Origin of the sequence: Nocardia sp. NPDC101769 (genome assembly GCF_044766925.1) — a bacterium.
In the GTDB taxonomy this organism is placed as follows: domain Bacteria; phylum Actinomycetota; class Actinomycetes; order Mycobacteriales; family Mycobacteriaceae; genus Nocardia.
Genome location: NZ_JBIWMX010000026.1, coordinates 1 through 55,969 on the forward strand (window position 1 = coordinate 1; position 55,969 = coordinate 55,969).

59 protein-coding genes and 1 pseudogene (1 of these 60 cut by a window edge) are annotated in these 55,969 nt (G+C 68.6%); 21 read left to right on the forward strand and 39 right to left on the reverse strand.

Going from position 1 to position 55,969, the window contains the following annotated elements; all coding sequences use genetic code 11:
- Positions 1–294 precede the first annotated feature (294 nt).
- The 6 genes from ccsB to hemL form a co-directional block, all read right to left on the reverse strand.
- Positions 295–1,284 carry a c-type cytochrome biogenesis protein CcsB gene (gene ccsB / locus ACIRRA_RS32100; RefSeq protein ID WP_402775992.1) on the reverse strand — a complete coding sequence of 330 codons (990 nt, stop codon included), beginning with the start codon at positions 1,282–1,284 and terminating at the stop codon, positions 295–297.
- Positions 1,284–2,903, reverse strand: coding sequence for a cytochrome c biogenesis protein ResB (locus ACIRRA_RS32105; protein WP_402775995.1), 1,620 nt, complete (start codon positions 2,901–2,903; stop codon positions 1,284–1,286). The genes ccsB and ACIRRA_RS32105 overlap by 1 nt, the downstream gene beginning before the upstream one ends.
- 1 nt (position 2,904) lies before the next feature.
- Entirely contained in the window at positions 2,905–3,729 is an 825-nt protein-coding gene (locus ACIRRA_RS32110; RefSeq protein ID WP_402776316.1) for a cytochrome c biogenesis CcdA family protein, read from the reverse strand.
- 5 nt (positions 3,730–3,734) lie between these two features.
- Positions 3,735–4,370, reverse strand: a complete 636-nt coding sequence (locus ACIRRA_RS32115) for a TlpA family protein disulfide reductase (RefSeq protein ID WP_402775997.1) — start codon at positions 4,368–4,370, stop codon at positions 3,735–3,737.
- Between the two features lie 70 nt (positions 4,371–4,440).
- Complete coding sequence (locus ACIRRA_RS32120) at positions 4,441–5,046, reverse strand: histidine phosphatase family protein (protein WP_357006764.1); 606 nt, start codon at positions 5,044–5,046, stop codon at positions 4,441–4,443.
- 602 nt (positions 5,047–5,648) lie between these two features.
- Positions 5,649–6,986: a glutamate-1-semialdehyde 2,1-aminomutase gene (gene hemL / locus ACIRRA_RS32125; RefSeq protein WP_402776000.1), complete on the reverse strand. Its 1,338-nt coding sequence runs from the start codon at positions 6,984–6,986 to the stop codon at positions 5,649–5,651.
- A 354-nt stretch (positions 6,987–7,340) separates the two neighbouring features.
- Between hemL and ACIRRA_RS32130 the strand changes: the two genes are divergently transcribed.
- Positions 7,341–7,724: a hypothetical protein gene (locus tag ACIRRA_RS32130; RefSeq protein ID WP_402776002.1), complete on the forward strand. Its 384-nt coding sequence runs from the start codon at positions 7,341–7,343 to the stop codon at positions 7,722–7,724.
- 101 nt (positions 7,725–7,825) lie between these two features.
- Here the strand turns inward: ACIRRA_RS32130 and ACIRRA_RS32135 are convergent, their stop codons facing one another.
- The 5 genes from ACIRRA_RS32135 to hemB all read right to left on the reverse strand — a co-directional run bounded on the left by ACIRRA_RS32135 (position 7,826) and on the right by hemB (position 10,723).
- A complete protein-coding gene (locus tag ACIRRA_RS32135; RefSeq protein ID WP_402776004.1) occupies positions 7,826–8,065 on the reverse strand; it encodes a hypothetical protein in 240 nt (79 codons plus the stop codon).
- A gap of 83 nt (positions 8,066–8,148) precedes the next feature.
- Positions 8,149–8,385 carry a hypothetical protein gene (locus ACIRRA_RS32140; RefSeq protein ID WP_379399546.1) on the reverse strand — a complete coding sequence of 79 codons (237 nt, stop codon included), beginning with the start codon at positions 8,383–8,385 and terminating at the stop codon, positions 8,149–8,151.
- Positions 8,385–8,933: a hypothetical protein gene (locus tag ACIRRA_RS32145; RefSeq protein ID WP_402776007.1), complete on the reverse strand. Its 549-nt coding sequence runs from the start codon at positions 8,931–8,933 to the stop codon at positions 8,385–8,387. The genes ACIRRA_RS32140 and ACIRRA_RS32145 overlap by 1 nt, the downstream gene beginning before the upstream one ends.
- Before the next feature lie 277 nt (positions 8,934–9,210).
- Positions 9,211–9,723, reverse strand: a complete 513-nt coding sequence (locus ACIRRA_RS32150; protein WP_402776009.1) for a hypothetical protein — start codon at positions 9,721–9,723, stop codon at positions 9,211–9,213.
- Positions 9,724–9,745: 22 nt separating this feature from the next.
- Positions 9,746–10,723, reverse strand: a complete 978-nt coding sequence (gene hemB, locus ACIRRA_RS32155) for a porphobilinogen synthase (protein ID WP_402776012.1) — start codon at positions 10,721–10,723, stop codon at positions 9,746–9,748.
- A gap of 209 nt (positions 10,724–10,932) precedes the next feature.
- Between hemB and ACIRRA_RS32160 the strand changes: the two genes are divergently transcribed.
- Positions 10,933–11,253: a hypothetical protein gene (locus ACIRRA_RS32160; RefSeq protein ID WP_402776015.1), complete on the forward strand. Its 321-nt coding sequence runs from the start codon at positions 10,933–10,935 to the stop codon at positions 11,251–11,253.
- Positions 11,254–11,256: 3 nt separating this feature from the next.
- Here the strand turns inward: ACIRRA_RS32160 and ACIRRA_RS32165 are convergent, their stop codons facing one another.
- The 6 genes and pseudogenes from ACIRRA_RS32165 to ACIRRA_RS32190 all read right to left on the reverse strand — a co-directional run bounded on the left by ACIRRA_RS32165 (position 11,257) and on the right by ACIRRA_RS32190 (position 17,103).
- Positions 11,257–11,493, reverse strand: coding sequence for a hypothetical protein (locus ACIRRA_RS32165; RefSeq protein ID WP_402776018.1), 237 nt, complete (start codon positions 11,491–11,493; stop codon positions 11,257–11,259).
- Positions 11,494–11,671: 178 nt separating this feature from the next.
- Complete coding sequence (locus ACIRRA_RS32170) at positions 11,672–13,234, reverse strand: uroporphyrinogen-III synthase (RefSeq protein WP_402776021.1); 1,563 nt, start codon at positions 13,232–13,234, stop codon at positions 11,672–11,674.
- Positions 13,235–13,365: 131 nt separating this feature from the next.
- Positions 13,366–14,373, reverse strand: a pseudogene (gene hemC / locus ACIRRA_RS32175) (hydroxymethylbilane synthase); the annotation flags it as partial.
- The gene (locus ACIRRA_RS32180; protein ID WP_402776023.1) at positions 14,370–15,758 is read right to left on the reverse strand and encodes a glutamyl-tRNA reductase; all 1,389 of its coding nucleotides are present in this window, start codon (positions 15,756–15,758) and stop codon (positions 14,370–14,372) included. The gene ACIRRA_RS32180 and the pseudogene hemC, both read right to left, overlap by 4 nt.
- Positions 15,755–16,519: a redox-sensing transcriptional repressor Rex gene (locus tag ACIRRA_RS32185; protein WP_402776025.1), complete on the reverse strand. Its 765-nt coding sequence runs from the start codon at positions 16,517–16,519 to the stop codon at positions 15,755–15,757. The genes ACIRRA_RS32180 and ACIRRA_RS32185 overlap by 4 nt, the downstream gene beginning before the upstream one ends.
- A gap of 323 nt (positions 16,520–16,842) precedes the next feature.
- A complete protein-coding gene (locus ACIRRA_RS32190; RefSeq protein ID WP_402776028.1) occupies positions 16,843–17,103 on the reverse strand; it encodes a glutaredoxin family protein in 261 nt (86 codons plus the stop codon).
- Positions 17,104–17,286: 183 nt separating this feature from the next.
- Here ACIRRA_RS32190 and ACIRRA_RS32195 point away from each other — a divergent pair, with 183 nt between their 5' ends.
- Positions 17,287–18,237, forward strand: coding sequence for an HAD family hydrolase (locus ACIRRA_RS32195; protein WP_402776319.1), 951 nt, complete (start codon positions 17,287–17,289; stop codon positions 18,235–18,237).
- A 173-nt stretch (positions 18,238–18,410) separates the two neighbouring features.
- On the opposite strand, the gene ACIRRA_RS32200 is transcribed toward ACIRRA_RS32195, so the two are convergent.
- From ACIRRA_RS32200 to ACIRRA_RS32240, 9 genes are all read right to left on the reverse strand, one after another.
- Positions 18,411–19,430, reverse strand: a complete 1,020-nt coding sequence (locus ACIRRA_RS32200; protein ID WP_402776031.1) for a lysophospholipid acyltransferase family protein — start codon at positions 19,428–19,430, stop codon at positions 18,411–18,413.
- Positions 19,427–20,458: an NAD-dependent epimerase/dehydratase family protein gene (locus tag ACIRRA_RS32205; protein WP_402776322.1), complete on the reverse strand. Its 1,032-nt coding sequence runs from the start codon at positions 20,456–20,458 to the stop codon at positions 19,427–19,429. The genes ACIRRA_RS32200 and ACIRRA_RS32205 overlap by 4 nt, the downstream gene beginning before the upstream one ends.
- A gap of 227 nt (positions 20,459–20,685) precedes the next feature.
- Positions 20,686–20,787, reverse strand: a complete 102-nt coding sequence (locus ACIRRA_RS32210; RefSeq protein WP_003402602.1) for a 30S ribosomal protein bS22 — start codon at positions 20,785–20,787, stop codon at positions 20,686–20,688.
- Positions 20,788–20,981: 194 nt separating this feature from the next.
- Positions 20,982–21,224, reverse strand: coding sequence for a helix-turn-helix domain-containing protein (locus ACIRRA_RS32215; RefSeq protein WP_045437601.1), 243 nt, complete (start codon positions 21,222–21,224; stop codon positions 20,982–20,984).
- 211 nt (positions 21,225–21,435) lie between these two features.
- Positions 21,436–22,254, reverse strand: a complete 819-nt coding sequence (proC, locus tag ACIRRA_RS32220) for a pyrroline-5-carboxylate reductase (protein WP_402776038.1) — start codon at positions 22,252–22,254, stop codon at positions 21,436–21,438.
- Between the two features lie 176 nt (positions 22,255–22,430).
- Entirely contained in the window at positions 22,431–23,327 is an 897-nt protein-coding gene (locus tag ACIRRA_RS32225) for a thioesterase family protein (protein WP_402776040.1), read from the reverse strand.
- 99 nt (positions 23,328–23,426) lie between these two features.
- Positions 23,427–24,347, reverse strand: coding sequence for a sugar phosphate isomerase/epimerase family protein (locus tag ACIRRA_RS32230; RefSeq protein WP_402776325.1), 921 nt, complete (start codon positions 24,345–24,347; stop codon positions 23,427–23,429).
- A 22-nt stretch (positions 24,348–24,369) separates the two neighbouring features.
- Complete coding sequence (locus ACIRRA_RS32235; protein WP_402776043.1) at positions 24,370–26,082, reverse strand: hypothetical protein; 1,713 nt, start codon at positions 26,080–26,082, stop codon at positions 24,370–24,372.
- Positions 26,079–27,071 (reverse strand): hypothetical protein, encoded by a 993-nt coding sequence (locus ACIRRA_RS32240; RefSeq protein ID WP_402776046.1) that lies wholly within the window; start codon positions 27,069–27,071, stop codon positions 26,079–26,081. Before ACIRRA_RS32240 ends, ACIRRA_RS32235 begins: the two co-directional genes overlap by 4 nt.
- Before the next feature lie 65 nt (positions 27,072–27,136).
- On the opposite strand from ACIRRA_RS32240, the gene ACIRRA_RS32245 reads away from it, so the two are divergent.
- From ACIRRA_RS32245 to ACIRRA_RS32275, 7 genes are all read left to right on the forward strand, one after another.
- Entirely contained in the window at positions 27,137–28,057 is a 921-nt protein-coding gene (locus tag ACIRRA_RS32245) for a hypothetical protein (protein ID WP_402776049.1), read from the forward strand.
- A gap of 107 nt (positions 28,058–28,164) precedes the next feature.
- Positions 28,165–28,812 (forward strand): hypothetical protein, encoded by a 648-nt coding sequence (locus ACIRRA_RS32250; protein ID WP_402776052.1) that lies wholly within the window; start codon positions 28,165–28,167, stop codon positions 28,810–28,812.
- A gap of 34 nt (positions 28,813–28,846) precedes the next feature.
- Positions 28,847–29,434, forward strand: coding sequence for a hypothetical protein (locus ACIRRA_RS32255; protein WP_402776055.1), 588 nt, complete (start codon positions 28,847–28,849; stop codon positions 29,432–29,434).
- A gap of 55 nt (positions 29,435–29,489) precedes the next feature.
- Positions 29,490–30,023: a hypothetical protein gene (locus ACIRRA_RS32260; protein ID WP_402776058.1), complete on the forward strand. Its 534-nt coding sequence runs from the start codon at positions 29,490–29,492 to the stop codon at positions 30,021–30,023.
- Between the two features lie 177 nt (positions 30,024–30,200).
- On the forward strand, positions 30,201–30,656 hold the full coding sequence (locus tag ACIRRA_RS32265; protein WP_402776061.1) for an Ig-like domain-containing protein: 456 nt from the start codon (positions 30,201–30,203) through the stop codon (positions 30,654–30,656).
- 22 nt (positions 30,657–30,678) lie between these two features.
- Positions 30,679–31,164, forward strand: a complete 486-nt coding sequence (locus ACIRRA_RS32270) for a hypothetical protein (protein WP_402776064.1) — start codon at positions 30,679–30,681, stop codon at positions 31,162–31,164.
- Positions 31,165–31,423: 259 nt separating this feature from the next.
- Positions 31,424–31,780, forward strand: coding sequence for a hypothetical protein (locus ACIRRA_RS32275; protein ID WP_402776066.1), 357 nt, complete (start codon positions 31,424–31,426; stop codon positions 31,778–31,780).
- Between the two features lie 103 nt (positions 31,781–31,883).
- On the opposite strand, the gene ACIRRA_RS32280 is transcribed toward ACIRRA_RS32275, so the two are convergent.
- From ACIRRA_RS32280 to ACIRRA_RS32290, 3 genes are all read right to left on the reverse strand, one after another.
- Complete coding sequence (locus tag ACIRRA_RS32280; RefSeq protein ID WP_154790977.1) at positions 31,884–32,573, reverse strand: response regulator transcription factor; 690 nt, start codon at positions 32,571–32,573, stop codon at positions 31,884–31,886.
- Positions 32,570–33,820: a sensor histidine kinase gene (locus ACIRRA_RS32285; RefSeq protein WP_402776071.1), complete on the reverse strand. Its 1,251-nt coding sequence runs from the start codon at positions 33,818–33,820 to the stop codon at positions 32,570–32,572. The genes ACIRRA_RS32280 and ACIRRA_RS32285 overlap by 4 nt, the downstream gene beginning before the upstream one ends.
- A gap of 165 nt (positions 33,821–33,985) precedes the next feature.
- Complete coding sequence (locus ACIRRA_RS32290) at positions 33,986–34,372, reverse strand: winged helix-turn-helix transcriptional regulator (protein WP_402776073.1); 387 nt, start codon at positions 34,370–34,372, stop codon at positions 33,986–33,988.
- A gap of 88 nt (positions 34,373–34,460) precedes the next feature.
- On the opposite strand from ACIRRA_RS32290, the gene ACIRRA_RS32295 reads away from it, so the two are divergent.
- From ACIRRA_RS32295 to ACIRRA_RS32305, 3 genes are all read left to right on the forward strand, one after another.
- Positions 34,461–35,159 carry an NADPH-dependent F420 reductase gene (locus ACIRRA_RS32295; protein WP_402776076.1) on the forward strand — a complete coding sequence of 233 codons (699 nt, stop codon included), beginning with the start codon at positions 34,461–34,463 and terminating at the stop codon, positions 35,157–35,159.
- 42 nt (positions 35,160–35,201) lie between these two features.
- Positions 35,202–35,765, forward strand: coding sequence for a TetR/AcrR family transcriptional regulator (locus ACIRRA_RS32300; RefSeq protein ID WP_402776079.1), 564 nt, complete (start codon positions 35,202–35,204; stop codon positions 35,763–35,765).
- An 81-nt stretch (positions 35,766–35,846) separates the two neighbouring features.
- Complete coding sequence (locus tag ACIRRA_RS32305; protein ID WP_402776081.1) at positions 35,847–36,884, forward strand: medium chain dehydrogenase/reductase family protein; 1,038 nt, start codon at positions 35,847–35,849, stop codon at positions 36,882–36,884.
- Between the two features lie 91 nt (positions 36,885–36,975).
- On the opposite strand, the gene ACIRRA_RS32310 is transcribed toward ACIRRA_RS32305, so the two are convergent.
- The 6 genes from ACIRRA_RS32310 to ACIRRA_RS32335 all read right to left on the reverse strand — a co-directional run bounded on the left by ACIRRA_RS32310 (position 36,976) and on the right by ACIRRA_RS32335 (position 44,078).
- The gene (locus tag ACIRRA_RS32310) at positions 36,976–39,024 is read right to left on the reverse strand and encodes a CocE/NonD family hydrolase (RefSeq protein ID WP_402776084.1); all 2,049 of its coding nucleotides are present in this window, start codon (positions 39,022–39,024) and stop codon (positions 36,976–36,978) included.
- Positions 39,025–39,300: 276 nt separating this feature from the next.
- A complete protein-coding gene (locus tag ACIRRA_RS32315) occupies positions 39,301–40,038 on the reverse strand; it encodes a phosphoglyceromutase (protein ID WP_357006605.1) in 738 nt (245 codons plus the stop codon).
- Positions 40,035–40,958 (reverse strand): ROK family protein, encoded by a 924-nt coding sequence (locus ACIRRA_RS32320; protein WP_402776087.1) that lies wholly within the window; start codon positions 40,956–40,958, stop codon positions 40,035–40,037. Before ACIRRA_RS32320 ends, ACIRRA_RS32315 begins: the two co-directional genes overlap by 4 nt.
- Positions 40,959–41,170: 212 nt before the next feature.
- The gene (locus ACIRRA_RS32325; protein WP_402776090.1) at positions 41,171–41,725 is read right to left on the reverse strand and encodes a YbjN domain-containing protein; all 555 of its coding nucleotides are present in this window, start codon (positions 41,723–41,725) and stop codon (positions 41,171–41,173) included.
- Positions 41,722–43,149, reverse strand: a complete 1,428-nt coding sequence (mshA, locus tag ACIRRA_RS32330) for a D-inositol-3-phosphate glycosyltransferase (protein ID WP_402776093.1) — start codon at positions 43,147–43,149, stop codon at positions 41,722–41,724. Before mshA ends, ACIRRA_RS32325 begins: the two co-directional genes overlap by 4 nt.
- Before the next feature lie 104 nt (positions 43,150–43,253).
- Positions 43,254–44,078, reverse strand: a complete 825-nt coding sequence (locus ACIRRA_RS32335) for an alpha/beta fold hydrolase (protein WP_402776096.1) — start codon at positions 44,076–44,078, stop codon at positions 43,254–43,256.
- 59 nt (positions 44,079–44,137) lie between these two features.
- Between ACIRRA_RS32335 and ACIRRA_RS32340 the strand changes: the two genes are divergently transcribed.
- From ACIRRA_RS32340 to ACIRRA_RS32360, 5 genes are all read left to right on the forward strand, one after another.
- Positions 44,138–44,872: an SDR family NAD(P)-dependent oxidoreductase gene (locus ACIRRA_RS32340; RefSeq protein ID WP_357006591.1), complete on the forward strand. Its 735-nt coding sequence runs from the start codon at positions 44,138–44,140 to the stop codon at positions 44,870–44,872.
- Between the two features lie 139 nt (positions 44,873–45,011).
- Positions 45,012–46,046 (forward strand): 3-oxoacyl-ACP synthase III family protein, encoded by a 1,035-nt coding sequence (locus ACIRRA_RS32345; protein WP_402776099.1) that lies wholly within the window; start codon positions 45,012–45,014, stop codon positions 46,044–46,046.
- A gap of 6 nt (positions 46,047–46,052) precedes the next feature.
- Positions 46,053–46,952, forward strand: a complete 900-nt coding sequence (locus ACIRRA_RS32350; RefSeq protein WP_402776102.1) for a hypothetical protein — start codon at positions 46,053–46,055, stop codon at positions 46,950–46,952.
- Positions 46,953–46,982: 30 nt separating this feature from the next.
- Entirely contained in the window at positions 46,983–47,735 is a 753-nt protein-coding gene (locus ACIRRA_RS32355) for a glycosyltransferase (protein ID WP_402776105.1), read from the forward strand.
- The gene (locus ACIRRA_RS32360; RefSeq protein WP_402776108.1) at positions 47,732–49,303 is read left to right on the forward strand and encodes a class I adenylate-forming enzyme family protein; all 1,572 of its coding nucleotides are present in this window, start codon (positions 47,732–47,734) and stop codon (positions 49,301–49,303) included. Before ACIRRA_RS32355 ends, ACIRRA_RS32360 begins: the two co-directional genes overlap by 4 nt.
- Here the strand turns inward: ACIRRA_RS32360 and ACIRRA_RS32365 are convergent.
- The 3 genes from ACIRRA_RS32365 to ACIRRA_RS32375 form a co-directional block, all read right to left on the reverse strand.
- Complete coding sequence (locus ACIRRA_RS32365; protein WP_402776110.1) at positions 49,271–50,611, reverse strand: hypothetical protein; 1,341 nt, start codon at positions 50,609–50,611, stop codon at positions 49,271–49,273. The genes ACIRRA_RS32360 and ACIRRA_RS32365 overlap by 33 nt on opposite strands.
- A gap of 76 nt (positions 50,612–50,687) precedes the next feature.
- Positions 50,688–51,929: an Ig-like domain-containing protein gene (locus tag ACIRRA_RS32370; RefSeq protein ID WP_402776113.1), complete on the reverse strand. Its 1,242-nt coding sequence runs from the start codon at positions 51,927–51,929 to the stop codon at positions 50,688–50,690.
- Between the two features lie 64 nt (positions 51,930–51,993).
- The gene (locus ACIRRA_RS32375; protein WP_402776328.1) at positions 51,994–53,070 is read right to left on the reverse strand and encodes a UDP-N-acetylmuramate dehydrogenase; all 1,077 of its coding nucleotides are present in this window, start codon (positions 53,068–53,070) and stop codon (positions 51,994–51,996) included.
- Positions 53,071–53,129: 59 nt separating this feature from the next.
- Between ACIRRA_RS32375 and ACIRRA_RS32380 the strand changes: the two genes are divergently transcribed.
- The 3 genes from ACIRRA_RS32380 to ACIRRA_RS32390 all read left to right on the forward strand — a co-directional run bounded on the left by ACIRRA_RS32380 (position 53,130) and on the right by ACIRRA_RS32390 (position 54,976).
- The gene (locus ACIRRA_RS32380) at positions 53,130–53,615 is read left to right on the forward strand and encodes a DUF2505 domain-containing protein (protein ID WP_402776115.1); all 486 of its coding nucleotides are present in this window, start codon (positions 53,130–53,132) and stop codon (positions 53,613–53,615) included.
- Between the two features lie 75 nt (positions 53,616–53,690).
- Positions 53,691–54,206 carry a DUF2505 domain-containing protein gene (locus ACIRRA_RS32385; protein WP_402776117.1) on the forward strand — a complete coding sequence of 172 codons (516 nt, stop codon included), beginning with the start codon at positions 53,691–53,693 and terminating at the stop codon, positions 54,204–54,206.
- Positions 54,176–54,976, forward strand: a complete 801-nt coding sequence (locus ACIRRA_RS32390; protein WP_402776119.1) for a class I SAM-dependent methyltransferase — start codon at positions 54,176–54,178, stop codon at positions 54,974–54,976. The genes ACIRRA_RS32385 and ACIRRA_RS32390 overlap by 31 nt, the downstream gene beginning before the upstream one ends.
- Positions 54,977–55,000: 24 nt before the next feature.
- Here the strand turns inward: ACIRRA_RS32390 and ACIRRA_RS32395 are convergent, their stop codons facing one another.
- Positions 55,001–55,969: the 3' portion of a hypothetical protein gene (locus ACIRRA_RS32395; protein ID WP_402776122.1), read on the reverse strand. 522 nt of this gene lie beyond the right edge of the window; 969 of the gene's 1,491 nt are visible here — the last part of the coding sequence; the start codon falls outside the window, past its right edge; the stop codon is at positions 55,001–55,003.

A 55,969-nucleotide genomic window follows, 5' to 3' on the forward strand; every position in this document is an offset into this window, starting at 1 on the left:
GCACCCTCGATGTCGGCTTGCATGCTCGGAGGGTACTTCCTAGCACCTGAGGGTCTTCGGGCACATCCTCCCGAGATGTACACGGGTTCACCCGGCCTGGCGGGAGGATCGCGAACAAGCTGTAATCGGCATTACAGGGCGTCCGCCGACTGTGTTCAGCAAGGCGGGACACGATCATTGGTGACGTCGGGCTTTCCAGCACAGCCAGTGGGGCTGCGTACCCACTGCGTACCGAGACGGAAGAATCCGGTACCGAAGTACCGGATGATCCCAAGAATCCGCAGGTAGACGGGGTTAGTTGAGACCCGCGTACGAGTGCAGACCACTCACCACGATGTTGATGATGAAGAGGTTGAAGAGCATGGCCACGAACCCGGCGATGTTGATCCAGGCGGCCTTGGTGTCGCGCCAGCCGGAGGTGGCACGGGCGTGCAGGTAGGCGGCGTAGAGCACCCAGGCGATGAAGGAGCAGGTCTCCTTGGGGTCCCAGCCCCAGAAGCGACCCCAGGCGGCCTCGGCCCAGATCGCGCCGAGGATGACGCCGGCGCCGAAGATCGGGAAGCCGATGATGGTGGTGCGGTAGGCGAGCCGGTCCAGCAGCTGGGCGTCGGGGAGGCGGCGGGCCAGCTGGCCGAAGATATTGTCGGACTCCGCGCCCGCGGGCTGCCAGAGGCGGAAGAGGAACAGCAGACTCGCGACACCGGAGACCAGGAAGACGCCCGAACCGATGGACACCACGGTGACGTGCACCGGCAGCCAGTAGGACTTGAGGGCCGGGACCACGGGGGCCGCGTCCACGTGCAGCTTGGTGCCCGCCAGGAACAGCAGGATCAGCACCGGCACCAGCAGGAACGACCACATGCCGCGATAGCGCTGGTCGCGCAGCAGGATCAGGCCGAGCAGCACGGCCGCGCCGGTGGCCATCGAGATGAACTCGAACATATTGCCCAGCGGGAAGCGGTGGGTCGCGAAGCCGCGCAACACGATCGAGACCAGGTGCACACCGAAGCCCACGAACAGCACCGCGAAGGCCATATTGCCCAGGCGCTCCGAGAAGGGCCGCTCGGCCCCGCGCGGCTGCACCTTGCCGGGAACGTTGGCGGGCGGCTCGTCGACGATGCCGGAACCGCCTCCGGCGGTGACCAACTGGCGGGCGGCGGCCGTCGGCACCGTGCGGGTGAGGGCGAACTGCCAGACCAGCATGATCCAGACCAGCGCGTAGATCACGATGGCCGACTTGAACGCGAGATCGCTGTAGGAGGCGATGTTCTCGTCGATCGGCATTACTTCTCTCCCGTCAGCAGCCGCTCACGCAGGCGGTCGAACTCGCCGCCCCACCCGGCCTGGTCGGTGCGGGCCAATCCGCCCATTTCTACTACGGTACGTCGTACCCCGTCGGTTTCGGTATCCGGGTACACCCGCAACCAGATGCGACGGCGCTTCACCAGCAGCGACACCAGCAGGCCCGCCATCATGGTCAGCGCCGACACCAGCACCCACTGCTGCGCCGGATCATGCGAAACCTGCAGGTTCACAAACTCTTCCGCGCCGTCGAAGGTGACCTTGGTGCCGTCGGACAGGGTCGCGGACTCACCCGGCTTCAAGTTCACCCGCTGTTCCTTCACCAGGCGGCCCTGCTTGATCATCTCCGGGTCCAGCGCGAACAGCGACTGCGCGCGGCCGGTATCCAGGCCGGTATCGCCCTGGTAGATGTCGATCGCCACCGCGGGATCCTTCATGGCCGGATACATGGAGGTCAGCAGCTGCCCGTGCATGAGGGCGGTCGGCGCGAACAAGCCCTGGATCGCGACCTGATGCTTGCGGCGCTCCTCCTCGTTCGGGTACATGCCGCCCGGCGGATCGATACGCAGCACGCCCGAGGACAGGAAGGTGGTGGCGTCGTCCGGCTTCCACTGGATGGCCTCGGTACGGGTCTGGCCGTTCGGGAAGGTCACCGTGAACTTGGGCGCGAAACCGTGGCCCTGCAGGTAGACCCGGTCACCGGCGACCCGCAGCGGATGGTTCACCTGGATGGTGGTGTCCCGCCAGGTGTCGGAGTTCAGATCCTTACCGGTCTGGTACTGGATGTTCGAGGTGAACATGGACGCCTGGCCGTTCTGCAGGTAATCGGCCTGGAAGTCCTTGACCCGCACACACATCGGCGTCAGGCCGGTGCCGTCGTTCACATTGCCCGCACGGAACGAGTCGAACACCGCAGGCGACGTCGTGCAGAAACCCGGGCCGTCATTGGCGAGCACGACCACATTGCCCTCGTAGCCGAACAGCTTGCCGACCGCGATCGCCGCCAGCAGGCCCACCAGCGCCAGGTGGAAGACCAGGTTGCCGAGCTCGCGGGTGTAACCCTTCTCCGCCGAAAGGGTCAGTTCCCCTTCGCGATCGCCCGGCTGCACGACCGTGCGCCAGCCACGCATCTGACCGCGAGCCCGCTCGATCACCTGCTCCGGGGTGGCCGCGTCGGTCCCCGACCAGTGATGCGGCAGGCGAGAAAGGTTGCGCGGCGCCTTGACCGGCGGCGTGCGCAGCGCGCGGTAGTGGTCCACACAGCGCGGCAGGATGCAACCCACCAGCGAAATGAACAGCAGCACATACACGGCCGTGAACCAGAAGCTGGAGAACACATCGAACAGCTGCAGCCGGTCCATCCACGGGCCCAGGGTCGGCCGGTTGCGGATGTAGTCGTCGACCTTGCCCGCGTTCAGACTGCGCTGCGGCAGCAGCGCGCCCGGGATGGCGGCCAGGGCCAGCAGGAACAGCAGCATCAGCGCGGTGCGCATGCTGGTCAGTCCGCGCCAGGTATTGCGCAGGACGCCGAGTACGCGCCGCGGCGGTGACTGACGCGGCGGACGGACGGGGGTGCTGGGGGTTTCGATGGTGGCAGTCATGTCAGATCGGCAGAGTCACATTCGAGACGAAGGCGTCGCGGACCCAGGAGACGAACTGGTCCCACGCCCCGGTCACCAGGGCGATGCCGACGGCCACCAACAGCAGACCGCCCAGCACCTGAATGGTGCGGGAATTACGGCGCAACCAGCCGACGCCGCGCAGCGCGGTCGCCGAGCCGAAGGCCAGGATCACGAAGGGCAGGCCCAGGCCCAGGCAGTAGGCCACGATGAGGGCCACGCCGCGGACCGCGGTGGTGCCCTCGGTGCCCGCCGACACCGCCATCACGCCCGACAGCGTCGGACCCAGGCATGGTGTCCAGCCGAGCGCGAAGACCGCGCCCAGCAGCGGAGCCCCGATGAGGCCGCTGAGCCGGCGCGGCTGCATGCGGGTGTCGCGCTGCAGCGCCGGGATGAGACCGATGAACGCCAGGCCCATCACGATGGTCACCACGCCGCCGATGCGCTGCAGCAGATCACGATTGACGTTCAGCACCTGGATCGCGCCGAAAACGGTCGCCGAGGCGAGCACGAACACCACGGTGAAGCCCGCCACGAACAGGCCCGCCGCGCCCGCCACCCGCAGGCGCGCGGAATTGCGGCCCGCCACGGCGGTTCTGGTGGTCCTGGCCGATTCCACCGTCACCGGCGGGGCCTCCGCGCCCACCACACCGGCCAGGTACGACAGGTAGCCGGGCACCAGCGGCACCACGCACGGCGAGGCGAACGACACCAGACCGGCCAGCATGCACGCGCCCAGCGCCAGCAGCAGCGGTCCGGTGGCGGCGGTCTGCTGGAACGAATCCCCCACGCTCGCCAGGTAGGTCACGTGGTTCACGCCTGCTCCTGCACGAGCTTGTCCACCACCGGCTGCAGGTCCTCGGCCAGCAGGGCGCGCAGGAACACCGCCGCCACCCGGTGCTGCTTGTCCAGCACGATGGTGGTGGGAATGACGCTGGTGGGGAACTTGCCGCCGAGCGCGAGCAGGCTGCGCATGGACGGGTCGTAGATAGAGGGGTAACCGACCTTGTTGTCGGTCACGAAGTCCTGGGCCTTGTCCTTCTGGTTGTCGCGGACATTGATGCCCAGGAACGCGACGCCCTTGTCCTTGCTCGCCTCGTAAACCTGTTCCAGCGCGGGCGCTTCCGCGCGGCACGGGCCACACCACTGGCCCCAGATATTGACGACCACGACCTTGCCGGGGAAATCGTCCACCGACGTGGTCTTGCCGTCGTGCAGCAGATCCGGGCCGGACAGCTTGCCGATGGTGCCGCGCGAGGACGGCGGATCGTAGAAGATCTCGGTCTTGCCGCCCGGGGAGACGAAGTCGAAGGTGCCGCCCTGGGCCACCGCGTCCTTGCCCGCCGTCGAACACCCGGCGAGCACGGCCACCACACTCACACCGGCCAGCAACGCCGCGACCCGGCGCAGCGGGCGGCGGGCGGGCCGGGACGCGATGGCGCGGCTCATGCTGCGCTCTTTCGACATGAGCCGGGGCCCTGCGTGGTTACGCAGGCTGCCGCCTCCGGGCCTGACCCGCTCATGCCCCGGTCACCTTGGGGTCCGAGGCGCCCGCCGGCTCCGAGTAGACGATGTCGATCAAGGTATCGCCCTGGTAGACAAGCGAAGTCAGCGAGGCGAGCGAGCACTGGCGGTGCCGCGGGTCGTGCCACAGCCGCTGCCCCTGCAGGAAGCGACGCAGCGTCCAGACCGGCAGCTGATGCGAGACCAGCACGGCCTCTCGGCCGGCGGCCTCCACCCGCGCCTTGTTCACCGCGGCCAGCATGCGGTGCGCGATCTGCAGGTACGGCTCACCCCAGGACGGCGTGAACGGATCACGCAGCTTCCACCAGTGCCGTGGCTTGCGCAGCGCGCCGTCCCCCGCCGAGACCCGCAGGCCCTCGAAGGTATTGCCGGCCTCGATCAGATTGTCGTCGGTCCGGATCATCAGACCGTGGCCCGTCGCAATGGGATCCGCGGTCTCCTGCGCCCGCTGCAGCGGCGACGCCACCACCAGCGCGATGTCATGATCCGCCAGCGACCGCGCCACGGCCTGCGCCTGCGCCCGCCCTGTCACCGACAACTGGAACCCGGGCAACCGGCCGTACAGGATGCCCTTGGGATTGTGGACCTCGCCGTGCCGCATGACATGCACGATCGTCTCGAGATCGCTCGCCACATCACCCGGCAGGATCAACCCGCCCGTGGTGCCGGAGGCTACGCCGGCCCCGGCGGCAGCCGCCGCATTGGAATCGCCCGCGGCCGCGACAGCGAATTCCGGGCCTGATTCACCGGATTCACCCGAATCGGGATCGATCTCGACCACGATTTCGGACGAGAACGACGCAACCGGCGCAGCGGATTCACCCGCACCGAAGTCATCCGGATCCGTTTCGGACCCGGCGGCGGGGGCGAACTCCTCAGCCGCGGACACCGCAGCCTCGAACACCGGCGTGGCGTCATCGGACGCGCTTTCGGCAGTGCGCTCGTCCTCAGCCGAATCGGGCGTGCCCGATTCAGCCGGTTCAGCAGCGCTGGTGCCGATCTCATCGGCCACTGGGCGGGAATTGTCGGATTCCGTTGGGGCGGAAGCGGGTTCGGCCGGGGAGACGGCGATGTGTTCGCCGGTTTGGGCCAGTTCCTCTTCGGCCTGACGGATGGAGTCCAGGAGGCGGGTGGCCTCGGCGGCGGAGAGGGGAGCCTCGTGCTGGGCAGGTGCGGGTAGGCCGGAGTCGGGGTGGGCGGAGCTCACGCGGCGGATCCTTCGGGGGTGGCGGCCGCCGCGGCGCGCGCGGCGGCGGGGAGGGCGGCGGCGATGCGGTCGAACGCGTCCTCGTCGAGGGCGGCCGAGACGAACCAGGCTTCGAAGGCGCTCGGCGGCGCGTACACACCGGCATCCAGCAGCGCGTGGAAGAAGGCTGGGAAACGCCAGGTTTCGCTCGCCTTGGCGGCGGCGTAGTCGGTGACCGGGTTCTCGGCGAAGAACACGCTCACCATATTGCCCGCGAATTGCACCCGGTGCGGGACGCTCTCGGCGGTCAGCGCCTCGGTCATGAGCGCGCCCAACCGCTCGGCGTTCTTGTTCAGCGTCGCGTACACCTGCTCGTCGGCCGCGCGCAGCGTGGCCAGGCCCGCGGCCACCGCGACCGGGTTACCCGAGAGGGTGCCCGCCTGATAGACCGGACCCAGCGGCGCCAGGTGATTCATGATGTCGGCGCGCCCGCCGAACGCCGCGGCCGGCAGGCCACCGCTCATCACCTTGCCGAAGGTGTAGAGGTCACCGGCCACGCCGTCGATGCCGAACCAGCCCGAGTGGCTCACTCTGAACCCGGTCATGACCTCGTCCATGATGAGCAGCGCGCCGTGCTCGGTGGTGAGCCGGCGCAGCCCTTCGTTGAATCCGGCCACCGGCGCGACCGCGCCCATATTGCCGGCCGCGGCCTCGGTGATGACGCACGCGATCTCGCCCGGGTAGGCGGCGAACGCGGCGGCCACCGCGCCGAGATCGTTGTAGGGCAGCACGAGGGTGTCGGCCGCCTGCGCACCGGTGACGCCCGGCGAGGTCGGCAGGCCCAGCGTGGCCACGCCCGATCCGGCGTCGGCCAGCAGCGCGTCCACGTGCCCGTGGTAGCAGCCGCTGAACTTGATGATCTTGCCGCGCCCGGTGAAACCGCGTGCCAGCCGGACCGCGCTCATGGTGGCCTCGGTGCCGGAGTTGACCAGCCGCACCCGATCCACCGGAGCGACCCGGCCCGCGATGGCCTCGGCGAGCTCGATTTCCGCCTCGGTCGGCGCGCCGAAGGACAGCCCGCCCGTGGCCGCCCGCTGCACCGCCTCGACCACCGCCGGGTGCGCGTGCCCGAGAATCATCGGGCCCCACGAACACACCAGGTCCACGTAGTCGTTGCCGTCGGCGTCGGTCAGCGTGCAACCGCGCGCGGAGGCGATGAACCGCGGCGTGCCGCCCACGGAGTTGAACGCACGCACGGGCGAATTCACGCCACCCGGGATGACCGCCGCGGCGCGTTCGAAAAGTTGGGCTGAGACCGGGACCGACACCTGGCTCACACGCGGAGAAGAACTCACGGCACCCAGTCTCTCAGCCGCCCCTGCCCCCGTCGACGACAGGGTGTAGTCGAGTGGCCCTTCCCACAGCCAACCCGCCATCCTCGCACCCCGATACGAACACCGCATCCCGAAGGCGGACCGGCCGCACACCCCGGCTACCCGAGCCCACAATGCCGATACCGCCTCCGCCGAACTCCCCGTGGCATCGGCCGAACCATTGGGCGGTCCGACCGCGACGATGGTGAATGGCCTGGACCCTGGGACGGCGGGGCAACACGCCGGAGTCCAGTTTCGGACAACGTTATTCGCTACACGATTGCTGATGCGTAATGTCTCGACGCAGGAGACGGCTTGGGAGAGAGGTCGGGACGTATGCGCGTCGTTCGAATCGGGGTTGGGATCGTCGCGGTGGCCGCCGGGCTCGCCGCCGGGGCAGGAATAGCGGCAGCGGCGGAGCCGGTGGTGCAGATCGATCAGGGGCGGGTGGGGGTGACGCTGTCCCATAGCGAAACCGCCGCACTGTCAGATGGTCCCGCGCCCGCAGTGATCAGCATGTTCGTGCCGCTGAACCGGATGGGGGCGGGCCTGCGGCCCGACACCGCCATCTACAAGGACGACAAGGGCGGCGTACACGCCTCACTCCGGCAGGTGATCGCGGAGGCCGCCGATCACCCCGATGGCAGCGTCGCGATCTTCCTCGATCTGCCGGGCAGCCGGGGCGGACGGGTGCTGGATATTTACCAGAACTGGGGCTAAGGCTTTCACGTAAGCGGCAGCCAGCCCTCGCGTAAGAGGGGCTGACACCTTTGTCCGCAGCGGGACGGCGGCGCGATCTTCGGTCGCGCCGCCGCGACCCGTTACGGGAGCGGAATCCCCACGCAGAACGCCGCCCATCCGGTGGACATCAGGCAATTCAGCTGGGGCGGTAGTAGGTCTTGCCGGGATGCGACCGGGTGTGGTCGGTAATCCGGGACGGCATCGACCGGAGCGGCGGTGGCCGGAGCCAGCGCCGCAATGCCGACGGCCCCCGTGGCCAGCACCGCGGTGGCGATGCGCTTCACGAGATCTGTGCGCTTCACGAGATCTGTGCGCTTCATGAGCATGATTCTCCGCGCCCTCCCGGACGCCTCCAAGGCGAAGCCGGACTTCGCACCCCGCCGCACAGCGTGTCGCGAAAAGCTCAGCGCGCGAGCCGAACCGCTCGCGCCACCACGTCGATCAGCGCCAGCCCCGACATGATGGCCAGCACCGCGCACCCCGCCAGCCAGGGCCCGATGTACCGCGTCGCGGTGAACGCGGGCACCTCACCCTGCGGCTTGAAGACAGTGGTCCGAATCCCGTTGTGCCAGCACCACACCGCCGCCACCACCAGCACCGGCACCAGCACGAATTCGGCGAATACGGTCAGCCATCGCATCACAGCGCTTCCTTCCGCTCGTCGTCCGACCCGCGCTCGTCATCGGTACCAGGCTCGCCATCGGTACCGCGAACCCGCTCCAGCGCGGCCGTCAGCTCGGCACGCAGCGTGACGTGATCCCGCGCCCACGCCTGCACCAGCCGCCCGTCGGTCAGCTTCAGCCCGATTCCCTTGCGCCGCCGCGGCACTCCGGTCAGCTCGCCCAGCGCCCGCGCCGACTGCCAGTCCTCATACTCCCAGGACTCCTCGTCATCCTCCGGCAGCACCTCGGCGATGTGGCGCAGCGGCACCACCTCCGTGCCCTCGCGCAGCTGCTCGGGTGTCAGCTCGACACTGATGTGCCGCTTGCCCGCCACCACCTGCAACCACACGAATCCGGCCAGCAGCACCGCGCAGAAGACCAGCCCGAACCAGTGGATGGCGCCGCCCCGGATCAGCTCGATGACCAGGATGATCGCGCACAGCGCGGGTCCGTAGGCGATGGTCCGCCAGCGCGCACCGGGCTCGGAGAACAGCACGGCCCCGGGGGTGTTGATGGCCTTACTCATAGGTCGAGCGTAAAGATCGTGGATTCGCTCAGCGGGCCAGGCCCGGAATCAGCAGCACGGCGAGGGTGAGCAGCCCGAACAGAAACAGCAGACTCAGCACCAGCACATCGCGCCGCAGGCTGTGCGGCTGCTGGATCACCACTCGCATCGTTGCCTCCGCCTTCCCGGAGCCGAATGCGCCATATCACAACGTATGGCGACCGGCACCCGGTTCCCGAATTCTCTGTGACTGCCCTCACCATACCTGCTAGTACGCTTGTCACAAACTCGGGCGTACCTACTGCGGCCCGGGACGGAAGAAGGCCTCGGATTCGCCTCGGTAGCAAAGGAATACGGCCCCGCCCGCCAGCACCGCCGCCACGATTCCGGCCCCGCCGGCGACCAGCGCGGCCGTACCCTCCTTGACCCCGATGCCGAACAGCGTGCCCGCCGCGCCGAGCACCAGGAAGACGCCGAAACCGGTGAGAAGCGCTCGCGCCCAGGCCTTTCCGCGTCCCAGCTGGTACACCACGGCCACTCCGGCGCCGGTGAGCACCAGCCAGAACACGCCGACCAGGATGAACACGATCGCCATCCAGGCCTGCACCTGTGCCAGCGTCACGGCCGGCTGCTGCTCCTTGACCTGGTCGAACATCTGCTGCGCCAGATCCTGCCGCTGCCCGAACTGCGCCACCAGCGAGGCGATCAACTGCACCAGCCCGACACCGAGTGTGGTGTACCAGAGTTGGCAGGCGGTGCGCACGTCCTCGGGAGCCGGGCGCGAAATACCCGGCGGGACCATCGGATTCACGATCGGAGCTACTCGGTCGCGCTCACGACAGCCAGTGCGCGGCCTCGGTGGCCCAGTAGGTCAGCACCATGTCCGCGCCCGCGCGCCGGATGCTGAGCAGCGACTCCAGCACCGCGCCCTTGCGATCGATCCAGCCGCGCTGGGCGGCCGCGGTGATCATGGCGTACTCACCGGAGATCTGATAGGCCGCTACCGGCACCGTGGAGCGGTCGGCGACCTCGCGCAGAATGTCCAGGTACGACATGGCGGGCTTCACCATGACGATGTCCGCGCCCTCGAGCAGATCCAGCTCCAGTTCACGAATTGCCTCGCGGCGGTTGGCCGCATCCTGCTGGTAGGTGCGCCGATCCCCCTGCAGCGAGGAGCCGACTGCCTCCCGGAAGGGACCGTAGAACGCCGAGGCGTACTTGGCCGCGTAGGCGAGGATGCCGGTGTCGGAGTACCCGGCGGCGTCCAGGCCCGTGCGGATCGCGGCCACCTGGCCATCCATCATGCCGCTGGTGCCGAGCAGGTCCGCGCCGGTTTCGGCCTGCGCCAACGCCATTTCGACGTAGCGGGTCAGCGTGGCGTCGTTGTCGACCGCACCGCTGTCGTCGAGCACACCGCAGTGGCCGTGGTCGGTGAACTCGTCGAGGCAGGTGTCGGCCATGACCACGGTCGATCCGCCGACCTCGTGCACCAGCGCGCGCAGGCCGCGGTTCAGGATCCCGTTCGGATCGCTGGCGGCACTCCCCTGCGCGTCCTTGTCCTCGGGCTTGGGCACACCGAACAGCATGAGCCCGCCCACGCCCGCGGCCACCGCCTCCACGGCCGCCTTCCGCAGCGAATCCATCGAGTGCTGGAAAACGCCTGGCATGGAGGAGATCTCGTGTGGTTCGCCGATACCGTCGGCGACGAACATGGGCAGAATCAGATGCCGCGGCTCCAGGCTGGTCTCGGCGACGAGCCGACGCATGGCGGGAGTGCGGCGCAACCGCCGAGGGCGGTCCATTCCGGTCATGTTCGCATGATATGCCCGCCCCGCGACCCGGGTGCGCGCGCCTCCGCGGGCGGGCCGGGCCGCGCCGCCACGGTCGCTGGGCCGCATCGCCAAAGTCATTGTGAGCAGCCGATTTTTGTCGGTGGGGGCGAGTAGAATCGAAGATGTGTTCGAAGGAGTCGCGCCGCCGATGCGGGGTGCGGATCCGGATCGCGACGGGAGGAATGGTCGTGCTCGCAGCTGTTACCAGCATGTCCGACAAGGTGAACAGGGCCGGCGGAGTGCCGAAGAAGGGGGACGTGATCGATCACGCGTGGCGGCCGCTGTCCAAACAGCCGCTGCCCGCGGGGCGGCCGCGGTCGTGGTACATCTCGCACAATCGCAGGTTGAAGGCCATGCGGCTGGCGATCGCGCTACTGGATTCCGGTGCCTTCAGCCCGGATCAGGCGACCAATGAAAAGATCCGCGGCACAGCCGAAGTCATCGGCGTGCACTGGCCCTCGGATGCCACCTGCCGCATGGTCCGCCGCCTCATGGCGGCTCAACGCTGACGTCTAGTTACAGGTCGCCGGGGTCGTCTCGTTGGAGCCGCTGTAGACCCCACCGAGCAGCTTGCACAGCAACGGTGCCAGCAGTGCGCCCGAGCCGGAGGAGGGCACCACGATGGACGGGCTGGCGACCGGCGTGGATTCCGCCGGCGCGGCCAGAGCCGGGCTCGCACCGCCGACCAGCATCCCGGCCGAAAACAGGGTCGCGACAGCGTATTTCACGAAGACCCGGTTCATCTGCATCCAATCTCTACCGCTGCGATTCCGCAGCGGTAAGGACGGTAATGCGACCCGTCGCCGGGAGAACGACACCACTTCCGGCGACACCGAGATCGGCGACACCACTTTCGGGGGCACGAAAACACCACAGGCCCCGCATCATTGGATGCGGGGCCTGTGGCCCGACTACCGTGCCACAGGCTCAGCGGCTGCGGCGGCTCTTCTTGCGCGGCGGGGGCAGCAGGCCCTCGGCGCGCAGGTGTGCGGCGTGCTCGGCGAGAGCCTCGACGAGCGGGCCGACCTGGGCGATCTCGGGCTGCACGTCCACGCGCAGGCCGAATTCGATTGCGGTCTCGGCCGTCTTGGGGCCGATGCAGGCCACGATGGTGCGGGCGTGCGGCTTGCCGGCGATGCCGACCAGGTTCCGGACGGTGGAGGACGAGGTGAACAGCACGGCGTCGAAACCGCCGGTCTTGATCATCTCGCGGGTCTCCGCGGGCGGCGGCGACGCACGCACGGTGCGGTAGGCGGTGACGTCGTCGATCTCCCAGCCGCGGTCGCGCAGACCCTCGGCGAGGGTCTCGGTGGCGATGTCCGCGCGCGGCAGCAGCACCCGGTTGACCGGGTCGAAAACGTCGTCGTAGGGCGGGAAGTCGGCCAGCAGGCCCTCGGAGGACTGCTCACCGCTGGGCACCAGCTCCGGGTTGATGCCGAAGGAGCGCACCTTCTCCGCGGTGGCCTCACCGACGCAGGCGATCTTCACACCACTGAAAGCGCGGGCGTCCAGGCCGAATTCGCCGAACTTCTCCCACACCGCGCGCACCGCGTTGGTGGAGGTGAACACCACCCACTGGTAGCGGCCGTCGACCAGGCCCTTGACCGCGCGCTCCATCTGCGCGGGGCTGCGCGGCGGCTCGACCGCGATGGTCGGCACCTCCATCGGGATGGCCCCGTGCATGACGAGCTTCTCGCTCATCTCACCGGCCTGCTCCTTGGTGCGCGGCACCAGCACGGTCCAGCCGTACAGGGCCCGCGACTCCCACCAGGAGGTCTTGGCGCGCTTCTCCACCTCCTTGCCGACCGTGACCACCAGCGGGCCTACCAGTTCGGAGGCGGCATTGTTCAGCGTCGCCAGCGTGGCGTCGATGGTGCGCTGCTGCCGGGTGGTGCCGCGCACGGTCACCGCGACCGGGGTCTGCGGCGCCATGCCGTGCTCCACCAGCGCCGACGCGGTCTCGGCCAGATGCCCGGAGGTGGCGTGCAGCACCAGCGGGCCCGGCGCGGCCGCCACGGCCGCCCAGTCCACCTCGCCGCGCACATCCACCTCGGTGTGGCTGGAACCGATTTCGATACCCGCGTAGGCGGGGACGGTGGTACCGGCCGAAAGACCCGGCAGCACCTCGAAGTTCAGGTGCGAGCGGGTGACGGCGTTGATCTCCTGGATGACCGAATCGGTGGTCATCGGGTCGCCGGAGACCAGGCGCACCACGTCGGAACCATTGCGCGCCTCGGCGATCAGCGTCTTGGCCACCTCGGCGGCGTCACCGAGCGCGGGACGCACGTCGACGGGACGGGTCCCGTCGGGGTTCTCCTCGACCGCGGTGCCGATCAGGGCGAGCACGCCCTTGTCGACATCGGGATCGGTGAACGCCAGCGTCGCCCGGCCGAGCACCTCGCGGGCCCGCACGGTGAGCAGCGCCGGGTCACCAGGCCCGGACCCCACGAAAAGGATCCGACCGGGATTCTTCTTCGTCACTCGGCTCACGGCTGCACCTCGCTAGCGCTCGGCGCAACCGTGCCCGAAGGCGCTGTGCTGATGATTCGCTCGCTGCGCTCGCTCATGGGTTGGTTCTCCATTGGGCTGGGATTGCTGCTGTCGGTGAGCTCAGCGGATTCCTCTGTGACGCTGAGCAGGTCGCGCGCCCCCAGCTCCAAGAGCTCGCGCGCCAGTGCGCGACCCAGGTCCGCGGCATCCGCGACCGAGCCGACCACTGAAGCCCGGATCACATCCGAGCCGTCGATCGCCGCCGCGCAGGCGCGCAGCGACAACTCCTCCACCACCCGGCCGTCGTCGTCGAGCGATTCGACGACCTCCGCCAGCGCACCGATCGGTGCGGTACAGCCGGCCTCCAGTTCGGCCAGCAATGCCCGCTCCGCGGTGATCGAGGCACGGGTGCCGGGATCGTCGAGAGCGGACAGGATGGTCACGAGTTCGGTATCGGCGCTGCGGCATTCGACCGCCAGCGCGCCCTGCGCCGGGGCCGGCAGCATCTGCACCGGTTCGAGCGATTCGGTGACGGCATCGAGGCGATCGATGCGGGCCAGCCCGGCCCGCGCCACCACGACGGCATCCAATTCACCGGAAGTAACTTTGGAGATGCGGGTGTCGAGATTGCCGCGCAGCGGCACGATCTCGATGCCGAGGCCCAGCGCCTTCAACTGCGCGGACCGACGCGGCGCGGAGGTACCGACCTTCGCGCCCGCGGGCAGCTCACCGAGCACCAGACCGTCACGCGCCACCAGCGCGTCGCGCGGATCCTGGCGGGCCGGGATGGCCGCGATGTCGAAGCGCGGATCCTGCGCGGTCGGCAGGTCCTTGTAGGAGTGCACCGCGATATCGACTGTGCCCGCGGCCAATTCCTCGCGCAGCGCGGCGGTGAAGACGCCCACCCCGATCTTCTGCACCGGATCGGTGGCGTTCTGATCACCGGCGGTCTTCACGATGACCAGCTCGGCCTGCTGGCCGTTGGCGATCAGGGCGTCACGCACATGCCCGGCCTGGGTGAGGGCCAGCAAACTGCCGCGGGTACCGATGCGCCAGGGCGCCTCGGCGGTTCCGCGGCCAACAATCCGCTCCGCGGAGGGGACGGTTGTTTCGTTCTCGTGCACCATTGCTCCGGTCATGCGGTGTGCCCCTGTTCGTCGCCCGGGTGAGCGGCGGTGAAATCGTCGGCCAGTTCGCCCTGCAGGGCGGAGATCTCCATCGGCGCGGCAACCGCTTGTGCCGCACCGGGTTTCAGTTCGAAAAGCTCGCGCAGCGCCTCGGCATAGCTGTCGCCGCCGGGCGTGGACGCCAGCTGTTTGACCCGCACCGTCGGTGCGTGCAGCAGCTTGTCGACCACCCGTCGCACGGTACGGGCCACTTCGTCGCGTTCGGTGGATTCGAGTCCCGGTAGTCGGGAATCCAGCCGGAGCAGTTCGGCCTCGACCACGTCGGCGGCCATCTGGCGCAGCGCGGCCACGGTCGGGGTGACCTCGGCCATGCGCTGTCCGGCAAGGTATTTCGCGAGCTCGTCGGCGACGATGGTGCGCGCGGCGGCGGTGTCGTCGGCGGCCGCGCCGGCCGACGGATCGCGCTGCAGCGTCTCCATGTCGATGACGGTCACACCCGGCAGCCCGGCCACCGCGTGGTCCACATCGCGGGGCAGGCCCAGATCACAGATGACCAGCTCGTCCGAGCCGGTCTTGGCGGCCAGCGCGCGATGCACGTCCGCCAGCGTCACCACGGTGCCGACCGCGCCGGTACAGGTGACCACCACCTCGGCGGCGGCCATCGCCTCGGTCAGCCGGTCCATCTCGATGGCCTCGGCCGACACGCCGTGCATGGTGGTGGCCGTATTGGCCAGCCGCTGCGCCTTTTCCAGCGTCCGGTTCACCACCAGGATCTTCGCCGCCCCGCCGCGCGCCAGCTGCGCCACCGCGAGCCCGCCCATGGCGCCCGCGCCCAGCACCAGCGCGGTGCGGCCCGCCAGCGGACCCAGCACCAGGCGCGCCCGATCCAGCGCCACCGACACCACCGACGCACCCGCGCGGTCGATCCCGGTCTCGGAGTGCACCCGCTTGCCCACCCGCAGCGCGTGCTGGGCCAGCTCGTGCAGGGTGCGCCCGGCGGCCTGCTGCGCGTCGGAGGCAGCGTAGGCGGCGCGGATCTGGCTCAGCACCTGCTGCTCGCCGACCACCATGGAGTCCAGGCCCGAGGCCACCGCGAACAGGTGCTCGGCCGCGGCCTCCGCGTAGCGCACGTACGCGTGCTTGGTGAGCTCCGGCAGCGGCAGACCCGAATGCTTGGTGAGCAATTCGCCGATCTCACCCAGCGCCGGGTGGAAGGCGTCGACGACCGCGTAGACCTCGATGCGGTTGCAGGTGGAGACGATCATCGCCTCGGAGACGTGGCTGGAGGCCAGCATCTTGTCGGTCAGCTTGGGCCGGTCGGTCTCGGTGATGGCGATCTTCTCGAGCACCGGCACCGGTGCGCTGCGATGCGAGATCCCGACGAGAAGCACACTCATGGCTGGACCACCGCTCCCTTGCTGGTTGTCATCGGTACCCGGGGCATCAGGCTCCCGGCGGCCGCGATCATCGCTTCCTCCGCGGCCGATTCCGCGTTGCGGGCCCGCTCGAACGACAGCAATTGCATCTCCACCGCGAGATCGACGCGCCGCACCTCGACGGTGGCGGGGGCCTCGAGCGCCAGGGCGGAGAAGCTCAGGATGCACTGCATGCCGGCCTCGACCAGCCGATCGCAGACGCCCTGCGCGGCCGTGTCCGGCACCGCGATGACGGCGATGGTGGGCTCCAGAGTGTCCACGGCATCGGCCAATTCGGCGACATCGCGAACGACCAGTCCGCACACCGTCGTGCCGATCACCGCCGGATCGTTGTCGAACAGCCCGACCATGGCGAACCCGCGGCGGCGGAAACCGCCGTAGCCGACCAGTGCCCGGCCCAGATGACCGGCTCCGACCAGCACCACCCGGTGCCCCTCGGACAGGCCGAGCACATCCTCGATGCGGTCGCGCAGCTTGATCACGTCATAGCCCACGCCGCGAACGCCGTTGGGTCCCAGGAAGGAAAGATCCTTGCGCAACTTCGCCGAACCGACACCCGCCGCGACAGCCAGTTCCTCACTCGATACGATGGCTACACCGTCGTCGGCGAGTACGGCGAGCACGCGGAGATAGGTGGCCAGCCGGGCCACCGTGGCCTGCGGGATGTCCTTCTGCAGAGCCTTGGAGACGCCAGTCGGCGGCGTCTCGTGCTGCTCTGTCACGTCGCTTGCGCTCCTCGTCCGGCCGGGGGTGAGTGTCCGGGTTCTTTTGTCGACCCGACGCCGGGAGACCGTCGCGGTCCTTGCGGGCGAGGTCGAGTCAGGTTCAGGGGGTCGCTTCCGCTGCCCGAGAAGGCGGGTCGCGTGCCACCACCGTAACCGCTTGTGAAGCCCTGCACAAAGTCGGTGAATTCAGTCACTTTGCGGCGGGCTCCGGCCCCGGCTTCATTCAACCCTCATCAGCGCGAACCCGCTACGCAACACACCGGCAGGAACGGGCGAAGGAGGGCCCGCGTCGCGAACCCCCGAAAAGCCACTATTGCGCCTTATTTCGCGAGGTCGGCGCGCAGTCGCGGCTCGTCCACGTCGAAATAGCTGTGCTCGCGCCCATCCAGCAGCACGACCGGCAGCCGGTCGCCGTATTCGGCGCGCAGACCCGGATCGGTGGCGGCGGCTTTGTCCACGTCAACGGTCACGACCTCGATGCCGAACTCGGAGCAGATCGGCCGCAATTGTTCCAGTGCCGTGTGGCACAGACCGCAGCCGCTGCGGGTCAACAGAGTCACAGCATGTGTCGAATCGCTCATAGCCACCATCTAACAACTCTCCGATATGTCGTTCGCCGTCTACGTTGCGGCCACCCCTGGGCGTTACTGTGGACTTGTTCGCGCTAACAGGCGGAGGTACTGGTGCCGGAACGTTCGAAAGAGCAGGGGACGGGCTTCATCGCGGGACGCTTCGGTGAATTCCCGGCGCGCTGGGGTCAGGGCCTGCAGGACCTGCAGGATCAGTTCACCCGCATCACCCGCAGTCCGTTCGGTCCGAGCGAGGAAGAGGTCCGCGCCAACCTCGCCGGCGAGGCCAGCGCCGACGCGGCCATCGCCCTGCACGACGCCGAACTCGCGCTTCGGGACGACCACACGCCGACCCTCGCGGTCCCTCGCGACCTCACCGCCGCCGCCTTCTTCGACGTCGACAACACCATGGTGCAGGGCGCGTCCATCGTGCACTTCGCCCGCGGGCTGGCCGCGCGCAAGTACTTCAAGACCTCCGACCTGGTCGATATGGCCTGGAAGCAGGTCAAATTCCGGGTCACCGGCAAGGAGAGCCACTCGGATATGGCCTCCGGCAAGGAGAAGGCGCTCTCCTTCATCGCCGGCCGCCCGACCGCCGAACTCGCCGCGCTCGGCGAGGAGATCTACGACGAGATCATCGCCGACAAGATCTGGCCGGGCACCCGGGCGCTGGCCCAGATGCATCTCGACGCGGGCCAGCAGGTGTGGCTGGTCACCGCCACGCCGGTGGAGCTCGCGCAGGTCATCGCCAAGCGGCTGGGCCTGACCGGCGCGCTCGGCACGGTCGCCGAGAGCGAGAACGGCGTGTTCACCGGCCGCCTGGTCGGCGACATCCTGCACGGACTGGGCAAGGCGCACGCGGTGCGCACGCTGGCCGTGCGCGAGGGCCTGAACCTCAAGCGCTGCACCGCCTACAGCGACAGCCACAACGACGTACCCATGCTCTCGCTGGTCGGCACCGCCGTGGCCATCAACCCGGACGCGGACCTGCGCGAGGTCGCCAAGAACCGCGGCTGGGAGATCCGAGACTTCCGCACCGGCCGCAAGGCCGCGAAAGTCGGTGTGCCCACCGCCATCGCACTCGGCGCGGCGGGCGGCGCGGCGGCCGCGGTGCTCTCGCGCAAGCGGGAAGTGAAGGCCAGCTGAACCTCCCCGCGACTTCAGCGCACGGCTTGGAGCCGTTGGCGTTGTCTACGCGTGCCGACGGTCGGGGGTGCCGAACCAAATTTGGGCGTCCCCGATGAGTTGCCCCGACCGTCGCCAAATCGGTTGTCAATTCGGCATACGGGTCGGGGCAAGCCATCTTCTACACGAATTGTTCAGCCGGTGAACGGATTACGGCGCTTGATCAGATTTTTGTACAGCGTCCCCTGAATGGTTTCGCGGACCTGATCGGTGACTTCGAACATCGTCATCGGATCATCCGCATCCGCCGGCTCGTATCCGGCGGTCGAAATCGGTTCGCCGAATTCGATGTACCACTTCGACGGGAGCGGAATGGCGCCCAGCGGACCCAGATGCGGAAACAGCGGCGTCACCGGGAAATACGGGATACCGAGCAGGCGGGCCAGCGGCTTCAGATCGGCCAGCTTCGGATAGATCTCCTCCGAACCCACAATGGAGCACGGAATGATCGGCACGCCGGTGCGCACCGCCGCCGACACGAAACCGCCACGGCCGAAACGCTGCAGCTTGTACCGGTCAGAGTACGGCTTGCCGATGCCTTTGTAGCCCTCGGGGAACACGCCCGCGACTTCGCCCGCGCGCAACAGCCTTTCGGCATCCGCCGGGCAGGCCAGGGTGTGCCCGGCCTTGCGGGCCAGCCCGCCGATGATCGGCGTCTCGAAGATCAGGTCCGCGGCCAGGATGCGCAGCGCCCGCTGCTTGGGGTGCCGGTCGTGCACGGCCAGCTGCAGCATCAGGCCGTCCAGCGGCACCGTGCCCGCGTGATTGGCCACGATGAGCGCGCCGCCCACCTCCGGAATGTTCTCGATGCCCGACACCTCGACCCGGAACCACAGGTCCGACAGCGGGCGCAGCATCGGGAGGATCACCGATTCGAGAAGGTGCTCGTCCAAACCGAATTCGTCGACCTGGTAGTCGCCGGTGAGGCGGCGGCGCGCGAAGTCGGCGGTGTAGCGGACCCCGTCCGCAACGGTCCCCCGAATCAGATCGCCCAGCGACTTGGGCTGGCGCGCTTCGGCTTCGGCGAGCCGATCGGTCAGCGAGGTCACCGGGGTGAGCGCCGGCTCCCCCACCGGCCACACCCGGGACGGACGGCTGTGCCGCGCCTCGAAATCCACGTCGTGAAGTCGAATCACCTTCGCTACATCACTCATTGGTGTGCTCCCGTCCCGGCCCCGAGCAGGCCGAGAAGTTTGTTTTCTGCGGCGTCGATCCACGTGGGATCGATCACGGGCCGCAACGCTGCGCCCCCTATGAAGTCGTCGAACGCCTGCACCGTGGTCCAGCGCGGCTGGAAGCCCAGTTCGGTGCGCATCCGGGTGGTGTCCAGACCACACCCGAAGTGGAAGTAGTCGATCTGCTCCGCGGTGAACTCCCGCATGACCGGGCCCATCACGGTCCGCCCGACGGTGCGGAAAACCGCGTACGGGACCGGCAATTCGACCCGCCCGGCCCGGCGGATCGCCTGCGACAGCGCCATCGCGCCGTCACCGGCCACATTGTAGGTCCCGCCCGGGGCCGTCATGGCCCCGTGGACGAGGGCGGCGATGCCGTCCTCCTCGTGCAGCAGCTGCATGCGCGGATCACGCCCGAGGATGGTCGGGGTGATCGGCGAACGGAAATACTGCACACCGCGTTTGGCCAACTGCGGCCCCACGATCGGCGGAAAGCGCAGAATGGCCGCCGAGATGTCCGGCCGCCGCCGCGCCAGCCCGCGGACGAAGCCCTCCACCTCGATCATGTCCCGTGCGAACCAGCCGCGCGGCGGCGTGCGCGCGCTCATTTCCTCGGTGAATTTCACCGGGTCCTTGGCGCTGCACCCGTAGACGGCGGAGGAGGAACGCACCACCACCCGCCGCACACTGGAAGCCTTGCGGCACACCGCGAACAACTGCATGGCGCCGAGGACGTTCATGTCCTTCATGGCGGCCCGGCCGCCGCCCGAGGGCGGGCGCGACAGTGCCGCGGGATGCACCACCGTGTCCACCTGATTTCCGTCGATAACCTTGCGGATCAACGGATTACGAATATCGGCGCGCACGAATTCGGCGCGGCCCATACGGCGCAGCAGCTCGCGGCTGGGCTGTTTGGCGTCCACGGCGATGACGCGTTCGACAGCCGGGTCGGCCGCCAGCCGGGCCACCACATTGCCGCCGAAGAACCGGCTCGCACCGGTCACCATCACCACCTTGGGCGCCTGCCCGTCCCGAGTCCCTGCCACTCCGGATCCCACTCGCAGCCCCCATGTCTTGAAATATCGCCGCTGTGTTATTCCCGCGCTCCCAGGGTAACCGGCCAGTAGGGACCATCCGAAGGGTATTAACCAGGATCTAACGATGACTTCAATCACCTGTGAAAAACGAAAGCCCGCCACCTGAGGTGACGGGCTTCCAGCTACGACGCAGCGGCTTACTTGCCGAGTTTGCGACGCTGAACACGCGTGCGGCGAAGCAGCTTGCGGTGCTTCTTCTTCGACATGCGCTTGCGGCGCTTCTTGATCACAGAACCCATAGGGTTGTTCCTCGCGTTCTCTCGGGTCATCCCCGCTTCCGCGGGGTGCACACTGTCTGACCCTGCACAGTCCCTACCCGATACGGGCCGAATGGACCCGGCGGCACCACCGGCACGTACAGGATGCCGGTCCATGCTACCGGGCCACTCTCCGGCGAACGAAACGGGTGTGGCCGATCGGTTATCCGGACGTACTACCCCGCATCGAAGTAGGACGTCTCCAGATAGTCGTGCACCGCCTTGGCGTGTACCCGGAAGGAACGCCCCACCCGCACCGCGGGCAGCTCTCCCGAATGCACCAACCGGTACACCGTCATTTTGGATACCCGCATCAGATTCGCGACCTCGGCGACGGTGAGGAACTGAGTTCCTCCGCCGATGACGGATCCTGCATTGATTGGGCTGTTTCCGGACCTCGCTTGACTGTTCCCAGACATCATTGCGCCACTGACCTCCGGCACGTCCGCGCCGCCGGCTTCCCCACCGGCGGAACAGACACGCACGTGCTCCTTGAAGCTTAGCGGGACCAGTGGGATTGCTGCGACGGGTGTGAGAAATCAGCCTTTGCTGTGGCGAGTCGGCCTTCGGCAGCAAACTAGCAACCGAGCAGTATTGGAATGCGGGAGCGCACTCACCGCACCATCAACGTTAGTCCGCGATCGCGCCGAGTTCGGCGGAACGGCGTCTTGCGGCGTCCAATGCATCATGGAAAGCCGAGCGCACGGCACCCCGTTCCAGCGCCCGGAGGCCCGCCGCGGTGGTGCCCGCGGGCGAGGTGACGGCCGCACGCAATTCCGGAGCAGACTGCCCCGACTCCTCGAGCAGGGCCGCCGAACCGAGCATCGTCTGGGTCACCAGCTGGGCGGCCACATCACGGCTCAGACCCAGGCCCACCGAGGCGTCGATCATGGCCTCGACGATCAGGAAGAAGTACGCCGGGCCCGAACCCGACACCGCGGTGACGGCATCCATCTGCGACTCGGCGACGGTCACCACCTTGCCCACCGACTCCAGCATCTCGGTGACCAGGGCCAGCTGTTCCTTGCGGGCGTAGCGACCGGGCGCGATGGCGCTCATGCCCTGTCCCACCAGCATCGGGGTGTTCGACATGACCCGCACGACCGGGAAGCCGGCGGGCAACCGGGACTCCATGCGCGCGGTCGGCACACCGGCGGCCAGCGACACCAGCACCTGGTCGTGGCCGTCACCCAGCTCGGCCTTGCCCAGCTCGGCGACCACGCCGTCCACATCGTTCGGCTTCACCGCGATCACGATGAGGTCCGCGGACTTGGCGGCATCGGCGATGTCGTCGATAGCGCGAATCCCGAACCGGTCGGCCAGCAATTCGGCCCGCGCCGGCACCGGCTCCACGACGACCAGATCCTTGTTCACCCGCCCGGACTCCAGCAGACCGGCGATCAACGCCTCCCCGATCCGACCCCCACCGATAACCGCAATCCTCGTCATAGGGATCAAGGCTAACCCGCCTCCCCGAGCCTTCAGCGCGCGGCTGAGAGCCGTGGACGGCAGGGACGCGTGCCGGCGGTCGAGAGCCGAAACAATTCTGGTCGTACCCGGCGAGTTACCCCGACCGTCACGAAATCGCTGCCGACCTGGCACACGAGAACGAAGGTTGCGCGGAACTAGCGGGATTGCGGAATGAGGGCGAGCTGGCGGCTCTGGGCGACGATGGCGCCCGTCGAGTCGATGACGAGTTGATCTTCGTCGAACATGCGGTTGCCGACCTCGCGGCTGTGGGCGATGACGCGGAGCCAGCCGGGGGCGGGACGGCGGCGCAGGTAGGTGGTGAGCTGAACCGTTGGGGCCCAGCCGAAGTGGCCCAGATTCATGGGGACCGGGGGGCTCATGTCGGCGGCCATCAGGGCGAAGAAGGCGGCGACGTCGGGGTCCTGTTCGTCGCCCTCGAAGGGGCGGATCCAGAGGCGCAGTCGCGGTTCGGATTTCTCGCCGGCGAGGAAGCGGGCCCAGGCCGGGTCGATGGCGACCGAGGAGCCCTGGGCGACGTGGACGATCTTGCCCATGGGGTTGCGCTCGTCGTAGGCGAGGGCGTCGGCGGGCGGTTCCGCGGGCATGTCGCCGGCGTGGTCGGCGGCGTACTGCGGGACGGCGTCGTCGAGGTGACCGAAGGTGAAGGCGGTGTGCACCAGGGTGCGGCCGTCTTGGATCAGGCTCGCATCGATCAGGCCGATCTGACGACCCAGCTTGCGGGTGCGGACCTCGTACTCGACCTCGCCGGGGACGGGTGCGCCGAGGAAGTCGGTGCTGGCCGAGATGGGGAACATGGCGGCCTGCGCGGGCGCGGTGCGGCGCAGCCATTCGGTGGCGGCGGCCGCGCTGCCCGCGACCATGGTGCCGCCGTGCAGTTTGTCGCCGATGGTCCAGGTGGGTTCGATCAGGCCCGCGTAGCGGCCGAGTTCGGGAGTCTCCGCCTCGAGCTCGGTCAGCGCGCAGACGCGACTGAACGGCGCGTTCACCAGTTCGCTCGCCGACTCGAGATCGACGGTCAACTCCGTTGTCATCCGCTGTCCTTCCACTGTCGCGGTTTGTACAGCGTAAACGGACGGCCGGATCATTCCGCCCCGCCGGTGGGATGAATCACCCAACCCTCGCGGAGGCTCTCAGCCGCGGTGGGCGACGGTCGGTTCGGGGGTGGGGGCGGGGGTGAAGGGGTTGAGGTGGGCGCGGGCGAAGGTCAGCGCCTGGTTGAGCATGGCGGCGCGGTCCATGGTGGTGCGGGCCATCTGCGTGTTCACCTCGATGACGGCCTGGCCGTCGAAACCGTTGTGCACCAGCATGTCACAGAGTTCGGCCACCGGCTGGGTGCCCTCGCCAGGGATCAGGTGCTCGTCGGTGGCGGCACCGCGGCCGTCGGCCAGGTGCAGGTGGGTGAGGCCGGAACCCATGCGACCGGCCAGGACCCGCGGATCCACGCCGGCGGTGGCGGTGTGCGAGGTGTCGAGGGTGTAGTGCCGGAAGCCGACGTCGGTGGGGTCGAAGGAGGGGCTGAAGGTGGTGATCGAGGGGCCGGGGCCGCCGCGGCGCTGCAGCCGCTCGATCGAGCTGCGGCGGAACAGGGTGTCGGCGCGCATCGGGAACATGTTCTCCACGGCCACCGCGACCGGGCTCGAATTCTCCAGCTCGGCAACCTGTTTCGCGAAGCCGTCGGCGTAGCGGCGCTGCCAGCGGAAGGGCGGGTGCACCACCACGGTGGCCCCGCCCAGCGCCTCGGCGGTGTGCACGCTGCGGGTGAGTTTGGCGATCGGGTCCGACCCCCAGACCCGTTGCGAAATGAGCAGGCACGGTGCGTGCACGGCCAGCACCGGCACATCGTATTTGTGCGCGAAATGCTGCACGGTCGAGATGGACTGGCTGGCGGGCTCGGCCCACACCATGAGTTCCACCCCGTCGTATCCGAGCTCGGCCGCGTAGCGGAAGGCGGCCTCGGTGTTCTCCGGATACACCGACGCGGTCGAGAGCCCGACCCGGACTTCCTTTCGCCCCGCCCGGTCCTCGGTGCTCGCCCCCTGCGCTTGCACGATGTTCCCCACTGCTGCTCCCTGCTCAGTTCGTACTGAGTAGAAAGGCTAGCGGTCCGAGCGTCACGAAGACGCCTACGACGACGGCAATCACAGTGCTGAAGATGTCATCGGTACGGCGCAGCACCCGTACCAGAGCGACCAGGCCGAGAATCACGATCATGGCCAGCGCCAGGGCAACCCACGGGAGCATTTCCCACATGCGTTCGAAACCCTTGAACAGCAACATGCCCGCGACCGCGGCGCCCACACTCTGGCCCGCGATCATCAGCCATTGCCGGCGATGCTCCTCGCTGTCGGAGCGGGCCGCGGCGCGCGAACGGGCCGGCCGGGCCGCGGCGCCACGGGTGCTCCTGGTCTTGCGAGCGAAGGAGCCGGCCTTCTGCGTGAGCGCGGAAAACCGTCCACCCAGCGACGTCTCGGGCTCGTAGTCGTCGTAGTCGTCGTAGTCGTCGAGGGGCTCGTAGAAATCGGTGAGGTGGTCGTCGGGCTCCGGCTCGGGCGCCACCGCGCCGCTACGCCTGCCGGCGCTTCGCGAATTCCGTTCCGCGCGTTGATCGTCACGCTGCTGGGCGTCGCGGAGCAGATCACCGGCAACCGATTCCCCGGAGAGCAGCTGCTGACCGGAGTCGGCCAGCGACGACCACGCGGCGGTCGGCACCGCGGCCTGATCGTGGCGGTCGCGGACCGGATCGGCGTCGGGTCGTCTGGGCGCGGACCAGTCCGGAAGTCCGTTGGCCGTGCCGTGGTCGACGCCACCGCGCCGGTCGGCGGCCGGACCCTGGGGGGCATTCTGGACCTGCGATTCCGCGTGCCGGCGAGCCGAGCGCGACATCGGCTGCGCGGCGGGCGCGGCCCGCGTCGGCTCGAAAGGCGGCCGATCCTGCCCGGGAGTGCGCGGAAGCGGTTCGGGTGCCGGCCCGGGCGACCACGCGGGAGCGGCCGGCTGGAACTGGGTACGGGCCGGGTCGCCGAAGGGCGGCTGGTCCTTGTACGGTGGCCGGTCGTCGAAGGGCTGGCGGACCGCGGGGTTGAACTGAGTGCGGTCGGCCCCGTCACCGGCCTGGCCGCTGTCACCCCGGAAGGGACTCACCTCGTTGGTGTTCTCGTCGTCCGGGTCGTAGCGGCGGCGGCGACCGCCCTCGCGCGGCGCGGCGGGCGGGGCGGGAGGTTCGGTGCCCGGCAACCGGCCGAGCGCGGCATCGGAATCCAGCGGATCCGGCTTGCGGCGGCGGCCGCCGCTCGGGCGGGCCTCCGGTAGCGGGTTCTCGGTCGGCGGCCAGTCCAGACCGGCGGACCAGTTGTGGGACGGCTCCGGTAGGGACGGCGGCTGCGGGGCGGGGGCCAGCGGGTCGTAATACGAAATCGGCCCGGAGAGCGGCGAATACGCGGGGTCCGGATCGGGTACCGCGTCGTACTGCGAATAGTCCGGCTTGCCCGATGCCGCGGCCACCAGGTCCGAGTAATCCGGAAAGCTCGAATAATCAGGATGATTCGAGAAGTTCGAAGAGTTTGAATAGTCCGGTTCGATCGGGGCGGGCTCGGCCGCGTCCTCGTCCGGCGCGGCGTGAGAGGACGATCCCGCGCTCACCACCGGAATATCACCGGTCAGTTCCGCGACGGAAATGCCGCGGCCGCTTCGACGTCTGCGCCCGCCGCCGCCGGCGGGAGCCCCACTCTGCTGCCCGTTCCGCGCCAGCAGCTCGGCGACGGACAGCTGGCTTGAATCCTCGGTCATCGAGACACCGTTTCGATCGGGCCCGACAGGCCGCTGTCGGGGCCGCCGGTAATCGGTTCGCTATCCAGGTCGGTATCCAATTTGCGCAAGATCAATCCCTCTCGCAGTGCCCAGGGACAGATTTCGAGCGTGTCCAGGGACAGAGCCCGCATACTCGCCTCCGCGACCAGCGCACCGGCCACCAGTTGCTGCGACCGATCAGAACTTACGCCTTCCAATTCTGCCCGGTCGGCGGCCGTCATTCTCGATATGAACGCAATCAGCTGCCGCAGGCCGGAACTGGTGAGAGTACGCCGCACCCGGGGTCCCGCAACAGAGGGGGCGGCTCCGGTCAGCCGGGCCAGCGAGCGGAAGGTCTTGGAGGTGCCCACCGCCAGATCCGGGCGGCCCACCTCGAGCAGTTGCTTGCTGGGCAGCACGAGCTCGGCGTCGAGCCAGTCGCGCAGCACCGCGACCCGGCGCTTGCCCGGCGGATCGTGGCGCAGCCATTCGCGGGTCAGCCGGCCCGCACCCAGCTGCAGCGACAGCGCCACATCCGGCACCTCGTCCGCGCCGTTGCTCATCTCGAGCGAGCCGCCGCCGATGTCCAGATTCAGCATTCGCCCGGCGCTCCAGCCGTACCAGCGCCGCACCGCGAGGAAAGTGTGTCGAGCCTCATCGACACCGGAGAGCACCTTCAGATTGACTCCGGTCTCGCGCCGCACCCGGGCCAGCACCTCGTCGGAGTTGGTGGCCTCGCGGACCGCGGAGGTGGCGAAGGCCATCAGCTCCACACAGCCGGAAGTCTTTGCGATACTTGCGAATTCGGCTACCGTCGCGGTCAGCCGCGCCGCGCCCGTCGACGTGATCCGGCCCTGATCGTCCATGTTCTCGGACAGCCGCAGCGCCGACTTCGTCGAGCTCATAGGCATCGGGTGTCCACCACGATGCGCGTCCACCACGAGCAGGTGGACGGTATTGCTTCCCACATCGAGTACACCGAGCCGCACAAGAACACGGTACTGGGTGCGTCAGGACTTCTGGCCAGGCGACTGAGCTGTTAGCGTTCCGCATTGTGACGGCAGGTGCATCGGCGAGCGGACCGACCGGGCTGCGACCAGCGGCGAAGATCGACCCGGCGCCCGAAGTTGAACTCGACTTCCCGCGGGAGTGGATCGAATTCGTCGATCCAGCAAATGATGAGCATTTGATCGCGGCCGATCTGACCTGGCTGCTCTCACGCTGGACCTGCGTTTTCGGCACTCCGGCATGCCAGGGCATCATCGACGGCCGGGAGAACGACGGCTGCTGCTCGCACGGCGCGTTCCTCTCCGACGAGGAGGACGGCAAGAAGCTGCACCAGGCCGTGAAAATGCTCACACCCGAAGACTGGCAGCTCATGGACCAGGCCGTCGACGACAAGGGCCGGGTCCGCAAGAAGCTGTACCTGGAAGAGGACGACCTCGACGACGAGCCCGCCCTGCGCACCCGGCGGGTGGACGGCGCCTGCATCTTCCTCAACCGGCCCGGCTTCGCCGAGGGCATCGGCTGCGCGCTGCACACCATGGCGCTGCGCAAGGGCCTGGAGCCGCTCACCGTGAAGCCGGAAGTGTGCTGGCAGCTGCCCATCCGCCGCACCCAGGAATGGGTGGACCGGCCGGACGGGGTGGAGATCCTGCGCACCGTGATCACCGAGTACGACCGCCGCGGCTGGGGTCCCGGCGGCCTGGATCTGAACTGGTACTGCACCGGTTCGCCGGATGCGCACGTCGGCACCCGCCCGGTGTGGGAGGCTTACGCACCCGAGCTGATCGAACTGATCGGCCAGCCCGCCTACGACGAGCTGGCGCAGCACTGCAAGCGTCGCCAGGGCCTGGGCATCGTGGCGGTGCATCCGGCCACGGCCATCGCGGAGGAGAAGGCCGCCGAGGCCGCGAAGAAACAGGCCGCGTCCGCGAAGAAGGCTGCCCGGAAGGCGAAGCCGGCACAGCAATAGCGGAAGACTAGCCAGTAATTTTCTGAAATCACACAATTTCACATTGCCGCTCCCTTACTGTGCGACGGACCCTTACCCACACGGGTCGCAGCACAGGAGTACGCATAGTGAGCAAAATCCCCTTGGGCGGCCGCCATCTCGGCATCGGTCTCGCCGGGCTGGCCATCGCGACGGGCGCAGTCACCGTTCTGGCCACGCACGAAGCCCCCGCCGCCCACGCCACGGTCGACTCGGTCTCCATCTCGGGATCGAACTGGACCGTCGGCACCAGCTACACCCTCAGCGCCAACCTCTCCGGCGCGTCGATCGGCCTGCTCGTCTACTGGAGCGACAACGGCAACAGCCTCACCCCGGTCGGCAAGGTCCCCTGGCCGCCCGGCCACGCCAGCCTCGACTGGACCCCGAGCACCCCGGGCCAGCACGTCATCACGTGTTCACAGGGCAGCACGACCCAGACCCTGATCGTGAACGTCGGCGACGGCACCACCACCACGACCGTGCCGCCGACCACCACCACAACGGTCCCGCCCACCACGACCACCACGGTCCCGCCGACCACCACCACTGAACCGCCCACCACCACAACGGTTCCCCCGACGACCACGACCGTGCCGCCGACCACCACGACCGAACCGCCCACCACCACAACGGTTCCCCCGACCACCACCACGGTCCCGCCCACTACGACGACCACCCCGAGCGGCGGTGGCAGCGGAGGCACCGGCAGCGCCAACGGGCTGCCCTTCGGTCTCTGATCGAGACCAATTCCCCTGAAATCCAGGAGTTTTCATGAGAATCACCCCCATGGGGCGCGGCCTCGGCGCGGGTCTGGCAGGGCTGGCCATCGCGACCGGTGCGGTCACCGTCCTGACCGCCCACGAGGCCCCGGCCGCGCACGCCAGCGTCGACTCGGTCTCCATCTCGGGATCGAACTGGACCGTCGGCACCAGCTACACCCTCAGCGCCAACCTCTCCGGCGCGTCGATCGGCCTGCTCGTCTACTGGAGCGACAACGGCAACAGCCTCACCCCGGTCGGCAAGGTCCCGTGGCCGCCCGGCCACGCCAGCCTCGACTGGACCCCGAGCACCCCGGGCCAGCACGTCATCACGTGTTCACAGGGCAGCACGACCCAGACCCTGATCGTGAACGTCGGCGACGGCACCACGACGACGACCGTGCCGCCGACCACCACGACCACGGTCCCGCCGACCACCACCACGACGGTGCCGCCCACCACCACGACCACGGTGCCGCCGACCACGACCACCACGGTCCCGCCCACGACCACCACCACGGTCCCGCCGACCACCACGACGTCGCCGGGCAACAGCGGCGGGGGTACCGGCAGCGCCAATGGCCTGCCCTTCGGCCTCTGATCCGATTTCCACCCCAATTCCTTTGGGGCACACCACGAGAAGCACAGGAGTACCCATGCGCAGCAAACCTTCGGGCCGCGTGATCGGGGCCGGGCTGGCCGGCGTCACGGTCGCGGCTGCCGCCGCGGTCGCGGTGGCCATGTCACCGACCGCGAGCGCCACCGTCGACGTGATCACCATTTCCAGCGCCACGCCCACCGTCGGCGGCGACTACACCCTGCACGCGTCCCTGTCGGGCGCGTCGGTCGGCCTGCTCATCTACTGGAGCGACAACGGCGCCAGCCTGACTCCGGTCGGCAAGGTCCCGTGGCCGCCGGGTGAGGCCAGCCTGGACTGGTCGCCGTCCACCCCGGGCCAGCACATCATCACGGCCTCGCAGGGCAACAGCACCCAGACCCTGGTCGTGAATGTCGGCACCGGTTCCGGCGGGACGACGACGACCACGCCGCCGACCACCACTCCCCCGACCACCACTCCGACCACCACCACGCCCTCGACCACCACCCCGGGTGGCGGCAGCAGCGGCAGCGGCGGTAGCTCCAGCGGTTCCGCGAAGGGCCTGCTGGGCGGACTGCTCGGCAGCAGCTAGCAACCACCCGATTCGGGTACGGCGTGACGGGTTTTCCGGTGGGACCCGTCACGCCCATCAGCACCAAGCGGACGCTTGCTTGATAATTTTTTCGAAATAGCCACGCTTCACACATCTGGTCCCTTAGTGTGCGGAAGCCCGCACGTCTCCCCGTGGGGCAGCACAGGAGAGCAACACATGCGCAACACACCACCGAGGATCAGCGCGCGCCGAGCCGGCGTGGGGATCACCGGCTTCGCCGCCCTCGCCGCCGCGGCCGTGGTCGCGGCCCCCGCGTCCCTGGCCGCGGTCGACTCGGTCAGCATCGACCAGCCGAACCCGGTGGTCGACAAGGCGTACACCATCTCGGCCACCCTCAGCGGCGCCTCGATCGGCCTGCTCGTGTACTTCAGCGACAACGGCAACGAGATCGGCCCGCCCAAGATCCCGTCCCCGCCCGGACACGCCTCGATCAGCTGGCGGCCCACCACCAGCGGACAGCACATCATCACCGCGTCCCAGGGCCCCAACAGCCAGTCGATCGTCGTGCAGGTCGCCGACGCGCCGCTCGGCTCGGGTTCCAGCAGCACCGGCAGCGGCTTCGGACCCGCCGGCCCGCTCGGCAGCGGCAGCAGCGGCACCACGCCGAACTAGCAAGCGAGACAGGACTTTCCGCATGAGCAGTATTCGTGCATCGAGATCAGCCCGTCGGATCGGCGCGGGCGTCGCAGGGCTCGCGACCACCGCCGCCGTCGCCGTGCTGGCCGCGCCGCAGGCCGCCGCCACGGTCGACTCGGTCGCCATCTCCGGCAGCGCCCCGTACACCATCAACACCGGCTACACCCTCACCGCGAACCTCAGCGGCGCGGGCATCGGCCTGCTCGTCTACTGGTCGGACAACGGCACCAGCCTCACCCCGGCCGGCAAGGTGCCGTGGCCGATCGGCTACTCCAGCATCGACTGGAAGCCCACCACCGCGGGCCAGCACATGATCACCGCCTCGCAGGGCGGCAACACCAAGACCATCATCGTGAACGTGACCGATCCGTCCCAGCCGGGCGGTGGCACCGGTGGCGGCACCGGCGGTGGCGGCGGGACCGGCAGCGCGGGTTCGGCGCTGGGCGGCCTGCTCGGCGGGCTGACCGGCAGCGCGGGCTCGTAGTCCGCACCGGCCTTCGTGCCCGCCGTCACATCGCGGCGGGCGCGGACATCCCGAGCGGGACCCGCGTCGTTATGTGACGCGATCGCGGGTGTCCGGGAGGTGAACAAACGGTGCCACCGGGCGACAAACGAATCAGGCTGCGCAGAAGTATATTTCGCATCCCCTCCGATCCGATGACCTCGGGATGTGAATAGCCGGAAGTATGCGCGACATCGTTCCGCTATTGCGAATTCACCGGAGCGTGTTAGACATCCTGGCCATGATCAAGAAAACCCTCGCCGTCACTGCGCTGGCCGCCGGTGCCGTTCTCTCCGTTGCGCCGCAGGCGTTCGCCGACAACACCGACCCCAATGCCTTCTCCGATCGCACCGCCGACTTCGTCGCGTACAACGACCCGGCCGTGCTGGGCGCCAAGGATGCCGGCAAGCAGATCATCGTCAGCCCGTACGGCACCAGCCACACCATCGCGTGCAAGGGCAATGGCGCGGACGTGCCGTGGTACGGCTGCATGCAGCAGGACAACCCGGGCCTGGGCTGGATCATTCTGGACAAGCAGGACCTGCCGGGCCTCGGCCCCGCGTGGGTCGACACCATGAAGAACGACCCCAACGCCTGAGCGCCGAAAACTGCCGGGGGGCGCACGAAAGACTTGGTGGGAGTAAGCCGAACCCGCCCGCTTCTCGAATTCGAAGCGGGCGGGTTCTCTTCGTCCGGGTGGGCTACGCCTCGAGCTTGTAGCCCAGGCCGCGCACGGTGACCAGGTGTTCCGGCTTGGCCGGGTCGGCCTCGATCTTCGAGCGCAGGCGCTTGACGTGCACGTCGAGGGTCTTGGTGTCGCCGACGTAGTCGGCGCCCCAGACGCGGTCGATGAGCTGCCCGCGGGTGAGCACGCGACCCGAATTGCGCAGCAGGTACTCGAGCAGGTCGAACTCCTTGAGCGGCAGGGTCACCGCCTTGCCGTTCACCTGGACGGTGTGGCGGTCCACGTCCATGCGCACCGGGCCCGCCTCCAGCACGCTGGTCTCGCTGCCGTTGTCGGGTTCCTCGCCGGCGCCGCGGCGCAGCACGGCCCGGATGCGGGCGATCAGCTCGCGCGAGGAGTAGGGCTTGGTGACGTAGTCGTCGGCGCCCAGTTCCAGGCCGACCACCTTGTCGATCTCGCTGTCACGCGCGGTCACCATGATCACCGGGACACTGCCGCGAGCGCGCAGTTGCTTGCACACGTCGGTGCCGCTCATGCCGGGGAGCATGAGATCGAGCAGGACGATGTCCGCGCCGGAACGGTCGAACTCGGCCAGGGCGGCCGGGCCGTCACCCACCACGGTGACCTCGAACCCCTCCTTGCGCAGCAGGAACGCGAGCGGATCGGCCAGCGACTCCTCGTCCTCGACGATCAGCACACTCGTCATCGGGTTGCCTCCACACCGTTGGTTCTGGCCCGCCCGAGGGGGCGCGAGCCGTTTTCCTTCTTGGCCACCGGAACACCGGTGGCAAGTCTCTTGTCGACCTGCCCGTTGGAATCGGCAGGGTGGGCCGGGATACGCAGGGTGAACGTCGATCCGGTGCCCAGTTTGCTCCACAGCGTGATCTCACCGTTGTGGTTGGCGGCCACATGCTTGACGATAGCCAGCCCGAGGCCGGTACCGCCGGTGGCACGCGAGCGCGCCTTGTCGGCCCGGAAGAAACGCTCGAAGACGCGCTCCTGGTCCTCCTTGGAGATGCCGATGCCGCGATCGGTGACCGCGATATTGACGTAGCCGCCGCGCAGCGCCCGGCTCACCGACACGTGCGAGCCGCGCGGCGAGTAGGCGATGGCGTTCTCGACCAGGTTGGACAGGGCGGTCACCAGCAGGGTCTGGTCGCCGAGTACCTCGAGGCCGCTGGTGGCGTCGGTGGAGACGGTGATGCCCGCGGCCTCGGCGGCGGTGCGGGAGCGCTCGATGGCCTGGGTGACGACGGTGTCGACGTCGACGGCTTCCAGTTCCGGCAGCCGCTCCGCGCCCTGCAGGCGGGACAGTGCGATGAGCTCGGTCACCATCTTGCCCATGCGACGGGCCTCGCCGTGCAGGCGTTCGCCGAAGTGCCGCACCGAGTCCGGATCGTCGGCGGATTCCAGCAACGCCTCGGCCAACAGGCTCATGGCGCCTACCGGGGTCTTGAGCTCATGGCTCACATTGGCGACGAAGTCGCGGCGGGTGGCCTCCATGCGGGCCTGCTCGGAGTCGTCGTCCGCGAACAGGACCACGAAGTTCGTGTTCTCCTGCGAGAGCGGCCGAGCAACCCCTCGGACAGCGAGGCGGGCGCGGCCCGGCATGGGGATCTTGGCGGTGAGTTCGAAATCGACGTCCTGGCCGCCGGCCAGCACCTGTTCCACCGCGGCCCAGGCGCGCTCGTCGAGCAGGCGGTCGTGGACGACGCCCAGCTCCTCGGCGCGCGGGTTCACCAGCACCACGTCCCGATACTGGTCCACCACGGCGATGCCGGACTCGGAGGCGAGCACGATCAGGTCCAGGACCTGGGACATGGTCAGCCCGGTGTCGGTGGCGGCGCGCAGGCGCTCCTGGCGAGCGTTCACATACGGAATGAGCAGTCCTCCGACGGCCAGTCCGACTACGGCCGCCAGGACTGCCAAAAGCACGGCCTGTGGAACGCTCACACTTTGAATCGTACGGTCGCCGACGCGGGGTCAAACCCCGGGTGCTGGAAGTTTCACGCAGGTCATGGGTACTTCCACCCTCGTTAGCCCGGCGTTTACGCAATGTTCGGACAGCGTGTCGCGACCGCTGAGCGCCCGTGCGGCAACCACTTTCGCGATCCCGGATCAGTCCTCGGCATCGCCGTAGAGGGCGGTGCGGACAGTATCCCCGTGGCGGTCCGCCCACTCCCCCAGCGCGAAGATCGGGATGAGCAGATCCGTGCCCGCGGGAGTCAACGAATACTCCACGCGCGGTGGCGCTTCCGCGTATCGGCGACGTTCCAGCAATCCCATCCGCTCCATGCGCCGCAATGTCTGGGTCAGCATCTTCTGGCTGATGCCGCCAATCGCCCGCCGCAACTCCACCGGCCGCAGCGGGCCCTCGCGAAGTGTGTAGACGATCACAGTCAGCCACGAATTGCCGAATACGTCCACGGCCAGCCGCGCGGGGCAATCGGATTCGAGCCCGCCGTACTCCGCGAATTCCACCGGTTCGATGATCTCGGCCGTCATGAATCCAGCCTGCCACCGCCATTGGGCACCCGGGAGTGCGCATCGGAATTCCTAGCGTCGACTACGTAAGCCAGACCAAGGAGTTCACATGCGAGTCGGAATCATCGGAGCCGGACAGATGGCCCGCGCCCTCGGCGGCGGCTGGGCCGCGGCCGGACACGAAATCGCGCTCGGCGCACGCACTTCGGCGCGCGCCGACGAGGCAGTCGCTGCCATCGGCCACCGTGCACGAGCCACCAGCATCACCGATGCCGCTCGCTTCGGCGACATCACGCTGCTCGCCGTCCCGGCCGACGCCCTCGCCGAGGTGCTCGCCGCGGCGAACTCGGAGGATGCGACGGGGGCGGATGCGGCGCACGGAACCGGCGGACGGCATGCCCTGGCGGGCCGCACGCTGATCGACTGCACGAACGCCTTCGCACCCGACAGCGGCGGGTTCACTCTCTCCGAACCCGCTGTCGCCGAACGGATCGCGGCAACCGTGCCCGGAGCCCATGTGGTGAAGGCGTTCAATCTGCTTGCGGCAGAAGTCTGGGCGGGCCCGCACCGTGAGTTCGAGAGCCGCCCCCTGACCGTTCCGCTGTGCGGCGACGACCCGAACGCGGTGGCGACGGTGGCAGCCCTGGCCACGGACCTGAAGCTGCATCCCGTCCACGCAGGCGGCCTCCGCCGGGCCCGATACCTCGAAGCCACTTCGGCTTTCGTCGTCGGCCTGTGGTTCGCGGGCCATGATCCCCGGGCCATGTTCCCGCCCTTGGAGTCCGCCTTCGCCGTTCTCGACAACTAGGAGGGGTTGCCGGACACAAAGAGTGAGTGTACAGTCACTCACATGAGCAGACGCGGGATCACCCTCTCGACTTCGGATGTCCGACGCGAGGCCGTACTGGACGCGGCCATCACCGAATTCGCCAAGACCGGATTCCACGGGACCCCGATCAATACCGTCGCCGCGACGGCCGGAATCTCGCCCGCGTACGTGTTCAAGCTGTTCCCGAGCAAGGTGGAGTTGTTCGTCGCCGCACTGGACCGGTGCTTCGAGCGGGTCGAGGGCGCACTGGCCACCGGCGCCGCCCGGACACCGGGCGGCGATCCGGAGCAGGTGCTGCATGAGATGGGCGGGGCCTACGCCGAATTGATCGCGGACAAGAGCCTGCTCATGCTGCAGGTGCATGCCTTGTCCGCGGCAGATACGCCCGATATCGCCACGGCCATGCGCCGCGGGCTCGAGCGCATCACCGCGTTCGCCGAAACCCGTTCCGGCGCAACGGGTGAGCAGGTGCAGCACTTCATGGCCTACGGCCAGCTGTGCCACCTGATCACCACCCTCGGCCTGGATGCCGGCGAGGGCGCCTGGGCAGCCACCCTGACCGCCGGCATCCGCCACTTCGACTGACATTCATGCGCCCTCCGACGAGGGCGCCTTCTTTCAACCATCGAGTGATTGATCGATCACACACCCGGAAGGGGTCGACCCATGTCGAACATCATCGCCACCGAAGTAGTGCTGCCGGGACGCGTCGAGCCGGAGGGCCTGACCGTCGCCGACCGCGAGCTGCCGCCGCCGGGCCCCGGCCAGGCGCTGGTCCGTATGGAGGCGACGGGCGTGTCCTTCGCCGAGCAGCAGATGCGACGCGGGAAGTACTACGACCAGCCCGCGTTCCCGTTCGTGCCCGGCTACGACATCGTCGGTGAAGTGCTGGTGGTGGGCGCGGGAGTCGATCCGGCACTGGTCGGCCGCCGGGTCGCGGCGCTGACCAAGATCGGCGGCTGGAGCAGTCATCTCACGGTGTCCGCGGGCGATCTGGTGCCGGTGCCGGACGGACTGACAGCGGAGGCGGCGGAGACCTTCGTCGTCAATGGCGTCACCGCCTGGCAGATGCTGCACCGGAAGGCGAAAGTCCGGGCGGGGCAGACCATTCTGGTACACGGCGCGAACGGGGGCGTCGGTTCGACACTGGTTCAGCTGGCAAACGCGGCCGGGATCCGGGTGATCGGAACGGCGTCGGTGCGCAACGCGGACGCGGTGGCCGCACTCGGCGCGGAGCCGGTGGACTATCGCGGGGACGTCCCGGCGCGGGTGCGGGCCCTCGCGCCGGGCGGGGTGAACGCCGTATTCGATCATGTCGGCGGTCCGGGCATCGTGGACTCGTTCGCGCTGCTGGCGCCCGGCGGCACCCTCGTCTCCTACGGCACCGCGGCCACCAAGAACGAGGAAGGCAATTCCCGGCTGCCGGTCCTGAAACTGTTCACCCGCCTGTTGTGGTGGAATGCGCTGCCCAACAATCGGAATGCGTCCTTCTACAACATCTGGGCCGGACGCCGTCGGCTCAACCGTTTCCGGGCTCGCGTCGCCGAGGACCTCGGCGCGGTGTTCGACCTCGCCGAGCGCGGCGCCCTGCACCCGCAGATCGCGGCCCGAATCCCGTTGCGGGAGACCGCTCGTGCGCTTGCCCTCGCCGAATCCGGCACCGTCACCGGCAAGGTCGTCATCGTCGGCGACGCGGAAGCCTGACACCGCGACACCGATGATGCAGGCGGAAAGCAAAACCCCGGGTGTGCACGCCGTTGTGCACACCCGGGGCTTCGATCCCGGAGGGACGGATTCACCAGCCGGTGTTACCGCGGACCGGGATGTTCACGAAGCTCGGGCGATCAGGGTCGAGCTGGAGGTGTTCGGGCTTCAGACCGGTGTCGATCAGCATCGGCAGGATGGGCAGGCCCTTGGGGAAGTTGCCGGCGAAGACGTCGACGCGCAGGCGGTGGCCCGGCTGCAGGACGGCCTGGGTGCCGCCGAGCGCGATGTCGAGGGTGGTGGCCTCGCCGGGGACGGTCTCCTCACGCTTGTCCAGGGAGGTGAAGGCGCGCGGGTCGGTGTAGTCGCCGTTGGCGGAGCGGGTGCTGTCGGCCTCGTCGACCTGGCGCAGCGAGGCCATCAGCTCGCCGGAGGTCAGCACGGTCGACTGCCCGTCGGGGGCGACGTCGTTGACGGTGACGGTCCAGTAGCCGTCGGCGGCGTCCTGAACGGTGTTGAGGTGCACCGCGATCGGGCCCGAGACGGTGGTGGCCTCGGCCACCGGCGCGCTGGTGAAGGTGAGCGCGTTGGTCTCGGCGATGCGGGAGTCCTTGGCGCAGGCGTCGATCAGGTTCAGGATGCCCGCGGTGGCCTGGGCCGCGTCATTGGAGCAGACGGTGGACAGCCCGGGCGCGACGGTGAGCCGGTCGGTGTCGCCATTGGCGTCAGCGGTGAGCGATCCGTCGTAGACGCTGTTCGCGGTGCCGGAGCGCTGCGACGAGAGGTACATGCGGCGGTAGTCGGCGGCCTCGGAAACCGGTGCGGTGGGCCCGAATCCGCCCTGGGTGGTCCAGCCGCCGCCCTGCTGCTTCAGGGTCACCGGGCCGTACTGATCGATGCCGTTGTCGATGCCCTTGAGCCACTTGTCGAACCAGGCGCGCTGCAGCACGTCCAGGCGCGGCGGCGCCCCGACCCGGTTGACATCCGCGCCGGAGGTGACGTGGTAGGTGTTGCCCATGAGCAGCTGCTTCTGGCCGGGCGGCAGCGGAATCTGGTTGTAGATCTTGGATTCCGAGTAGGTGAACAGGTCGTGCCAGCCGCCGGTCACGAAGGTCGGCACCTGGATCTTGGCCGGGTCGCCCAGCCACTCCTGGCGTTCCTGGCTGAGGCCGTTGAGCATGTCCTTGACGCGCGGGTCGATGCTGTTCATGTCCGTGCTGGTGTAGGCCGACATGAGCACATCGAGGTAGCCGAAGGGATCGTCGACGCGATCCCGCAGCCATTTGAAGTCGAAGGTGCCGTTGGCGATCGAGGCCACGTCCGGCACCCACTTGAGGCCGTTGATGGCGCTCAGCCACAGCGGAATGAAGTTGAAGCCGAAGCCGCCGCCGGGCGCGAGCACATCGTCGATGAGGTCGCTGCCCGGCACGATGGGGAAGATGGCCTTCAGCGCGGGCGGCTGCTTCTCGGCAGCCTGCACCTGGTTGATGGCCGAGTAGGACAGGCCGTTCATGCCGATTCGGCCATTGCTGAAGCCCTGCTTGGACGCCCAGTCGATGACCTCGACGGTGTCCTGCTGTTCGCGGCCGCGCAGCATGTCCCACTCGCCCTGCGAGAATCCGGTGCCGCGCACGTCCACGACGACCTGCGTGTACCCGGACTTGATGAGCTGGCGGTCGACGGAGAAGTTGCGGAGTTCGCCGTTGCCCGCCGCGTTCAGCAGTTCACCGAAGCCGGTGAGCGGAGTGCCGTCGAGGTGAATGTTGCGGAAGACGTCGAGGAGCGCGTCGGACAGTCCGGGAATGGCGAAGGCGCTGTCGGCGACGTTCGACACCAGCTTGGTATAGGGCGTCATATTGACGACGGTCGGCGTCGGGGTGTCGATGGGATGGCCCGCGGCGTCGGCCGGGTGGTAGACATTGGCCTTCAGAACGGTGCCGTCACTCATGGTGATCGGGACGTCCCAGTCGATGAAGACGTTGGGGTACTGCTGCTGCCCGTCTTCGGTGGTGGTCCATTCGGCGCCTGCGGCACCACCGTCGGGTCCGGCCGGGATGGCGGCATCGGCGGTGATGCCGATGACAGGCAGGAGCAGAGCGGCCGCGGCGGCAGAGACCGTGGCCCGTAGCGCGTGCTTCATCGAACGTGATCTACCTCTCGCAGATGGTCGAACGCCCAGCAGCATATCTACTGCGAAGTAAGTTGCAAACCCCGGTTACAGACACCGATTTGAATTGGCAACGCTTCGGCAAATTCTTTTGCGAGACAGGGAGATACCCTACGGTCACGTAGTGAGACGCGGATCACAGTGGCGGATAAGGCATTCCGATCGAGGCTTCGACACGAAAACTTCGCCGGAAATGAAAAACGCGCTGTGACCGCATAATTCGGTCACAGCGCGAGTTTCGTTTACGAATTACTTGCCGCCCTGGCTTGCCACGGCGGCGGCGCCCGCCGCGGCGGCCTCGGGGTCGAGGTATTCGCCCTTGCCGATCGGCCGCAGGTTCTCGTCCAGCTCGTACTTGAGCGGGATACCGGTGGGGATGTTCAGCTCGGAGATCTCCTCGTCCGAGATGTTCTCCAGGTGCTTCACCAGGGCGCGCAGCGAATTACCGTGCGCGGCAACGAGAACCGTCTTGCCCGAGCGCACATCGGCCGCGATGGTGTCCTCCCAGTAGGGAACCATGCGGGCCACGACGTCCTTGAGGCACTCGGTGCGCGGCACCTCGATGCCGGCGTAGCGCGGGTCACCGTCCTGGCTGTACTCGCTGTCCACCTCGATCGGCGGCGGCGGGGTGTCGTAGCTGCGGCGCCACAGCATGAACTGGTCGTTGCCGTACTGCTCCTTGATCTCCGCCTTGTTCTTGCCCTGCAGCGCGCCGTAGTGGCGCTCGTTCAGGCGCCAGTCGCGGACCACCGGAATCCAGTGCCGGTCGCAGGCGTCGAGGGCATTGTTGGCGGTGCTGATGGCACGGCGCAGCAGCGAGGTGTAGACGATATCCGGCAGAATCCCGTGCTCGGCGAGCAATTCACCGGCACGCTTGCCTTCCGCGACACCCTTGTCGGTGAGACGAACATCCACCCAACCGGTGAACAGGTTCAGGGCATTCCATTCGCTCTCGCCGTGGCGCAGCAACACGAGGGTGTACGTCATGGGGTCATCCTCCCACGCGGGGTTTCGCCTGCATTCGCGGCCCCGAGCGCGAGAATCGCGGCACCCTGCAGGGTGGCCTGATCGGTCAATTCGGACGGCACCACGCGCAGCCCGCGCAGGAACTTCAGCCGCGCGTGCGCCGCGGCGGCGGTCCGCAGCGGACCCCACAGCGGTTCGCCGGATTGCGCGAAGCCGCCACCGATGACCACGAGATCGGTGTCGAGCAAGGCGGCGGCCGAGGCGACAGCCGTCCCGATCGCGGTGCCCGCCCGCTCGAGAGCAGCCACGGCGATCGGCTCCCCCGCGTGCGCCGCGGCCGCGAGCTCCACCCCGGTCGTTCCGGTCCACCCCTGCCGCCGCGCCCAGCGCACCGAGGATTTGCCACTCGCCACGGCCTCGACACAGCCGAATCCGCCGCAGGCGCAGGGCTCGTCCTGACCGGGCACGACAATATGACCGACATGCCCGCCATTTCCGGTGCGCCCCATGACAACCCGGTCATCGGAGATGATGCCCCCACCGATTCCCGACGAAACAGTCATGGCGAGCACATTCGACACCCCGCGCGCAGCCCCGAAACGCTGTTCGGCCAGCACCAGGCACACACCGTCGATGGCGAACCGGATCTCGGCCTCCGGAAACAGTTTCCGCACCGCGTCCACGATCGCGAACCCGTCGCCCCACTCCGGAATATTGAGCGGCCCGCAAACTCCCGCAGCCACATCCACCGGCCCGGCCGATCCGATGCCCACCGCACTGATCCGGGCATCCTCGGCAACGTCGGTCAGCAATGCCCGGCAGGCATCCCACACCCCGGATTCCGGCACCGCGATCCGCCGCGGTTTCCCCACCGCTCCATCCGGATTCACGGTCGCCGCCGCGAATTTGGTCGCTCCGATATCCAGCGCTAGTACCGTCATCGCCGACCGCCTCCTGTGCGCTTCCGTGTCCCGATGGCCCGGCCGATTGTCGCGCACGGAGCTCGTTCTCCGTATGCCACGGTGACAACTGATTTCGTAACGGTCGGGGTAACTTGTCGGGGACGTCCAAAATCGGTTCGGCTCCCAGCCTCCGGCACGCGTTCCCGATGCCGACGGCTCTCAGCCGTGCGCTGAAGTCGCGCGGAGGCGGGTCAGTCCACGAGGTGTTCGAAGGCGCGGAGGTTCTTCAGCGATTCGCCGCGAGAGACCCGCCATTTCCATTCTTTGCGAATGGCTTCGGCGAAGCCGAGTTCGAGGAGGGTGTTGAAGTCGGCGTCGACGGCCTCGAGGATCTGGCCGAGCCAGCGGTCGAGTTCGTCGGGGGTGACACGGTCGTTGGACATGCGGCCGACCAGGTAGATGTCGCCGACGCGGTCGATGGTGTAGGCCACGCCGTAGAGGCGGCGGTTGCGGCGGAGCAGGAATTTGTAGACGCCCTCGAAGTTCTCGTCGGGCTTGCGGCAGACGAAGGACTCCATGCGGACGCCGTGCTTGCCGACACTGACCCCGATGACGGTCTTGAGCTTGCGTTCACCGGGGAGCACCACCACGAACAGGTCGGGGGCGTCGCGGGTGTACTCGATCTCGCGTTCGCGCAGTGTCTCGTCGATGAGTTGCGCGGTGGCGCGGGCGGTTTCGTCGTTCAGGCCGCCGGTGCTTGCATGCGGGCGGGGCGTCCACTCCTCGGTGCGGTCGGCCTCGCTCATCTGCGTACTGCTCCCATCCGACGCCGCCATGCCGGCTCGAGTTCTAGTCGTGTTGACCTCGGGCTACCGCCAGTTCTTGCTATTGATCTGGCGTGATTGCTGTCGGTGTGCAGGTTACCGCTGTGCGGGCGGACGATCGGCGACCGGGCGAGCGCGGCGGCATAGCTGTCGAGCAACGCCTCGGCCGTGTGCGCCCAGGAGAAGTTGGCGGCGTGCCCGACCGCGGCCCGGCCCATCTCCTCCAACCGGCCCGGATCGTCGAGCAGCGAATGCAGGGCGGCTGCCCAGTCGCCGGTCTGGTGACCGGGGACCAGCAGGCCTGAGACGCCGTCGTGGACGGCGGTGCTCAGCCCGCCCACATCGGCGGCGAGCACAGGGGTGCCGCTGGCCTGCGCCTCGATGGCGACCAGGCCGAAGGACTCGTTGTAGCTGGGTACGGCCACCAGGTCGGCGGCCCGGTAGACCTGCACCAGCCGGTGCGCGGGCTGGGGCGGCAGGAAGGTGACCCGGTCCGAAATGCCCAGGGCCGCAGCCAGTTCGATCAGGGCCTCGGGCTTCTTCAGGCCGCTGCCGGACGGGCCGCCCACGATCACCACGCGCAGCGGGCGTTGCGGCGGGGTCGGCAGGGCGGCCTCCTCGGCCAGCACCTGGGCGGCCGCGCGCACCAGCACGTCGGGGGCCTTGAGCGGCTGGATGCGCCCGATGAAGGCGACGATGCGCTCGTGCGCGGGCAGGCCGAGTTGGCGGCGGGCGGCGAGCTTGTCGCCGGGCTGGTAGCGGGTCAGGTCGGCGCCGGGCAGAGCCACATCGATGTGGTCGGGGTCCGCGCCGTACAGCTCGATCAGCTGGCGGGCCTCATCGGCGGTATTGGCGACCAGCCGGTCGGCCTCGGCGACGATCTGCTTCTCGCCGATCTCCCGGACCGCGGGCTCAGGGCAGTCACCCTCGGCGAGGTAGGCGTTCTTGACCGCGGCCAGGGTGTGGGCGGTGTGGACCATGGGCACCCGCCAGCGGTCGCGGGCCAGCCAGCCGACCTGTCCGGAGAGCCAGTAGTGCGAGTGGATGAGGTCGTAGTGGCCGGGCAGATTGCGGGCCTCGGTGCGCAGCACCTCGGCGGCGAAGGGACACAGCTGGGTGGGCAGATCGTGCTTGTCGAGCCCCTCGAAGGGCCCGGCGGCCACGGTGCGGACCAGCACGCCCGGCGCGGCCTCGACCACCGGCTCGTCATTGGAGGAGGTCGCCCGGGTGAAGATCTCGACCTCGGTGCCGCGACGGGCCAGTTCGATGGCGGTCTGCAGCACATAGACGTTCATGCCGCCCGCGTCGCCGGTCCCGGGCTGGGCCAGTGGTGAGGTATGCACCGATAACACGGCAATTCGATTGGGCCGTATGTCCGGGCGCTGACTCACCACTCCAGTGTGCACGGGGGTAGTAACACCCCATGCACGGGTTACCTTCCCAAGTGAGGTCGATCACAACTCGCGTGAGCCGCTCGAGGGCTTCGCCCCCGAACTCCCGCGACGCGCGATTACCCCAGCGCCTCAACGAAATTGGTGATCTCCGTCACGAACCGGCTGGGATCCTCGATGAACAGGCCGTGCTGCGCGCCCTCCCAGTAGGAGGTCCGCACGTCCGGCGCGGTGTCGGCGATATAGCGGCCGTTCTCGATCGGCACGACCGGGTCGGCGGTGCCGTGCAGGACCAGCACCGGCACGTCCAGGCCGCGCAGGGTCTCGGTGTTGTCGACGGTGCGATAGAACAGGGCCTTGCGCACCCGGGGCAGGGTGGCGATGCTGCCGCCGAACAGGCGCTGGGCGTCCACGCCCTTGTCGCGGCCCGGCCCGGTATTGGCATTGCCGAAGGCGGCGAATCCGCGCATGGCCTTGCCCGCACTCTCGTCGAAGACATCGGGTATGGCCTTGGCCATCCCCGGACCGGTCTCCGCGCCTTCGACGCCGCGCCCGATATTGGCCTGGGAACCGGTGTAGACGATGCCCGCAATCGCGCCGGTCCCGTAGGCGGTCAGGTAGTCGGACAGCACAATGCCGCCATAGGACCAGCCCAGCAGGATCGCGCCGGAGGAGATGTCCTCGGCGGCGAGCACCGCGGCGATATCGGCTGCCCAGTTCTTCGGGTCGTCGTATCCGGCCTCGGGGGCGTCGGAGTAGCCGTGACCGCGCAGGTCGACCGCGATCACCCGGAAGTGCTCGGCGAGCAGGTCGGCAGATCGGCCCCAGCAGAGCAGGTTGCCGGACCAGCCGTGCAGGAGAACGAGCGGCCGGGCCCCCTCCGGACCGGTCACCCGGTAAACGATGGTCGTGCCGTCCGCGCTTGCTACTTCCCGAATCGCCATAGGAGTGAGGCTAACCACCCGCGACGCACCGGCGACACGCCGTGCCTAAGCTCAGGGACATGAGCACTCGTACCGCTGTGGTGACCGGAGCCAGTTCGGGTATCGGCGAGGCAACCGCCCGCGAACTCGCCAAGCAGGGGTACCACGTGTACGTCGGCGCCCGGCGGGTCGATCGGCTGGAGCAGCTGGCCGCGGAGATCGGCGGGACCGCGCTGCCGCTGGATGTGACCGACGAGGAGTCGGTGCGCGCCTTCACCGAGGCCGTCGAGCGCTGCGATGTGCTGGTCAACAATGCCGGTGGCGCGAAGGGCCTGGCCCCGGTGCTCGAGGCGGATCTGGACGACTGGCGCTGGATGTGGGAGACCAATGTGCTGGGCACGCTGCGGCTCACGAAGTCGTTGCTGCCCAAGCTGATCGCCTCCGGTGACGGCCTGATCGTCACCATCACCTCGGTGGCCGCGTTCTCCACCTACGACAACGGTTCCGGCTACACCTCGGCGAAGCACGCGCAAGCGGTACTGCATCGGACGCTGCGGGGCGAGCTGCTGGGTCAGCCGGTGCGGCTGACCGAGATCGCGCCGGGCGCCGTGGAGACCGAATTCTCGCTGGTGCGTTTCGGTGGCGACGCCGAGCGCGCGGCGAGTGTGTACCGGGGCATCGATCCGCTTGTCGCGCAGGACATCGCGGAGATCGTGGGCTTCGTGGCCTCACGTCCGCCGCACGTCAATCTGGACACCATTGTCGTCAAGCCGCGCGATCAGGCCGAGTCGGGACGTTTCGCCCGCCGCTCGTGAAGTCACCCCTTCAGGGGTAGGTCAAATGGTGTTGTGCCGCAATGTAGTTCACCTCACATGATCTGAATCATAGATTTTTCAAAACCGAAATACCGGCACTGCTAGCGTCGCCCGCAACCGAGGGCTGCTGGGAGTGAACATGGTGAGATCACGAATCGAGGCGGTCGGGTCCTATCTGCCCGACACCGAGATATCGACCGCGGAGTTGCTGGCCCAGCTGGCCATCGACTCCCCCATCGACCTGGAGCGCATCAGCGGCGTGCGGCACCGCCGCCGCTGCGCCGAGAACGAGGATTCCCTGAGCGTCGCCCTGGCGGCGGCGCGGACCGCACTGGACAATTCGTCCTATGACGCTGCCGATCTGGATATCGTCATCTCCTGCTCCATCACCCGCATTCGCGACGGCGAATTCTGTGTGGAGCCGTCCTTCGCACTCATGATCCGCAATGAACTCGGCGCGACCGGAGCCATCCACTTCGACGTCTCCAATGCCTGCGCGGGCATGATGAGCGGAGTTCTCGTGCTGGATCGCATGATTCGCGCGGGCATGGTGAAACGCGGGCTGGTGGTTTCCGGGGAGTACATCACGCCCATCTCCGATACCGCCGTGCGTGAGATGTCCGAAAAATACGATCCGCAGTTCGCCTCGCTGACCGTCGGAGACGGTGCGGCCGCGGTCATTCTGGACGGCGAGGGCAGCACCGACGAGGGCATCGACTACATCGAACTCAATACCAGCGCAGGCTTCGCGCAGTTGTGCCTGGGCATGCCCAGCGACCGCAGTTCCGGTATCGCGCTGTACACCGACAACCGGGCCATGCACAACGAGGCCCGCTATCTGCTGTGGACCACCCGGCAGCGGGATTTCCTGCGCGAGAACAACAGCAGTTTCGCGGCGGAGGGCTACGACCACGTGATTCATCATCAATTCAGCGCGCCCGCGGTGGAATTGGTGTCCAAGATCGCCGAACGCGAATTCGACGCCCCGGTGCCGCCCGCGCTCATGGTTCTGGACCGCTACGGCAACACCGCATCCACCTCGCATTTCGTGGTATTACACGATGCGCTCAAACAACAGCGGATAGCGTCCGGGGCGAAAGTACTGATGGTGCCCGCGGCTTCCGGTGTCGTGGCCGGGTTCCTGTCGGTGACGCTCGGCGACCTTCGGGTGTGATGCAGCATGGGAATCGTCATTTCTTCCGTAACCACCGAAATCGGCGGCGGCAGCTCCATCGAGCAGGCGGCGGCCGCGGCGCGCAGGGCCATCGCGGAGGCCGGCGCCACGCCGGAGCAGATCGACGCGCTGATCAATACCGGCGTCTATCGCGACTCGAACATGGTGGAACCGGCCATGTCCGCGCTGATTCAGCAGCAGGCCGGCATCGGGCTGGAGTATCGCAGCGGCGACGTGCCGTGTCTGTCCTTCGATCTGATGAACGGCGCCTGCGGCATGCTCAATGCCATCCAGGTCAGCCAGGCGCTGCTGGAGGCCCCGACCGTGCACCGGGTGCTGCTGGTCTCCGGTGACGCGCACCCGTCGAAGTCCCCCGAACCGCAGCCGGGCTTCCCGATCAAGCCGGTGGGCGCGGCCATGCTGCTGGAAAAGCGGCCGGGCACAGCCGGATTCGGGGCGCTGCACATCAGCGCCACCGACGGGCGGCCCGCGGCGGAGGGCTTCGTGCGGCTGTCGGACATGGGCGCGACCGGCCGGTCCTCGATCACCGTGAACTGCACCGGCGATGTCGAAGAGCTACTGCGCCACGCGGTTTCGGCGGCGACCGAGGCCCTCGACGTGGCCGACGCTCCCCGCGCGCGGACGGTGCTCATCTGCGGGCGGCCCACCGCCGGATTCCCCGCACTGCTGGCCGAGCGCCTGAGCATCGCGCCGGAGGCGGTCGGCGCCGACGACACCGAGCGCTCCGCCTCCCCGCGCTTCGACGCGCACACCTCGGCACTGTCGGTCGCGTATCTGGCGGCCCGCGACAGCGGCAAGCTCGAGCGGGCCGACGTAGCCTTGTTCGTGGCCGCCGGGGCCGGGCCGTCGGCCGCGGCCATCGCCTACCGCCTGCCGAAACCGTAAGCCGGGGCCAGGAATCCGCCGGGAGAGGCCATGAACGAACTGTGGGTGATCGTGCCCGCCTACAACGAGGAGCACGGCATCGCCGGCACGCTGTCCGCCCTGGCCGGGCAGCGGGACCGGGACTTCACGCTGCTGGTGGTGGACAACAACTCCACCGACGCCACCGTCAAGGTGGTGCGCGATTTCGCGGACACCCATCCGGGCCTGCGCGTCGAGGTGATCACCGAGCTGCGCAAGGGCACCGGCGCGGCCGCCGACACCGGCATGCGGCACGCCATCGCGGCCGGTGCGACCCGGCTGGCCCGCACCGACGCCGACTGCCTGCCCGCCCCCGACTGGACCGCGCGCATCCGGGCCGCCTTCGACTCGGGGCTGCGGCTGATCAGCGGACAGCTCATCCCGCGCACCGACGAGGGCGTGCGGCTGCGCGACCGCACCGTCATCCTGGTCGCGCTGGAGGTGGCCTCTCTGTTCGGGAAATTCCGGCCCGGCAACCGTGATCCGCGCTACCTGGGTCCGTATGTCATGACCCCCGGCTGCAATATGGCCATCACCGCCGAACTGTACGAGGCCGCAGGCGGATTCCCGCGCACCGCCATCGAGGAGCTGCACGAGGATCGGGCGCTGGTGAACGCCGTGCGCACGCTCACCACCGACTACGGGCTGCGCCGGGACGTGCGGGTGTACGGCTCCAACCGGCGCGTGCGAGCCTGGGGTGTGCGCAAGACTCTCGCCTGGTACGCCGACCACCGCTACAAACCGGAGCTGGTGGATATCCGGTGAACGCTGGATACCCCTCGGCGGGTGAGGATTTCACCGCGCTGCTCCGCGAGCAGGTGCTGCGCACCCCCGACGCGCCCGCGCTGGGCATGATCGGCGAACCGCCGCTCAGCTTCGCCGAACTCGACGCCCGCGTCCGGCTGGTCGCGAAACGCCTGCACGGCAACGGCTTCCGGCCCGGCGACCGCATGCTGTTCTCCATCCGGCCCTGCGTGGACGCCGTGGTCATGGTGTTCGGGACCATCGCGGCGGGTGGCACCATCGTGTTCGTGGACCCGGGCGTCGGGCCCGAATTGTTCGCACGCCGCCTGGAATTGGTGGAGCCGAGCTGGGCGGCCACGGAATCGCTGCTGTACCTGCTGAGCGGGCCGCTGCGCGGATTCGGACGCCGGCTCGGGCTATCGCTGCCCGAGTTCGGCCGGCTGCCGGTGCGGCACATCCGATGCGGGCCGCGGCTACCGGGCACGCCGCGCGGGGCCCTCCCGCTGCGGCAGCTGGCGGGTTCCGAGCCCGGTTGGCGAGGTCCCGCGACCACATCGACCTTCGACGCGCCCGTCGAGGACCCCGACGCCGAGGCGCTCATCGTCTTCACCTCCGGCACCACCGCCGACCCGAAAGCCGTTGTGCACACCCGCGGTTCGCTGGGTGCGGGCCTGGCGGCCATGGCGGGCTGCACCACCCTCATGCCCGGCTCGCACCTGCACACCGAACAGCTGATGATGGGTCTGCCCGCGGTGCTGGAGGGCGCGCGCTGGTCCATGCCGCGGTACCCGCGTTTCGGCACCCACATCGACCCGATCGGCTTCGCGCGCACCCTCGGCCCGGCGACGCATGCCTTCTTCACCCCTGCCGACCTGGCGGTGGTGCTGGACGCCATCGAGGCCGGGCGGCTGGTCGCGCCGATACACCTGGAGGAGATCACGCTGGGCGGCGCCCCGGTCACCACCGCGCTGTTGCGCCGTGCTCGCGCCGCCCTCCCGGACACCGAATTCCTGGCCGTCTACGGCATGACCGAGATCCTGCCGGTGGCCATCACCTCCGGCGCGGACAAGCTGGCCTTCGAGGGATCCGGGGATCCACTCGGCCCACCGGTCGAGGGCGTGGACGCGCGCCTGGCCGACGACGGCGAGCTCATCCTCTCCGGCCCCAACCTGTGCCACGGCTACCTCGGGGAACCGCCGCTGAAGGAGATCGCCACCGGCGACCTGGCTCGCTTCGAGGGCGACACCCTGGTGCTCATGGGCCGCAAGAAGGACATGATGATCCGCGGCAAGACCAATATCTATCCGGGCCTGTACGAACCGGCCATCGCGGGCGTCGAGGGCGTGCGGCAGGCCATCATGGTCGGCATTCCCGACGAGATCGGCGACGAGCGCATCGTGCTGGCCGTGGTGCCGGACCCGGACGCCTTCGATATCGCGGACCGGCTACGCCGCGAATTACCGTCCCTGATCGATGTTTCCGCGCTGCCGGACGACATCGTGCTGGTCGCGGAGATCCCGGTCGGCGGGCGCACCAGCAAGCCCGACCGAGCCGCGCTACGCGCCCGGCTGACCCAGCGGCTCGGCTGAGGGATCCGGGCGCTCGCGCAGCGCGGTCAGCATCGCGTCCGCGAAATCCGCGGCCCGTCGCTCGGACAGGACCGGTTCCGCGTAGCAGAACCCGAGGCGCATTTCCCCGTGCGTCGTCGCGACCGATACCGTCAGGACGCTCACACAGGAATTCGACGCGGCCAGCGTCAGTCCCGAAAGTCGCCACGCCCCGGCCGTTTCCGGGAATTCGACCCGCCCCAGGTTGGTGAGCGACACATTCCACGGCGCCCGCCGATCCACCAGGTCCGCCAGGCGCCGGCCGGATTCGAGTGCCCGCGGCGTCCCGAATCGCATACCCGCCACCGTCGCCAGATGCCGCCGCTGCCGCACCCCGCGCTCGAGTTGCCGCTTCACCGACCGGGCCGCGGTCCACAGCGGAACTCCGAACGGCACGAATCCGACCAGCACCGGCGCATAGATCCCCAGCTCATCGTCGGCCGGACGCGGGGAGAGCAATTCCCGGAAATCCACGGGCGACCCGATCCCGGCGGTTCCGCTCCCCCCGGAATTCGAGGCGCCGATCGCGGACGCCGCCGCCGCGGCCAGCGCCCCGTGCACGGTGACTCCGGCGCGCCGGCAGTCGGTCACCAACGCCGCCAGCGCTTCCCGATCGAGCACCCGGTGCACGGCCCTGGTTCGCCGCTCCGGCAGCGCCACCCGCGCACCGGCCACGCGCTGCGGCCGCTGCCCGAGCGCGGCCGCCTGATCGAACAGCGTCGTATACGCCCATCGCCACATCCCCCGCGCCCTGGCGGGAATCAGATCATCCGCGGCCGGAACTCCCGCACGTTCCACCAGCCCGGCACTCGTCCCCGCCGCATGCCCGATCAGCTTCCGCAGCAACGCCATCAGCGACCGGCCGTCCACGATGATGTGCGAGATCGTGAGCACGATGTCATGGAACTCGTCCGCGGTCCCCGCCCCGACCGCGATATCGACAATGCGCGCCAACCCCTTCGCGGTGTCGAAGGGATAAGCCATCTCTACATCGATCTCCCGCACCCACGCCTCGGAATCGCGGGACTCCATGCGCTGCACCGGAATCCCCGGCTCGACCAACTCCCGGAACCACGGATCCCGGCCCGCCTCATCCACCACTCCGACCCGCAACAGCGGATACTCCGCCACCAGAGCCGCGGCCGCCTCTTCCAGCCGCCGCGCCGAAACTCGGCCGTGAACCCGCACCCGCCCACAGCAATTCGACGGCGACAGTCGGTCGATGATCCAGAACCACCGCTCCGAGGGACTCAGGGCGCGCACATCGGCCGAGGTCGAGTTCCCGGACATGCCCCGACACTATCCGGGATCACCGACTCCGCCAACCCACCGCAGTAGGGGGATTGCGACTGTCGCGGAAGGGTTTTCAGCGGCCGCCGACGGGCTGGGGCGCGAGTGGGGTGGCCGAGATCTGGTTCTTCGGCTCGCCCTGCAGCGCCGAGAGACCCTTCCAGGTCTCCCAGTCGATGGTCCAGTCGTAGATGTCGCCGTCCGCCGCGGAGAGCTGGATGCGGGTGCCGGTGATCTCGACCGGATCGCCGTAGAGGGCGGTCGGGAAGTAGGCCTGGGCATCGGTCGGGCTGAGGTTGATGCAGCCGTTGGTGACGTTCGAATTGCCCTGGGCGGACACCGATTCCGGATTGGCGTGAATGAACTCGCCATTGTTGGAGATGCGCACGGCCCAGCGTTCCCGCACGTTCGTGTAGAACGGCGGGTTGGACATCATGAAGTCCTCGTACTTCTCGGTCACCACATGGATGCCGGAGCGGGTGACATTGCGGTCCTGGTTGCCTTCGCCGTAGCTGCAGGCGAAGTCGAAGACGGTCTGCCCGTCGCGCACCACCTGAACGCGGTGGGTGGGGGCGGCGGCCTTCACGATCTGAGCGCGGCCGATGCGGAAGTCGGAGGTGAGGTCGGAGTCGCCGAACAGCCCGCCGCCCATGTCCAGGCCGTACAGCTTGGCGCCGACGTGCACGGTGGTGCCCGGCTGCCAGTACTCGCGGGGCCGCCAGTGCACCCGGGAGCCGCCGTTGTCGTCCTGCAGCCACGCCCACGAGCCCTCGGTGGCCGGGGTGGCGGTGACGACGAGCGCCTTCTCGACCGCGGCCTTGTTCTCGACGTGCCCCTTGAACTGGAGCATGATCGGCGCCGCGATGCCGACCTCCTGGCCGTCACCGATATTGATGGTGGCGGGCGCGGTGTTCTTGGGGCTGATGGTGGTGAACTTGCCGTCGATCGCCACCGGCTTGCTGTCGGTGCCGATGGCGGTGCCGGACCAGGTGTAGGTGGCGCCGTAGCCGAGCGGTTCGTTCACCGTGAATTTGCTGTGAGTGGCATCGAAGGTGCCGGTTACCTGCTTGCCATTGGAATTGGTCAGCGCCAGCTGATCGATGCGGCCATTGCTGACCGTCGCCGACACGGCGGTGGTCGGATTGACATTGTCGGTGCCGCTACCCGGCTCCAGCTTGACGGACGCGACCGGAGCGGCCGGCTGCGCGGGGCCGCCACCACCCTTGTTCGACGACGAACACGCCGCCGCGATCACTGCCGTCGACGCCACCAGAGCGGCCCGCACGGCCGCTCGGCGGGACAGTCCTCGATTACTCACTTGCTCGACCCTACCCCCGCAAACCGTGTATCCCGGACGCTGAATTGATGGCGAAAGCCACTCGCTAGAGGCTGACTCCCACGGTCACAGGTTCCGGATCCAAGTGAATGCCGAAGCGCTCAGCAACCCCCTCGCGAACCGTGCGAGCGAGGGTCACCAGATCGGTCGCGGTAGCCGCGCCCCGATTGGTCAGCGCCAGCGTGTGTTTGGTCGACAAACGCGCTGGAGACCCGTCGCCCGGAAAGCCCTTGGCGAAGCCGGCGCGCTCGATGAGCCAGCCCGCCGAGAACTTTACCCCGCCGTCCGCGGGATAGGTGGGCACGGCCACGTCCGCCCCCAGATGTGACGCGATCGCCGCGCGCACCGCCGCCACCCGCGCGTCTGGAATGACGGGATTGGTGAAAAACGAACCCGCACTCCAGGTGTCGTGATCCGCCGGATCCAGCACCATACCCTTACCCGCCCGTAAACGCAGCACCGCTTCTCGCACCTCGGCCGCGGGACGGGACTCGCCCTCGGCCGCACCGAGCGCATGCGCCAGCTCGCGATAGCCGAGCGGCGCACTGGAACCGTCCGCACGCAGCGCGAATTCGACGGCCAGCACCACCGCGGCATCGCTGTGCTTGAGAACCGAAGTGCGATAACCGAATCCGAGCTCGGACGGCTCGGCCCAGCGAATCTCACCGGTGGCGCGGTCCAGCAACCGCACCCGGCGCAGCAAACCCGCCACCTCGACGCCGTACGCGCCGACATTCTGAACCGGTGTGGCACCGGCCGAACCGGGAATTCCGGACAGGCATTCCAGCCCGCCGAATCCGGCCGCCACCGTGGCGGCCACCACCGCGTCCCAGTTCGCACCCGCCTCGGCGATCGCGGTCTCACCGCTGATCTGCACGCCCTCGGTCGCGATCCGCACCACGACCCCGTCGAAGCCGTCGTCACCGATCAGCAGATTGGAGCCGCCCGCGATGAGCAGCACCGGAATTCCGGCCGCGTCCAGTTCGCGCACGGTCGCCACCAGGGCGTCGGTGGTCGCGCAGTCGGCGACCGTGGCCGGGCCGCCGACCCGCAGGGTCGTCAGCTCGGCCAACGGCACCGCGGCACGCAGCCGCGCACCGGTTGCCGTCAGCCGGTCCCGCAGGTCGTCGAACGACACCACCCGAGAAGTACGCACAGGCACAGACGGTAGCCTGTCCGACCATGGCGACACCTCTGGCCTTCACTGCGCACTCGACACATCCCATGGCCGCGGTGCGCGCGGCGTTCGCCGACGAGCAGTACTGGAAGGACCGCATCGAAGCGGTCGGCGGTCCCAATGCCCGCATCGAGAACCTTGTCATCATTGGTGACCAGGTGCGCGTCGACATGGTGCAGACGATTCCGGCCGAGGAGCTGCCCGCGCAGATCACCGCGATCAAGCCCGACGGCCTGACCATTCCGCGCACCGAGACCTGGCACGGCAGCGGCGGCACCGTCGAGGCCCACGTCGAGGGCGCGCCCGCCACCGTGAACGGCACCCTGACCGTCACCGACGACGGCTCCGGCTCCACCTTCGTGGTGGACGGCTCCATCGACGTGAAGATCCCATTGTTCGGCAAGAAGATCGAGGCCGCCATCCAGCAGCACCTCACCGAACTGCTGGAGCGCGAGGCCGTGTTCACCGACATGTGGCTGAGTTCGCATTGAGCAGCTGGGTTCACAGCCGACGACCCGCCCTGAGATCGCACTGACCGGGGTCGCCCGGCAGTAACCTGAGCGATCGTGTCACGCCGACTCGACTACTCCGCGCGGTATCCGCTGCACACCACGCAAGAGGTGTACGCCGCGATGATGAACCGCGAACACTGGGATGCCCGCATCGAGGAACTGCGCAAGCACTCCCCGAACGACATCGTCAGGCTCGACTCCGGGGACCATGGCATCACCGTCGAACTGCGGCACGTGCTACCCCGCGACACCCTGCCCGAGATGGCGCAGATGGTGGTGCACAAGGACATGGTGATCACCCGCCGGGAAACCTACGGCCCCTACGGACCCGAGGTGTCCGGCGAGTACACCGCCGAAATCCCCAACAGCCCAGGCACTCTCGGAGGCACCATGCGATTGTTCCCCACCGAGACCGGTTGCACGCTGCGCACCTCCTCGCGGGCCCAGGTCCACCTTCCGTTCTTCGGGCGCCGGCTCGAACAGCTCATGCTGGTCAACCTGGTGGACCTGTTCCGCGCCGAAGCCGAGGTGACGAAGGTTTGGCTGGATCAGCAGCACCCCGTCGGGTAGCCAAGCCGATCGGCACGATCACCCGCGGCACCACCGGCATCAACAGGCTGCGCCGCGGCGATCGCTGGATGGCACACGACCCCCTCGTCGCCGGGCGATTGCTGGATGCCGGGGATCCGCTCGTGGTGGATCTCGGATACGGCGCCAGCCCCGTCACCACCCTGGAGATGGCGGCCCGGCTGCGGACCGTGCGGCCCGACCTGCGGGTGGTCGGCCTGGAGATCGATCCGGACCGCGTGGTTTCCGGCCGGGACGGGGTGGTGTTCGCGCGCGGCGGTTTCGAACTCGCGGGCCTGCGCCCGACCCTGGTACGCGCCTTCAATGTGCTGCGCCAATACCCGGAATCCGCCGTCCCCGCAGCCTGGTCGACCATCCAGTCCGGTCTGGCTCCGGACGGCCTCCTCCTCGACGGCACCTGCGACGAACTGGGCCGCCGCTGCGCCTGGATCCTCCTCGACCGCACCGCACCGCGCTCCCTGACCCTCGCCTGGGACCCCTTCACCGTCGAAACCCCCTCCGACATCGCCGAACGCCTCCCCAAGGCCCTCATCCACCGCAATATCCCCGGCGAACCCATCCACACCCTGCTCACCGCCGCCGACCGCGCCTGGGCCGTCGCCGCGCCCCTGGCCCCCTACGGCCCCCGGGTCCGCTGGCGGCACGCCGCGAACCTCCTGCGCGAGCAGGGTTTTCCGCTCCACCCCCACCGCCGCCGCCTGCGCGACAACATGCTCACCGTCCCCTGGTTCGCCGTCGCACCCTTGCCCTGAGCGGGGGTGGCGACCGCGCCCGGATCATCGGAGCTTGTTGAGCAGCTCCTGGATCGTGCCGGAGATCGCGGCCGGGGCCATCAACGAGCGTGGGGCGAAGGGCTGACGCCAGAGGCCACCGTGGGCCGCGCCGACGGCGAAGAGGGCCTCCGGGTTGGCATTTCGGGGTTCGTCGTCCGCGAACAGATCCGCCACCAGTTTGGCGGCGAGCAGGGTGCGGGCGGTGGCGGGGTCGAAGACCTCGATGCCGAAACGGGAGGCGGCACGGTATGCCGCAGTGCGCCAAGGGTATTCGCGGGCGACGCTGCGGGTCCAGGCGGGCGGGGCGACCGTGAAGGACACGGTGTGCTCGGCCGCGCGGGCCAGGACCGCCCGCCAGCGCGGAAACCGTTGGGCCAGGGCGTAATCCGGTCCGGCCAGGGCGGGCAGATTGTCGAACAGACCCCAGGCGCCGCCCTCCGAATCGAAGATCGGGCGCGTGTAGTTGAGGCGGTAGAGCGAGTGCGGGGCCCCGCGATGCAGGAGATCCTGGGCACGGCCACGGATACCGCGCTCCGCCAAGCGATCCCGGGCCGCCGCCACCACGGAGGCGGGCACGGCGTAGGTGTCGGTCGGCGAGCCGAGCAGCGCGAGGGCGGCATCGGAATGATGCCGCAGCAGGGTTTCGGCGAGCACGTCGGACGCGGCGGCGAGCCGGACACCGGCCGCCCCGGGCAGCCCGGCATACAACCCGAGCACCGGACGGGCGTCACTGTGCGCGGTGATCCACCGGGCCAAGGCCGGAAAACTCCGGGAGATGTCCACGCCGGGTTCGCCGTCCGCGACCGGGAACCGCATGACCCCCGCCCCGGCCCTCGCGACCGCCCGCAATCGCTCCCATCGCACCCGGCCCGGACGATCCACCGCCAGCACATCCGCGCCCCACCCCAGCAGTGGCCGCAGCGGCCCGAGCTCGGCCTCCGCGCCGGTCAAGGTCAGCCGGAAACCCGGCAG

Coding starts and splice junctions, on each gene's coding strand:
- ACIRRA_RS32350 (WP_402776102.1), top strand. CDS start 46,053: ATGGGAATCGTCATTTCTTCCGTAACCACCGAAATCGGCGGCGGCAGC.
- ACIRRA_RS32290 (WP_402776073.1), bottom strand. CDS start 34,372: ATGACGGCCGAGATCATCGAACCGGTGGAATTCGCGGAGTACGGCGGG.
- ACIRRA_RS32280 (WP_154790977.1), bottom strand. CDS start 32,573: ATGACGAGTGTGCTGATCGTCGAGGACGAGGAGTCGCTGGCCGATCCG.
- ACIRRA_RS32340 (WP_357006591.1), top strand. CDS start 44,138: ATGAGCACTCGTACCGCTGTGGTGACCGGAGCCAGTTCGGGTATCGGC.
- ACIRRA_RS32270 (WP_402776064.1), top strand. CDS start 30,679: ATGAGCAGTATTCGTGCATCGAGATCAGCCCGTCGGATCGGCGCGGGC.
- ACIRRA_RS32355 (WP_402776105.1), top strand. CDS start 46,983: ATGAACGAACTGTGGGTGATCGTGCCCGCCTACAACGAGGAGCACGGC.
- ACIRRA_RS32120 (WP_357006764.1), bottom strand. CDS start 5,046: ATGCGGCACGGCGAGGTCCACAATCCCAAGGGCATCCTGTACGGCCGG.
- ACIRRA_RS32275 (WP_402776066.1), top strand. CDS start 31,424: ATGATCAAGAAAACCCTCGCCGTCACTGCGCTGGCCGCCGGTGCCGTT.
- ACIRRA_RS32105 (WP_402775995.1), bottom strand. CDS start 2,903: ATGACTGCCACCATCGAAACCCCCAGCACCCCCGTCCGTCCGCCGCGT.
- ACIRRA_RS32365 (WP_402776110.1), bottom strand. CDS start 50,611: ATGTCCGGGAACTCGACCTCGGCCGATGTGCGCGCCCTGAGTCCCTCG.
- ACIRRA_RS32345 (WP_402776099.1), top strand. CDS start 45,012: ATGGTGAGATCACGAATCGAGGCGGTCGGGTCCTATCTGCCCGACACC.
- ACIRRA_RS32130 (WP_402776002.1), top strand. CDS start 7,341: ATGCGCGTCGTTCGAATCGGGGTTGGGATCGTCGCGGTGGCCGCCGGG.
- ACIRRA_RS32115 (WP_402775997.1), bottom strand. CDS start 4,370: ATGAGCCGCGCCATCGCGTCCCGGCCCGCCCGCCGCCCGCTGCGCCGG.
- ACIRRA_RS32205 (WP_402776322.1), bottom strand. CDS start 20,458: ATGGTGACCGGTGCGAGCCGGTTCTTCGGCGGCAATGTGGTGGCCCGG.
- ACIRRA_RS32180 (WP_402776023.1), bottom strand. CDS start 15,758: ATGAGTGTGCTTCTCGTCGGGATCTCGCATCGCAGCGCACCGGTGCCG.
- ACIRRA_RS32165 (WP_402776018.1), bottom strand. CDS start 11,493: ATGCAGATGAACCGGGTCTTCGTGAAATACGCTGTCGCGACCCTGTTT.
- ACIRRA_RS32305 (WP_402776081.1), top strand. CDS start 35,847: ATGTCGAACATCATCGCCACCGAAGTAGTGCTGCCGGGACGCGTCGAG.
- ACIRRA_RS32215 (WP_045437601.1), bottom strand. CDS start 21,224: ATGTCTGGGAACAGTCAAGCGAGGTCCGGAAACAGCCCAATCAATGCA.
- ACIRRA_RS32335 (WP_402776096.1), bottom strand. CDS start 44,078: ATGGCGATTCGGGAAGTAGCAAGCGCGGACGGCACGACCATCGTTTAC.
- ACIRRA_RS32310 (WP_402776084.1), bottom strand. CDS start 39,024: ATGAAGCACGCGCTACGGGCCACGGTCTCTGCCGCCGCGGCCGCTCTG.
- ACIRRA_RS32200 (WP_402776031.1), bottom strand. CDS start 19,430: ATGAGTGATGTAGCGAAGGTGATTCGACTTCACGACGTGGATTTCGAG.
- proC (WP_402776038.1), bottom strand. CDS start 22,254: ATGACGAGGATTGCGGTTATCGGTGGGGGTCGGATCGGGGAGGCGTTG.
- ACIRRA_RS32135 (WP_402776004.1), bottom strand. CDS start 8,065: ATGAAGCGCACAGATCTCGTGAAGCGCACAGATCTCGTGAAGCGCATC.
- ACIRRA_RS32210 (WP_003402602.1), bottom strand. CDS start 20,787: ATGGGTTCTGTGATCAAGAAGCGCCGCAAGCGCATGTCGAAGAAGAAG.
- ACIRRA_RS32265 (WP_402776061.1), top strand. CDS start 30,201: ATGCGCAACACACCACCGAGGATCAGCGCGCGCCGAGCCGGCGTGGGG.
- ccsB (WP_402775992.1), bottom strand. CDS start 1,284: ATGCCGATCGACGAGAACATCGCCTCCTACAGCGATCTCGCGTTCAAG.
- ACIRRA_RS32300 (WP_402776079.1), top strand. CDS start 35,202: ATGAGCAGACGCGGGATCACCCTCTCGACTTCGGATGTCCGACGCGAG.
- ACIRRA_RS32380 (WP_402776115.1), top strand. CDS start 53,130: ATGGCGACACCTCTGGCCTTCACTGCGCACTCGACACATCCCATGGCC.
- ACIRRA_RS32140 (WP_379399546.1), bottom strand. CDS start 8,385: ATGCGATGGCTGACCGTATTCGCCGAATTCGTGCTGGTGCCGGTGCTG.
- ACIRRA_RS32320 (WP_402776087.1), bottom strand. CDS start 40,958: ATGACGGTACTAGCGCTGGATATCGGAGCGACCAAATTCGCGGCGGCG.
- hemB (WP_402776012.1), bottom strand. CDS start 10,723: ATGACCGGAATGGACCGCCCTCGGCGGTTGCGCCGCACTCCCGCCATG.
- ACIRRA_RS32225 (WP_402776040.1), bottom strand. CDS start 23,327: ATGACAACGGAGTTGACCGTCGATCTCGAGTCGGCGAGCGAACTGGTG.
- ACIRRA_RS32295 (WP_402776076.1), top strand. CDS start 34,461: ATGCGAGTCGGAATCATCGGAGCCGGACAGATGGCCCGCGCCCTCGGC.
- ACIRRA_RS32325 (WP_402776090.1), bottom strand. CDS start 41,725: ATGAGCGAGGCCGACCGCACCGAGGAGTGGACGCCCCGCCCGCATGCA.
- ACIRRA_RS32255 (WP_402776055.1), top strand. CDS start 28,847: ATGAGAATCACCCCCATGGGGCGCGGCCTCGGCGCGGGTCTGGCAGGG.
- ACIRRA_RS32145 (WP_402776007.1), bottom strand. CDS start 8,933: ATGAGTAAGGCCATCAACACCCCCGGGGCCGTGCTGTTCTCCGAGCCC.
- ACIRRA_RS32315 (WP_357006605.1), bottom strand. CDS start 40,038: ATGACGTACACCCTCGTGTTGCTGCGCCACGGCGAGAGCGAATGGAAT.
- ACIRRA_RS32235 (WP_402776043.1), bottom strand. CDS start 26,082: ATGACCGAGGATTCAAGCCAGCTGTCCGTCGCCGAGCTGCTGGCGCGG.
- ACIRRA_RS32260 (WP_402776058.1), top strand. CDS start 29,490: ATGCGCAGCAAACCTTCGGGCCGCGTGATCGGGGCCGGGCTGGCCGGC.
- ACIRRA_RS32190 (WP_402776028.1), bottom strand. CDS start 17,103: ATGAGCGATTCGACACATGCTGTGACTCTGTTGACCCGCAGCGGCTGC.